Source organism: Sorangium sp. So ce590 (genome assembly GCF_051521365.1).
GTDB lineage: Bacteria > Myxococcota_A > Polyangia > Polyangiales > Polyangiaceae > Sorangium.
Map to the genome: position 1 here is coordinate 1730146 of NZ_CP150346.1, position 57671 is coordinate 1787816.

General features: G+C 70.9%; 43 protein-coding genes, 1 tRNA gene and 1 pseudogene (2 of these 45 only partly in view). 22 read left to right on the forward strand and 23 right to left on the reverse strand.

Features of this window, described 5'->3' with window-relative positions:
- Positions 1-4, forward strand: the final stretch of a protein-coding gene (locus WMF28_RS06380) for a serpin family protein (RefSeq protein WP_437601175.1). The gene continues 1292 nt to the left of window position 1, outside the view; 4 of the gene's 1296 nt are visible here — the last part of the coding sequence; its start codon lies off the left edge, out of view; it ends in the stop codon at positions 2-4.
- 124 nt (positions 5-128) lie between these two features.
- Here WMF28_RS06380 and WMF28_RS06385 read toward each other — a convergent pair whose 3' ends face one another.
- The 4 genes from WMF28_RS06385 to WMF28_RS06400 form a co-directional block, all read right to left on the reverse strand.
- Positions 129-761 (reverse strand): methyltransferase family protein, encoded by a 633-nt coding sequence (locus tag WMF28_RS06385; RefSeq protein ID WP_437601176.1) that lies wholly within the window; start codon positions 759-761, stop codon positions 129-131.
- Positions 762-966: 205 nt separating this feature from the next.
- A complete protein-coding gene (locus tag WMF28_RS06390; RefSeq protein WP_437601177.1) occupies positions 967-1227 on the reverse strand; it encodes a SemiSWEET transporter in 261 nt (86 codons plus the stop codon).
- A gap of 219 nt (positions 1228-1446) precedes the next feature.
- On the reverse strand, positions 1447-1575 hold the full coding sequence (locus WMF28_RS06395) for a hypothetical protein (RefSeq protein WP_437601178.1): 129 nt from the start codon (positions 1573-1575) through the stop codon (positions 1447-1449).
- Positions 1576-1711: 136 nt separating this feature from the next.
- A tRNA-Arg gene (locus WMF28_RS06400) sits at positions 1712-1785 on the reverse strand.
- Between the two features lie 173 nt (positions 1786-1958).
- Between WMF28_RS06400 and WMF28_RS06405 the strand changes: the two genes are divergently transcribed.
- The gene (locus WMF28_RS06405) at positions 1959-3590 is read left to right on the forward strand and encodes a L,D-transpeptidase (RefSeq protein ID WP_437601179.1); all 1632 of its coding nucleotides are present in this window, start codon (positions 1959-1961) and stop codon (positions 3588-3590) included.
- Between the two features lie 52 nt (positions 3591-3642).
- Here WMF28_RS06405 and fusA read toward each other — a convergent pair whose 3' ends face one another.
- The gene (fusA, locus tag WMF28_RS06410) at positions 3643-5754 is read right to left on the reverse strand and encodes an elongation factor G (protein WP_437601180.1); all 2112 of its coding nucleotides are present in this window, start codon (positions 5752-5754) and stop codon (positions 3643-3645) included.
- 204 nt (positions 5755-5958) lie between these two features.
- On the opposite strand from fusA, the gene WMF28_RS06415 reads away from it, so the two are divergent.
- The 3 genes from WMF28_RS06415 to WMF28_RS06425 all read left to right on the forward strand — a co-directional run bounded on the left by WMF28_RS06415 (position 5959) and on the right by WMF28_RS06425 (position 9922).
- Positions 5959-6297 (forward strand): transcriptional regulator, encoded by a 339-nt coding sequence (locus WMF28_RS06415; protein ID WP_437601181.1) that lies wholly within the window; start codon positions 5959-5961, stop codon positions 6295-6297.
- A 318-nt stretch (positions 6298-6615) separates the two neighbouring features.
- The gene (locus tag WMF28_RS06420) at positions 6616-8565 is read left to right on the forward strand and encodes a protein kinase domain-containing protein (RefSeq protein WP_437601182.1); all 1950 of its coding nucleotides are present in this window, start codon (positions 6616-6618) and stop codon (positions 8563-8565) included.
- Positions 8566-8617: 52 nt separating this feature from the next.
- Positions 8618-9922 carry a glycoside hydrolase family 113 gene (locus tag WMF28_RS06425; protein WP_437601183.1) on the forward strand — a complete coding sequence of 435 codons (1305 nt, stop codon included), beginning with the start codon at positions 8618-8620 and terminating at the stop codon, positions 9920-9922.
- Here WMF28_RS06425 and WMF28_RS06430 read toward each other — a convergent pair.
- From WMF28_RS06430 to WMF28_RS06445, 4 genes are all read right to left on the reverse strand, one after another.
- Positions 9919-11334 carry an ATP-binding protein gene (locus WMF28_RS06430; protein WP_437601184.1) on the reverse strand — a complete coding sequence of 472 codons (1416 nt, stop codon included), beginning with the start codon at positions 11332-11334 and terminating at the stop codon, positions 9919-9921. The genes WMF28_RS06425 and WMF28_RS06430 overlap by 4 nt on opposite strands.
- Positions 11335-11535: 201 nt before the next feature.
- On the reverse strand, positions 11536-12252 hold the full coding sequence (locus WMF28_RS06435) for a hypothetical protein (protein ID WP_437601185.1): 717 nt from the start codon (positions 12250-12252) through the stop codon (positions 11536-11538).
- Positions 12252-13331, reverse strand: coding sequence for a nucleotidyltransferase domain-containing protein (locus tag WMF28_RS06440; RefSeq protein ID WP_437601186.1), 1080 nt, complete (start codon positions 13329-13331; stop codon positions 12252-12254). Before WMF28_RS06440 ends, WMF28_RS06435 begins: the two co-directional genes overlap by 1 nt.
- Before the next feature lie 31 nt (positions 13332-13362).
- A complete protein-coding gene (locus WMF28_RS06445; protein ID WP_437601187.1) occupies positions 13363-14259 on the reverse strand; it encodes a hypothetical protein in 897 nt (298 codons plus the stop codon).
- A gap of 268 nt (positions 14260-14527) precedes the next feature.
- Here WMF28_RS06445 and WMF28_RS06450 point away from each other — a divergent pair, with 268 nt between their 5' ends.
- Together WMF28_RS06450 and WMF28_RS06455 are read left to right on the forward strand one after the other, a co-directional pair.
- A complete protein-coding gene (locus WMF28_RS06450; protein WP_437601188.1) occupies positions 14528-15646 on the forward strand; it encodes a glycosyltransferase family 4 protein in 1119 nt (372 codons plus the stop codon).
- A gap of 14 nt (positions 15647-15660) precedes the next feature.
- Positions 15661-16848 carry a glycosyltransferase family 4 protein gene (locus tag WMF28_RS06455; protein ID WP_437601189.1) on the forward strand — a complete coding sequence of 396 codons (1188 nt, stop codon included), beginning with the start codon at positions 15661-15663 and terminating at the stop codon, positions 16846-16848.
- Between the two features lie 60 nt (positions 16849-16908).
- On the opposite strand, the gene WMF28_RS06460 is transcribed toward WMF28_RS06455, so the two are convergent.
- Positions 16909-18042 (reverse strand): hypothetical protein, encoded by a 1134-nt coding sequence (locus WMF28_RS06460; protein WP_437601190.1) that lies wholly within the window; start codon positions 18040-18042, stop codon positions 16909-16911.
- Between the two features lie 787 nt (positions 18043-18829).
- Between WMF28_RS06460 and WMF28_RS06465 the strand changes: the two genes are divergently transcribed.
- Complete coding sequence (locus WMF28_RS06465; RefSeq protein WP_437601191.1) at positions 18830-18964, forward strand: hypothetical protein; 135 nt, start codon at positions 18830-18832, stop codon at positions 18962-18964.
- Between the two features lie 70 nt (positions 18965-19034).
- Positions 19035-21164 (forward strand): glycogen debranching protein GlgX, encoded by a 2130-nt coding sequence (gene glgX, locus WMF28_RS06470; protein ID WP_437601192.1) that lies wholly within the window; start codon positions 19035-19037, stop codon positions 21162-21164.
- Between the two features lie 20 nt (positions 21165-21184).
- Here glgX and WMF28_RS06475 read toward each other — a convergent pair whose 3' ends face one another.
- From WMF28_RS06475 to WMF28_RS06490, 4 genes are all read right to left on the reverse strand, one after another.
- Complete coding sequence (locus tag WMF28_RS06475) at positions 21185-22504, reverse strand: GNAT family N-acetyltransferase (RefSeq protein WP_437601193.1); 1320 nt, start codon at positions 22502-22504, stop codon at positions 21185-21187.
- A gap of 10 nt (positions 22505-22514) precedes the next feature.
- On the reverse strand, positions 22515-23405 hold the full coding sequence (locus WMF28_RS06480) for a serine/threonine-protein kinase (protein ID WP_437601194.1): 891 nt from the start codon (positions 23403-23405) through the stop codon (positions 22515-22517).
- A gap of 229 nt (positions 23406-23634) precedes the next feature.
- A complete protein-coding gene (locus WMF28_RS06485; RefSeq protein ID WP_437601195.1) occupies positions 23635-25437 on the reverse strand; it encodes a Rieske 2Fe-2S domain-containing protein in 1803 nt (600 codons plus the stop codon).
- Between the two features lie 145 nt (positions 25438-25582).
- A complete protein-coding gene (locus tag WMF28_RS06490) occupies positions 25583-26749 on the reverse strand; it encodes an RtcB family protein (protein WP_437601196.1) in 1167 nt (388 codons plus the stop codon).
- A gap of 276 nt (positions 26750-27025) precedes the next feature.
- Here WMF28_RS06490 and WMF28_RS06495 point away from each other — a divergent pair, with 276 nt between their 5' ends.
- The 4 genes from WMF28_RS06495 (at position 27026) to WMF28_RS06510 (ending at position 32399) form a co-directional block, all read left to right on the forward strand.
- Complete coding sequence (locus WMF28_RS06495) at positions 27026-28948, forward strand: D-glucuronyl C5-epimerase family protein (protein ID WP_437601197.1); 1923 nt, start codon at positions 27026-27028, stop codon at positions 28946-28948.
- A 210-nt stretch (positions 28949-29158) separates the two neighbouring features.
- Positions 29159-30508 carry an FIST signal transduction protein gene (locus tag WMF28_RS06500; protein WP_437601198.1) on the forward strand — a complete coding sequence of 450 codons (1350 nt, stop codon included), beginning with the start codon at positions 29159-29161 and terminating at the stop codon, positions 30506-30508.
- A gap of 36 nt (positions 30509-30544) precedes the next feature.
- The gene (locus WMF28_RS06505) at positions 30545-30934 is read left to right on the forward strand and encodes a tautomerase family protein (protein ID WP_437601199.1); all 390 of its coding nucleotides are present in this window, start codon (positions 30545-30547) and stop codon (positions 30932-30934) included.
- A gap of 439 nt (positions 30935-31373) precedes the next feature.
- Positions 31374-32399 (forward strand): hypothetical protein, encoded by a 1026-nt coding sequence (locus WMF28_RS06510; protein WP_437601200.1) that lies wholly within the window; start codon positions 31374-31376, stop codon positions 32397-32399.
- 123 nt (positions 32400-32522) lie between these two features.
- Here the strand turns inward: WMF28_RS06510 and WMF28_RS06515 are convergent, their stop codons facing one another.
- Complete coding sequence (locus WMF28_RS06515; protein ID WP_437601201.1) at positions 32523-33683, reverse strand: hypothetical protein; 1161 nt, start codon at positions 33681-33683, stop codon at positions 32523-32525.
- A gap of 359 nt (positions 33684-34042) precedes the next feature.
- Between WMF28_RS06515 and WMF28_RS06520 the strand changes: the two genes are divergently transcribed.
- From WMF28_RS06520 to WMF28_RS06535, 4 genes are read left to right on the forward strand one after another with little or no spacing between them, the layout of a single operon-like run.
- Positions 34043-35068, forward strand: a complete 1026-nt coding sequence (locus tag WMF28_RS06520) for an ABC transporter ATP-binding protein (RefSeq protein WP_437601202.1) — start codon at positions 34043-34045, stop codon at positions 35066-35068.
- Positions 35065-35901: an ABC transporter permease subunit gene (locus WMF28_RS06525; RefSeq protein ID WP_437601203.1), complete on the forward strand. Its 837-nt coding sequence runs from the start codon at positions 35065-35067 to the stop codon at positions 35899-35901. The genes WMF28_RS06520 and WMF28_RS06525 overlap by 4 nt, the downstream gene beginning before the upstream one ends.
- Positions 35902-35906: 5 nt before the next feature.
- A complete protein-coding gene (locus tag WMF28_RS06530; protein ID WP_437601204.1) occupies positions 35907-37037 on the forward strand; it encodes a hypothetical protein in 1131 nt (376 codons plus the stop codon).
- 3 nt (positions 37038-37040) lie between these two features.
- Complete coding sequence (locus WMF28_RS06535) at positions 37041-37451, forward strand: hypothetical protein (protein ID WP_437601205.1); 411 nt, start codon at positions 37041-37043, stop codon at positions 37449-37451.
- 654 nt (positions 37452-38105) lie between these two features.
- Here the strand turns inward: WMF28_RS06535 and WMF28_RS06540 are convergent.
- The 3 genes from WMF28_RS06540 to WMF28_RS06550 all read right to left on the reverse strand — a co-directional run bounded on the left by WMF28_RS06540 (position 38106) and on the right by WMF28_RS06550 (position 46461).
- On the reverse strand, positions 38106-38855 hold the full coding sequence (locus WMF28_RS06540; protein ID WP_437601206.1) for a hypothetical protein: 750 nt from the start codon (positions 38853-38855) through the stop codon (positions 38106-38108).
- A 415-nt stretch (positions 38856-39270) separates the two neighbouring features.
- Positions 39271-45051 carry a HEAT repeat domain-containing protein gene (locus WMF28_RS06545; protein ID WP_437601207.1) on the reverse strand — a complete coding sequence of 1927 codons (5781 nt, stop codon included), beginning with the start codon at positions 45049-45051 and terminating at the stop codon, positions 39271-39273.
- Positions 45052-45588: 537 nt separating this feature from the next.
- Positions 45589-46461 carry a hypothetical protein gene (locus WMF28_RS06550; protein ID WP_437601208.1) on the reverse strand — a complete coding sequence of 291 codons (873 nt, stop codon included), beginning with the start codon at positions 46459-46461 and terminating at the stop codon, positions 45589-45591.
- 778 nt (positions 46462-47239) lie between these two features.
- Here WMF28_RS06550 and WMF28_RS06555 point away from each other — a divergent pair.
- The 4 genes and pseudogenes from WMF28_RS06555 (at position 47240) to WMF28_RS06570 (ending at position 50500) form a co-directional block, all read left to right on the forward strand.
- The gene (locus WMF28_RS06555) at positions 47240-47782 is read left to right on the forward strand and encodes a hypothetical protein (protein ID WP_437601209.1); all 543 of its coding nucleotides are present in this window, start codon (positions 47240-47242) and stop codon (positions 47780-47782) included.
- Positions 47779-48732, forward strand: coding sequence for a phosphotransferase (locus tag WMF28_RS06560; protein WP_437601210.1), 954 nt, complete (start codon positions 47779-47781; stop codon positions 48730-48732). The genes WMF28_RS06555 and WMF28_RS06560 overlap by 4 nt, the downstream gene beginning before the upstream one ends.
- 239 nt (positions 48733-48971) lie before the next feature.
- Positions 48972-49305 (forward strand): annotated as a pseudogene (locus WMF28_RS06565) (DUF1428 domain-containing protein); the annotation flags it as partial.
- A 298-nt stretch (positions 49306-49603) separates the two neighbouring features.
- Entirely contained in the window at positions 49604-50500 is an 897-nt protein-coding gene (locus WMF28_RS06570; RefSeq protein ID WP_437601211.1) for an STAS domain-containing protein, read from the forward strand.
- 41 nt (positions 50501-50541) lie between these two features.
- Here WMF28_RS06570 and WMF28_RS06575 read toward each other — a convergent pair whose 3' ends face one another.
- On the reverse strand, positions 50542-51510 hold the full coding sequence (locus WMF28_RS06575) for a hypothetical protein (RefSeq protein WP_437601212.1): 969 nt from the start codon (positions 51508-51510) through the stop codon (positions 50542-50544).
- Between the two features lie 198 nt (positions 51511-51708).
- Between WMF28_RS06575 and WMF28_RS06580 the strand changes: the two genes are divergently transcribed.
- Positions 51709-51969: a hypothetical protein gene (locus WMF28_RS06580; RefSeq protein WP_437601213.1), complete on the forward strand. Its 261-nt coding sequence runs from the start codon at positions 51709-51711 to the stop codon at positions 51967-51969.
- 100 nt (positions 51970-52069) lie between these two features.
- On the opposite strand, the gene WMF28_RS06585 is transcribed toward WMF28_RS06580, so the two are convergent.
- The 4 genes from WMF28_RS06585 to WMF28_RS06600 form a co-directional block, all read right to left on the reverse strand.
- Complete coding sequence (locus tag WMF28_RS06585; RefSeq protein WP_437601214.1) at positions 52070-52528, reverse strand: SRPBCC family protein; 459 nt, start codon at positions 52526-52528, stop codon at positions 52070-52072.
- A gap of 290 nt (positions 52529-52818) precedes the next feature.
- Complete coding sequence (locus tag WMF28_RS06590) at positions 52819-54429, reverse strand: M16 family metallopeptidase (RefSeq protein ID WP_437601215.1); 1611 nt, start codon at positions 54427-54429, stop codon at positions 52819-52821.
- A gap of 3 nt (positions 54430-54432) precedes the next feature.
- Positions 54433-55935, reverse strand: coding sequence for a M16 family metallopeptidase (locus WMF28_RS06595; protein WP_437601216.1), 1503 nt, complete (start codon positions 55933-55935; stop codon positions 54433-54435).
- A 101-nt stretch (positions 55936-56036) separates the two neighbouring features.
- Positions 56037-57671: the 3' portion of a lysyl oxidase family protein gene (locus tag WMF28_RS06600; RefSeq protein WP_437601217.1), read on the reverse strand. It continues 783 nt past the right edge of the window; 1635 of the gene's 2418 nt are visible here — the last part of the coding sequence; its start codon lies off the right edge, out of view; its stop codon occupies positions 56037-56039.

The window sequence follows — 57671 nt, forward strand, 5'->3', positions numbered from 1 at the left end:
TTGAACCGCCGAGCCCGCCGGGGCGGGGCGCCGCCGCTCCTCCGATCCCGGCGGCGCCAGAGGGGCGGGCTCCATGCGGATTTTGTCGCGCGGCGCCGCCGGGGGTGAGGGGCCGCGCGAGCGCCTCGTCAATACACGCGGGGGATGAGCCGCGCAGAGGTACGGCGCGCGTAGTCGTCGTATTCGGGGAAGGTGTCGCGCAGCACGCGCTCCTCGTACCCCATGCGGATGATCTGCAAGACCACCTCGACCGTGTAGATCAGGAGCGCGGCGATGGACGGATAGAGCAAGATCAGCCCGGCGCCCTGGATCACCGTCGCGAGGTAGACCGGATGGCGCACCAGCCGGTACGGGCCGCCCGTGACGAGGCGGCGCGCCTCGGGCATGAGGCTGAACGACTTGCCCAGCCATCCGATGCTGGTCACGGCGAGCGCCAGACCCGCGACCATGAGTAGCGTACCCACGACCTGACGGCCGGGCGTCGGCGGGACCCTGGGCAGCCACGCCAGGCTCGCCGGCAGCAGGCCGGCGGCGAGCGCCGTGATGCGAGGCACGATGCCGCTCAGCTTGCGTACCGGGCGGAGGCGAACCAGCGTGAGCGTCGCGATGAGCAGCAGGTACGCTTCCGTGACGAGGAGCGCGGCCAGCGTCGTCCCGTACGTGAGCCCCGCAGGCTCGCGCCAGACAAACAGGTGAACGTAGATATCCCGCCCGACGAACAGGGCATTATAGAGCATCAGGAAGGTGAGCGGCAGCCGCATCGCGAGGTCGTAAAGCACCACACCATTCATTGTGTTCCCCCTTACGTTGGATGGTGAGAGGGGGTGAGGGTGCGGTCAAGCCAGCAGGGCCTGGTGCCGTGTCGGATCCATCATCCATCCACCGCGGGCGCAGCGCGCCTCGTGGCGGGGAGCCGGGGACATACGGGTTCTTGCGCGGTCGCCGGGCTGGCGGGAAAAGGGCGGTTCAGCCGTATCGGAGCTTGAGGACGAACACGGTGCCCGAGAGGACGAACGTGATCGCGTTCGCGACGATGATCGGCATGTCCCTGGTGAGCAGGCCGTAAACGAGCCACAGGCCGACGCCGGTGACGAAGGCCGCGTACATGCCGACCGAGATCGAGCTCGTGTCGCGCGTGCGCAGCGTGCGCAGCACCTGCGGAAGAAAGGAGATCGTGGTGAGGGTCGCCGCGACGAGCCCGAGCGCGGTCACTACGTCTGGATTCATCTGGTGGTGCGTGTCCCTTCGGTTCGCCCCCGCTGTACAGCGGTAAGCTCGCCAGAAGGTAGAGACAGCGGTTTTGTCGGCGTGCCGCCATCGCCCGAGGGGTGGGAGCTGCCCTCCCGACCGCGGACAGACAGGCGGAATCTCCTGTCACTCTGCCGGGTTCGCTGCTTCCACGCGCGGGGCCGTGGCGGCGCTCTGTCGCGCCGCCCGCCTGGCCGCTCACTGCGCCTCGACCCTTCTCTCCACCGCCTCGCGGATCTCTCGCTCGTCCAGCGCTGCGAACCCGAGCCGCAGGAAGGGGCGCTCCTTGCCGTCGAACGCGAACCGCCGCCCCGCCGAGGACGCCACCGCCCGGGGGCGAGGATCTTCGACAGGGGGCCGGCGTAGACGACGCTGCAGAAGCCCAGCCCCCCTCATCGGCTCCGCTCTCCGGGAAGCGGTGGCCCAGACGACCCCCGAGGTTACGGGATCGTCGAACACCCAGCGCGCCACGCAGGATTCGAACCTGCGGCCTTCGGCTCCGGAGGCCGACGCTCTATCCAGCTGAGCTAGTGGCGCACTCTCGCGGGATTCGCGAGGGCCCCGAACCTACCCGGGGCCGGGCTTCCGCGCAACCACTTCCAGCAATGTCGTGCACCGTCGCTGCGCGACGGCGCTCCCGGCCGCTGCGCGGCGGCGTCGGCGTCGGCCAAAATTTGGCCACCGGGCCGTCTGTCCGGCATTCCCGGGGCATGGACGCCCGACAGCGAAGCTCCGCGATCCCGGCCCCCGCGCGCGGTTTCTTCTCGCCCGCCCTGGCAGTCGCCGCCCTCGCCTTGCCGGTCCTGCCGGCCTGCAGCAGCGGGGAGAACGTCACGCCCGAGGGCATCATCAGCCTCTCCGCGGGCGCCGCCCAGACGTCCGCCGAGAACGACCCCGCCACCCTCCCGCGCGCCGATGGGCCCCGCATCGGGGCCGTGCAGATGGTCGCGCCCATCTACGAGAAGGCGGACCGCCGCTCCGCCAAGCTCGGCTACGTCCGCGCGGGCGGGACGGCGCCCCGCGGGGAAAAGCCCGCCTCGTTCGACGACTGCCAGGGCGGCTACTACCGCGTGCTGCCCGCCGGGTACATGTGCGCCGACAGCGACGCCACGATCGACATGCAGCACCCGATCCTCCGGGCGCTCACGCGGCGGCCCGACCTGTCCAAGCCGATGCCGTACCCGTACGCCTTCGTCAGGGCCATCGCGCCGAACTACTACCGGATGCCGGCGATGAAGGAGCAGCTCCGGTACGAGATGAGCCTCGAGCGCCACCTCCGCAGCTACAAGAAGCTCAAGAAGAAGTGGGACGAGGTCAAGATCGGCGCCAACGACGTGCCGCTCGACGCGCTGGGCAACGCGACCGGCGACCCGCCCACCGAGCCGCCCGAGCTCGGCGACAGCGAGCTCTTCGGCGGCAACGGCAGCGACGAGATCCCCTGGTTCTTCAAGGGCGGGCGGCAGATCCCGAACATCTCGTCGTTCAAGGTCCCGGGCTACGCGATCATCACCAACCGGATCGCGCGCAAGGCGGGGCTCGCCCTCATCGACACCTTCATGGGCGACGGCGGGCGGCGCTTCGCGATGACCACCGACGCGCGGCTCGTGCCCACGTCGAAGCTCAAGCCCGCCCGCGGCTCCACGTTCCACGGCGTGGACATGACCAAGGGATGGGAGCTGCCCCTCGCGTTCGTGACCCGGCAGAAGGCGAAGCGCTACGACATCTCGGGCGGCCAGATGGAAAAGGCGGGCGAGCTTCCCTGGCACACCGCCGTGCAGCTCACGGGGCGCTCGAAGAAGGTCGGCGGCGCGCGCCTCGTCGAGGCGAAGGACGGGACGTGGGTGCGCGACTCCGACGTCGCCATCGCGGTGAAGCCCTCGGAGCTGCCGTCGTTCGCGCAGGGGGACGTGAAGTGGATCGACATCTCGATCCTCAGCCAGACGCTCATCCTTTACGAGGGCAAGAGGCCCGTCTATGCGACCGCGGCGGCGACGGGCCGCGACGGGCTCGGCGACCCCAGGAAGACCTTCTCGACCGTGCGCGGGACGTTCCGGATCCGCGACAAGCACGTCACGACGACGATGGACGCGCACGAGGTCGACAACAAGTTCGAGCTCCGCGACGTGCCGTGGGTGCAGTACTTCGAGGCCGGCTACGCGATCCACGCGGCGCCGTGGCACGACGACTACGGCAAGCCGCGCAGCCACGGGTGCATCAACCTGTCGCCGGTCGACGCGCGCCGGGTGTTCCTCTGGACCGATCCGCCGGTGCCCGACGGGTGGCACGGGGTCAGCGCGGGGCGGGCCACGGGGGAGGGGACCATCGTTCATATCCATCCGTAGGGCCCGAGGGCCTGCGGTTGAACGACCGGGTGAGGGCGCGCGAGGTGCGCGGTCAGTCCTCGTCGGCCTCGACCTTGAAGCCGCTCTCCTTGATCACCTTCTCTTGCACCGCGGGCGGGCAGACCTCCAGGTGCTCGACGCTCATCGTGAAGGTGCCCTTGCCCTGGGTCATGCTCTTCAGCTTCGACTCGTACTCGAGCACCTCGGCGAGCGGGACGAACGCGTTCACGATCGTCTGATCCTCGATCGCGTCGGTGCCGATGATCCTCCCGCGGCGGCTGTTGATGTCGCCGATGATGTCGCCCATCGCCGCGCTCGGCACCGTCACCGAGAGCCGCACGATGGGCTCGAGCAGCACCGGCGCGCACTGCGCGGCGGCGGCCTTGTACGCCTTGCTGCCCGCCATCTGGAAGGCCGCGTCCGAGGAGTCGACGTCGTGGTACTTGCCGTCGAAGAGCCGCACCTTGACGTCGACCATCGGGTAGCCGGCCAGGACGCCCTTCGACATCGACTTGACGATGCCCTTCTCGACCGAGGGGATGAACTGCCGCGGCACAGCGCCTCCCACGACCGCGTCCTCGAAGACGAAGCCGCCGCCGCGAGGCAGAGGCTCCATGTCGATGTAACAGACGCCGAACTGGCCATGCCCGCCGGTCTGCTTCTTGTGTTTGCCCTCGACGTTCGTGACCTTCCTCGAGATCGTCTCCTTGTAGGCGATGTGCGGCGGGCCGAGCCGGCAGTCGATCCCGACGCGCCGCCGGATGCGCTCCACCGTGATCTCCAGGTGCAGGGCGCCCAGGCCCGAGACGACGAGCTCGCGGGTCGACGCGTCCTGGTGCACGCTGAGCCCCGGGTCCTCCTCGGTCAGCCGGTGGAGCGCGTTGCCGACCTTGTCCTCGCCGCCCTTCGCGTCGAACCTCACGCCGCGCGAGAAGAGGGCCGGCGGCAGCTCCGGCGCGCTGAACAGGAACGCGTGCCTCTCGTCGCAGAGCGTGTGCCCGCTCAGCGTGGTCTTCAGCTTGTGCAGCGCGACGATGTCGCCGGCGCGCGCCTCCTCCATCTGCTTGTGGTCCTTGCCGACGACGCTGTGGATCTTGCCGAGGCGCTCCGCGCCGCCCGTGTTCGCGTTGAGCAGCGTGGCGTCGGGCCGGAGCACGCCGGAGAGCACGCGCGCGAACGAGGTGCGGCCGGCGTGCGGATCGATCGACGTCTTGAAGACGAACGCCGCCGCCGGCGCGTCCGCCGACGACGGCCGCTCGGCGGCCTGCGGCGCGGCGCCGGGCTTGCCGCTCGGGACGACGCCGGTCCACGCCGGGTGCTCGGTCGGCGGTGGCACGAGCTCGACGATGCCGTCGAGCAGCGCGGCGGCGCCGCTCGGGCGGACCCCGGAGGCGAAGTAGACAGGGACCAGCGCCCCCCGGCGAACCGCGGCGCGGAGCCCCTGATCGAGCTCCTGCTGCGTGAGGTCGCCCTCGGTCAGGTACCGCTCGGTGAGCTCGTCGTCGCTGCCGGCGACGTCGTCGACGAGCTTGGCCCGGGCCTTCTCGGCGGCCCCGGCGACGTCGGCCGGCGCGGGAGAGCCCGCGGCAGCGGCGGGCGCCTCGGGCTTGTCGAGCCAGGCCTTCTTCGTCCGGGTCGCGACGACCCCCCGGTACTGGAGCCCTTCGCCGATGCGCTCCTCCATCACCGCGAGCGGCGCCTTGAGGCGCGCGCGGACCTCGGCGAGCACCTCGTCAGGCCGCGCGTTCTCGGCGTCGACCTTCGTGACGACGATCATGCACGGCAGCTTCGCCTCCTTCACCCAGCCGAAGACGCGCTCGGTGATCGGCTGCACGCCGTCCTTGCCGCTCACGACCACGATGGCCGCGTCGACCGCCGCGAGGGCGAGCCGCGTCTCGGCGAGGAAGCTCCCCTCTCCCGGCGTGTCGACGAGGTTGATCTTCTTCCCGCCCCAGGAGAGGTGCGCGACGCTCGCCTCGAACGAGCAAACGTGCTCCTTTTCCTCGGCGGTGTCGTCGAGGACACTCGACTTGTCGTCCACCTTGCCGAGCTTGGCCGTCGCCTTGGCGACGTACAGCATGGCCTCGGCGAGCGATGTCTTCCCAGCCCCCTTGTGTCCGATGATTGCAACGTTCCTGATGTCCCCTGCCTCAGTCGTTGTCATTCCTCGTTCGTATCAATCCCCATCGGGATCGAGAAGGCCGGCACGCGATTTTTGCGGTGCTTTCCTCGACGCAGGAAGACAGCGAAGACGGGCACGGAGTCGCTCACCCGAGCTCTGCCGCGACGCGCCGCGGCGTGCTCGATCGAACAGCGCTTGTCCGGCGCTGCCTGAGCGGATGGCGCGCCCGGGCTCCCGGAGCGCGACATGAGCACTCTCCGCCTCGCAATCCAGATGGTGCTCGGCATCGCGCTGCCGCTCGCGCTGCAGCGGTGGGATCGACGGCGGCTCACGCCCGAGCAGCGCGCTGCTTGCTGGAACGGAGCGACCTGGGGCGCGGCGCTCTACGCGTTCGGCCCGCTGTCCATGCTCGGGTGGTGCTGGGTCACGCGCGGCGTCCAGCACGGGCGGCCGGACGCCCGCGGGCCGCGGCGCTGGCGCGGGCTGAAGGCGCTCGGGCTCGGCGCGGCGTCCGCCGCGGCGCTCGTCCTGGTCCTGAGCGGCGTCGACACCCTGGCTGCGCTCGCGCTGGGGCTCCCGCCGTGAGCCGCGTGGACGGCTGAGAGGCGGGGCGGCGGGCAGGGCTCGCGTGGCATGGACGGCGCATCGCTGGGCTCCATGGCTGGGAATGTCTGGATGGCGAAGCAGGGTGGAGCGGCTGCATCGGCTGCAACGATCGATGGATGCGGGCCGGCCGGCCGGCCAGCTGGCCGGCCAGCCGACGGCGCACAGAGCGGACATCCCCCTGTCGTCGTGGTCGGTAGACGACACGTCATGGACGCCTTGCTGCACTCTGGATCTGCTATTCAGAGGACAGGTTCTGACGCTGTTCGCGGAGCTCGCGGACCCCACCGAGGCAGTGCGTTGACGTCGCTGAAGCTCAGAGGAGAGGATCGCGCGGCCGCACAGGAGCGGACCGACGCCGGGCGTGTGTCGCGGGCGGCCGAGGCGGGTCCGGGGCAGCAGGAGGTCGTCGCCGGCAGGTACGCGGTGGAGACCCGGATCGGCGCCGGCGGGGTGGGCGTCGTCCAGCTCGCGACAGATCGCGCGTCGGGCCGGCGCGTCGCGCTCAAGCGCGTCGATCCGGTGCTCGCCGAGAACAGGCATGCCGTCGAGCGGCTGCTCCGGGGCGCGCGCGCCGCGCGCTCGCTCTCGGGCAGGTACGTCGCGCGGATCCTCGACGTCGGTGTCGAGGACGGCGTGCCGTTCGTCGTCAGCGAGTACCTGGAGGGCTCCGACTTCTCGAGCTACCTGCAGCGCCGCGGGCCGCTGCGGGTCAGGGAGGCGGTGAAGTACCTCCTGCAGATCTGCGAGGCCGTCGCCGAGGCGCACGGCATCGGGATCCTCCACCGCGACCTCAAGCCCGAGAACCTGTTCCTCAGCTTCGGCGACGGCGCGCCCAGCGTGAAGGTGCTCGATTTCGGCGTGTCGGCCGTGGCGTGCGGCGTCGAGAGCGAGGGCCCGAACGCCGTCTCGGGCGCCATGCGGACGTCGCTGCTCTACATGGCGCCGGAGCAGATGCGGTCGGCGGGCGGCATCGACGAGCGCGCCGACATCTGGTCGATCGGCGCTGTGGCCTACGCGCTCCTCTGCGGGGCGAGCCCGTTCGACGCGCGGACCGAGCTCGAGATCTGCAACAAGGTCCTGCACGATCCGCCCGCGGCCTTCCCGCCGCGGTTCGAGCCCGTCGAGCTCAAGGAGCTGCTGCTGCGCTGCCTCGACAAGGACCCGGGGGCGCGCCCCCCGGACGTCGCGAAGCTCGCGTTCGCGCTTGCGCGCTTCGGGGGCGATGGCGCGGAGGACGCGGCCGAGCGCGTGTGGGAGGCGCTCCGGGCGGACGAGACGCTCCGCATGGCGACGCCGGCCCCCGCGCCCGTCGAGGACGAATGGGAGCCCGACACGCTGGCCGATCTGCCGAGGATGTCGCCCGACGACCTCATGGGCGACCTCGAGACGACGGCCAAGTGGGACGCGCCCGGGGGCGGGGGCCGTCAGTCCGACGTCACGCTGGTGTCGCACGCGGGCGCGTTGTGGGACGGCGGCGAGCAGCTGCGGGCGAGCCGCACGCCGCCCCCGCGGGTCGTGATGGTGAGCCCACCGACGCGCCCCTCGGAGCCGCAGGCGGCCGCGACAGGGCATCGCCCGGCAGGTGAGACGCCCATTCCGCTCGGTCGCCATTTTGCGCATCGCGTTAGCGCCGACCCGGCGCCGCGCGTCACACCGGCGGAGGCGCGCGTGCCGGTCGAGACGGAGCGGCTCACGCTTGTGCGCCGCGGGCCGTCGCCGTGGCCGCGCCGGCTCGCGATCGGGCTCGCGGTGTTCGGGATGATCGCGGGGCTCGGCGGCGTGTGGCTCGTGCAGACGGGCACGCTCGACGCCGGCGGGAGCGCCCTGCCTGCATCGAAGGGGGTGGCGAAGCGCGCGGTCCAGGCGGCGCGCTCCTCCGCCGTGGCGAGGCGACCGGACATTGTCGTGCCTGCCGCGTCCGATCTCGCGCCCGAGCCCCCGCCGGCCGTGCCGGACACCGCGAGCGCCGCCGGCCCGGCCAGCGAAGCGCCGCGGGTCGTGCCGCCGGGGGGGATCCGGCACCAGCCGCAACGCCCCGAGGTGATCTACGACGAGGTCGAGCGCGAGCGGCAGCGGCTCGAGAAGAGCGAGCGCGAGCGGCGGTGGCGCGAGGGGACCGAGCGCGCGCGGCAGCAGCGCGACGCGATCGGGCGCGCGCCGCAGCCGCCGGAGGAGGGCGCGCGCGCGCCGCAGCAACCTGAGCAGGGCGACGGCGCGCAGCGGCTCCAGGACACCGACGGCGGGTGACGTCCGCAATACCACGAGCCGCCTGCCTGGTATAAGGCGTCCCGTGCCAGCGATGAGTCGAGAAGTATGCGCGCTCGCCGGCGCCGCGGGCGCCGCGCTCGCCGTGTCGGCGGCGGCCGTCAGCTGTCCTTCGCGGCCTGCGAGCGCCGCACCGCGGGTCGCGCCGGAGGCACCCCGGATCGCGGTGGAGGCGCCGCGGGCGCCGCGGATCGCAACGGAGGCGCCGCGGATCTCGCCGGAGCGCCTGCCGCACGGCGCGACGGGGTGGGCCGAGTCGGGCTGGGGCGGCGTGCGCGGCGTGACGATCGGGCCGATCGAGAACCTCCGGCACCCGGGCCGCGGCTACGGCACCGCGGCGAGCGGGCGGGCGATGGACGAGGCGGTGGCGATGGGCGCGACCTGGATCAGCCTGACGCCGTTCGGCCGCGTGTGGGACGGCAAGGGCACCGGCGTCGATCTCGTCTTCGAGGCGCCGTTCGAGGAGAACCGGCGCAACGTGCTCGCGGCGATCGCGCAGGCGCACGCGCGCGGGCTCAAGGTGCTGCTCGTCCCGCACCTCTGGGTCGAGAGCGGCGAGTGGCGGGCGCTGATCGATCCGGGGGATGACGCCGGCTGGGCGCGCTGGGCCGAGTCGTACCGCCGGTTCCTGCTCACGTGGGCCGCGGTCGCGCGCGAGGGCGGCGCCGAGATGCTCAGCGTGGGCGTCGAGCTGCGGAGCTGGGTGACGACGCCGCGGGCGGCGAGCTTCCTGCCGATCATCGAGGCGGTGCGCCGGGTGTACCCGGGGCTGCTCACCTACTCGGCGAACTGGGACGACGTCGAGCACACGCTGATCTTCGACGCGCTGGACCTCATCGGCATCAACGCCTTCTACCCGCTGGCCGAGCGCGAGGGCGCGTCGTTCGAGGAGCTCTTGCGCGGCGGGCGCAAGGTGGCGGCCGGGGTGGACGCGGTGGCGCGCGCGTGGGGCAAGCCGGTCCTGCTCACCGAGATCGGCTACACAACGCGGCGCGATCCCGCCGTGCGCCCGTGGGAGTGGCCCGACCGCATGAAGGACGTGGTCATCGATCAGCGCTCGCAGGCCGAGGCCTACGCCGCGGTGATGGCGCCGTTCCTCGACGCGCGCACCTGCGCCGGCTTCTTCGTCTGGCGGCTCTACGCCGACCCGGACGACGTCTCGCAGGAGGCCGAGTGGGGCTTCTCGCCGAGGGGCAAGCTGGCGGAGCTCGTGCTGCGCGACGCCTTCTCCACCCGCTGGGCCGCGGACGGCCCCTGGCTGCCCGGCGAGGTGCTCGGCAGGCACCGCGCGCGCACTCCCGGCGTCCTCGGCTGGGAGCTCGACCCGGACGAGCTCTAGGACGGCAGGCGCAGGGTGAACGTCGAGCCCTCGCCGGCGGCGCTCGTCACGTCGATGCGCCCGCCGTGCGCCTCGGCGATGCGGCGCGCGGCCCACAGGCCGAGGCCGACGCCCGGGGCCACGCGGCTCGACGACGGCGCGCGAAAGTAGCGCTCGAACAGCCGCCGCTGGTCCTCGGCCGCGATGCCGACGCCCGGGTCGGCGACCGCGATCGCGACCTCGGCGCCCTCGCGCACGACGGCGACCTGCACGGCGCCGCCCTCCGGCGAGTACTTGATGGCGTTCGCGACCAGGTTGTTGAGCACCTGCTCGATCCTTGTCGGGTCGCAGCGGAGCGGGATGGGCTCCTCGGGCAGCGACAGCCGGAGCTCGTGCGCGCTCGCCGTCGGCCGGTAGAGCTCCACGACCTCGCGGGCGAGCTCGCACGCGTCCCGGGTCTCGTGGCGCAGCTCGATCTCGCCGCCCTCGATCCGCGCGGCATCCATGAGGTCCGTGAGCATGCGATCGCAGCGCGCAGCCTCCTTCCCGATGCGGGCGAGCATCGGCCTGAGCCGCTCCTCGGGCGGCAGGGGCCGATCCGGCCGGAGGCGGTCGACGGTGAGCTTCAGCGCGGCGAGCGGGTTGCGCAGGTCGTGCGCGACGCTCGCGAGGATCCCGAGCTGCTTCCGGCGCTGCTCGGCCAGCGCGGCGGCCATCTCGTTGAACGCGACGGCGATCTCGCGCAGCTCGTCGAGCCCGCCCTGCGGCGCGCGGGCGTCGACCGCGCCGGCCCCGTAGCGATCGATCGCGGCGCGGATCGCGAGGAGAGGGCGATAGGCACGCCTGCTCAGCTGCCAGAGCGCGAGCAGGACGCCGGCGAGCAGCATCGCGACGGCCCCGAGGCTCACGGCCTCCGAGAGCCTGTTCATCTCGTCGACGCGTTCCCGGGCGATCCGCGCCTCGCCGAGCTTCGCGGCGAGCAGTTCATCGAGCGCGGCGAAGGCGCGATCTTGCACCTGCTCGGGGAGCCCAGCCTCCGGCCCGGCGACCGGGAGCGCCGTCTCGCTCGCCTGCGCGCGCGCGGCGAGGTAGCGCTTGATCTCCCGCTCGGTCGCCTTGAAGACGTCGGCGTTGTCCGCGGTGACAGGGTTCATGCGGAGGTCCTCGAGCCACCGCTCCACCTCGCGCCCGGCGGCGTCGCGCGCGCGGGCGTGCTCGGGGAGCTGGGTCAGCGCGACGCGGGCGCTCTCGCGCTCGTAAGAGAGGAGGTCGACCTCCAGCTCCAGGATGGACCGCACCTCTCGAACCAAGTTGAAGAGGCACGCGACCTCGCGGTCCAGGTACGCGGTGCTGAGCGTGAGGCCGCTCGCCGTCAGCAGCGCGAGGGCGGCGAGCCATGCGGTGCTCGCGGCCGCGAGTGTCTTCAGCTTCATCGTTGTTCCCCGATTCCGGCCCTGAGCGCGCCGAGAAGGCGCAGAGTGTAGCGCCTCGAGGGGGCACCGACCGTCCGGCTGGACGATTCGAAGCTCCCGAGGCCGCTCCGGCGAGGCGGCCGCGCCAGGGCTCTCCAGGATCGATGCCGGCACCCGGCGAAAGCGGCGCGCCTGCGCACCGTCGCCGCGGTGTCTCCGGGATCAGGCGGGCGTCTTCTCCACGCCCTTCGGGATCGACAGCGCCGCTCTGGCGATGGCCATCTGGCGCTCCAGCTCCTCTGGCGACGCCGGCGTCTCCAGGATCAGCGCCGCGTCGCCCGGGACGTGGGCGGCGACCCGCTGAAATGCGTGCGCCGCGTTGAGGCTCAGCGCGTCGTGGCGGCTGCCCGCGTTCACCTCGCTCACGTGGAGCTGCTTCAGCCGTGTCCGGTGCGCCTTCACAAGGAAATGCGCCTCGGTCATCGTGCGATCGACCTGGTGCGCGTGGCCGATATCGAAGCAGAACGACGCGTCGGGCAGCGCGTCGAAGAACGGCCCGAGCTCCTCCACCGTGCGGCCCGTCCGCTTTCGCTTGTCCATGTTCTCGAGGGCGAGCAGGCCGCCGAGCTGCCGGAAGGCGCCGAGATCATGGACGGTGTCGGGGTGGAGGACGATCAGCCAGCCCAGCGCGGCCACCTCCGCCATGGCGTCGGCGACGACGCGCTCCTCCGCCGCGTCGAAGCGGCTCGGGGCGTGGAACGAGACGTAGCGATACCGCGACAGGTCCAGGGATCCGAGGCGCCGGAGCAGCGGCTTGAGCTCCGAGATGCGCAGCGCGGAGAGCTCCACCGCGGTCGCGGAGCTCCCCTCCAGCATCGAGAGCGCTCGCTCGACGTCGCTGAGCGCGAGCGCCCCCGTCGAGTAGCCGATGGGTCGCATCAGAACACCCCGTACGTCTGGATGAGCTTGCGGAGCTCCGGGTCCTCCTCGAAGAAGAGCCGGTTGAGCCCGCCCTGGAACTCACGCCCGATATCGCGCACCCGCCTGAACGTCGGGTCGCTGCCGAGCTCGTCGAGCGGCAGCTGCTTCAGCCGGCCGCGCTCCTCCTCGTTCGACAGGAGCGCGAGGAACGCGTCGTAGCTGTCGAACAGCATCCGCGCCGTCTCCGCGGAGATCGCGGGCCGGAGCAGCACCTCGGCGAGGCTCTCCAGGGGCGTCACCCGGATGCGCTCCCGCAGGAAGCGCACGAACTCCGGCGTCGAGATCCGTTCGGCGTCGTCGGTCCACGTCGCCCGGTCCTTGCCGAACAGCTCGAAGCCGAAGCAGGTGATGAGCCCGCTCACGAAGATGAGCTTGCGCGACATCCTGAGCTTCGCGTTGCGGAGCGCCCAGCCCGAGCTGCGTTCCCGCTGCTTGTAGACGAAATCGACGGCGACGGTGCGCCAGTACCGGACGATGTCGTTCAGGAGGAACATCGGGATGATCTCGCGCTTGCTGCCGTAGAGCAGCCCGCGGTCGTCCTCCACGTAGCGCGAGAGCACGAGCCTGAGCACGCGCTCGTGGGCGTCCGGCGTGCCGATCGCGAGCGACTCCAGGAGCAGCAGGATGCGCTGGGTCGTGTTCTTGTTCGTGTCCTCCTGCCCGCCGATCTGGTGGAGGATCGGGTGGCTGAAGGCCACGTTGCCGAACACGCCCGTCGGGCCCGGCTCATGGAACTTCGCCCCCCTCAGGATCTTCGTGATGGCCTGGACCTGGCTGAAGTGCCCCTCGTCGGCCTGACCGTCGATGAGCAGCGTCCAGTCGAGATCGCTGCCGGTCGTGTACTCGCCCCGCGCCAGCGAGCCGAAGACGACCGCGCTCGTGTCGCACGGGATCTGCTCGCGGAGCAGCGCCGCGAGCCGCGCCCGGGTCTCCGCCGAGAGCCGCGCGGCCGCCTCGATGCTCGGCCATGACCGCCCCGCCTTCTCCCCGATCCGCTCGATGGCGCTCCGCGGCGCCCCGCCTTCGTCTCGTCTCATCGATCGCACCCTCGAGCGCGTCCGCCGCGCCTCACGCCCCGCTGTCGCCCGGGAGCGAGAGCCCGAACCACCGATTCACGAGATCATGGTGCTCGGCGAGGTGCTCGCGGTAGCGGGGGGTGCCGTCGAGCGCGGCCCGCTCGAAATCGACCCAGTACAGGGCGCTCGTCTTCTCGCCGATGAGCACGTTGCCGAGCTTGACGTCGAGCGGCGCGACGCCGCGCGCGTTCATCGCCCGGACGATCTCCTCGATGCTGCCGCGGTGGGCCTCGCCGCCGCCGCTCGCGAACGCCTCGATCTCGCGCCGATCGCGCTCCGGATCGAAGAGCTGCCCGAGCGGCGCGAGGTCGATGTCGAGGACCTTCTGCCCGCGCTCGGCGACCTGATGTTGCAGCGTCTGGCCGCGCACGTAGTCGATGAACAGGGTGCGCGTGGTGAGATGGAGATCGCGAATCCTCGGGACGCTGGGGAGGTCGCGCAGGCGGAGGAGCGCGGCCGCTTCGTTGTAGAAGAAGAGCCCGAGCAGGGCGGAGATGTGCGCGCCGACGGGCGCGTTCCGCGGCTGGCCGATGAAGCGCTTGCGCACGCACACGTACCCGCGGCGCAAGACGACGTGCAGCCGGTAGCGCAGGCGCGGCATCTTCTCGCTCCGCCGGTTGAAGAAGGGCACGTCGGCCGGGTGGATCGCGAAGGCGAAGCCGTCCTGATCGAGCTCGGCGAGCACCCTGTCCCCCGGGCCGAGCTCGGCGACCGACGGGATGTCGCTCGGGGTCACGGCGTCGGACACGGGGAGCGGGTTCTCGTCGAGCCGGCGCGCGAGGAGCGCCTTGACGGTCTCGATCCGCACGGCGAGCAGCCTCGTCGCGGTGTTCATGCCTGGCACGCGGCGCAGACCCTGGTCCAGGGCGCGCCGAAGTTCAGGGTTCATGCCCGTCTAGTAGCCGCTTCCGCTCGCCAAATCAAAAGGCGCCGTGGCGGCGAGGCGAGGTGGTAGGATGATCGAACGACCTGCCGCACCATCGAGCAGCGACGAGCAGCGACGAGCAGCGACGAGAAGCCGCGAGCACGACTCGGCGCGACGGAGCGCCAAACGTCACGATCGCCGGCGTTCAGGTGAGGCGTGTTGGCAGCGTGGGTGGCGGTGCACGGCGCGGTTTGCGCTTCAACAGGAGACCCGATTCGGGTAGCAACCCTCCATGGGGACTTCGACGCTGCGGATCGTCCATGTCGTGAGCAGCCTCAACGGCGGAGGCATGGAGCATTTCGTGCTGCGCCTCGCCGAGGCGCAGCGGCGCCACGGCCACGAGGCTTCCATCCTCGCGCTGCGCGGCGGGCCGCTCGCGGAGCTGGCGCGCCAGCGGGCGCTGCCGGTCACCGTGCTGGGCGGGCGCCTGCCCGCGCGGGTAACGCACGCGGCGCTGGCCTTCGCGCGCTCGCGGCCGCAGGTCATCCACGCGCACAACCCCACTGCGCTCCACTACGCCACCGTCGGCAAGGTCCTCACGCGGGCGCGGCTCGTCTTCACCGATCACGCCCAGACGCGCGGGATCATCCGCGTTCCTTCGCGCTTCGAGTGGCGCGCGACGGACGCCGTCGTCGGCTGCTCGCAGGACACGGCCGACAAGAGCGGCGCTGTGGGCGTGGCCGGCAACATCTCTGTCATTCACAACGGGATCGACATCACCCCGGCGCGGCGCACACGCGAGGAGGTGCGCGCCGAGCTCGGCTTCGACGCCGGGCCAGCGGCCCAGTCCGGACCTGCGAGCCCGCCCGGCGGCGCGTTCCTCGGGATCATGCCGGCCGCGTTCCATCCGGTGAAGGCCCACGAGGTGCTGCTCCGGGCGCTGGCGCGGCTGCGGGATCGCGGCGTCGCGGTCACGGTCCTCATCGTGGGCGACGGGGACGAGCGCGACCGCATCCACGGGCTCGCGAGGGAGCTCGGGATCCACGGCAAGGAGGCGCGCTTCCTCGGATTCCGCAAGGACGTGCCCGATCTGCTCCTCGCCGCCGACTTCTTCGTGCTGCCCTCGCGCGATGAGGGGCTGCCGCTCGCGGTGCTCGAGGCCATGGCGCGCGGCCTGCCTGTCGTGGTGACGCCGGTCGGCGGCGTCCCGGAGGTGGTGCGGAACGAGGAGCACGGCCTGCTCGTGCCGGTGGACGACCCCGACGCGCTCGCGGGCGCGATCGAGCGGCTCGCGGGGGATCCGACGCTCGCGCGGCGGCTCGGCGAGGCAGGGCACGCGCGGGTCCGCGACGACTTCTCCTTCGAGAAGATGACGCGCAAATACGAGCAGCTCTATCTCGGCCTCGGGTGACAGGCGAGCGCGCGATGAAGGTCCTCGTCTTCACCCACCATTACCCTTCCATGCGGCTGCCGATGATGGCGCCGTACAGCTATCACACGTACCGGGCGCTCTCGCGCCGCTGCGAGCTCAGGCTCGTGGGCCCGACGCCCTGGTGGACGCGCGTGCGCGGGGCGTCCCGGGAGCTCCTCGGCGGCGCGCGCGAGTCGCACACCGGCATCGACGCGCTGTTTCCCACGTACTGGTCGATCCCGGGGCTGCCGCGCCTGCACGCGCGGGCGATCCACGCGTCGCTCCGGGGCACGATGGCCGGGCTGCGGCGCGAGTTCCCCTACGACGTGGTCCTGGCCGCGTGGGCCTATCCCGACACGGTCGCCGCGGCGGCGTTCGCGCGGGAGGCGGGCGTGCCCCTCGTCACCACGGTGCTCGGCAGCGACATCAACGAGCAGCCGAGGAACGCCGTGCTGCGGGCGCAGATCGCGCCGGCGCTCCAGCGCTGCGCCCGGGTGGTGGCGGTGAGCGGGGCGCTCGGCGAGCGCCTGGTGGAGCTCGGGGTGCCGCGCGAGCGCGTCGTTGTGCAGCTCAACGCGGTCGACGGCGCGCGGTTCTCGATCCGGGACCGGGCCGCCCCGCGGCAGCGCCTCGGCCTGCCGGCCGACGCGAAGATGGTGCTCTACGCCGGCTACCATGTGCCCGAGAAGGGCGTGGACGTCCTCGTGGAGGCGATGGGGCGCCTCGCCGAGGCGGGCCGCCGCGACGTTCACCTGATGATGGTGGGCGGCGGCGATCTGCTCGAGCCGCTGCGCGCGCGGGTGCGCGCGCTCGGCCTCGAGGATCGCGTGCGGCTGTTCGGCTGGGCGTTGCCCGCGGAGATCCCGGAGTACATGGCGGCGTGCGACGTGTTCTGTCTGCCGAGCCGCCGCGAGGGCTGCCCGAACGTCGTCCTGGAGGCGCTCGCCTCGGGCCGCCCCGTCGTCGCGACCCGGGTGGGCGGCGTGCCGGAGCTCGTGCGCGAGGGGCAAGGCGGCAACGGCATCCTCGTCCCTGCCGGCGACCCCGGCGCGCTCGGGAGCGCGCTGATCCGGGCGCTGGACACGGCGTGGGATCCGGAGGCGCTGCGGGGGAGCGTGGGGGCGCTCTCGTGGGACGTCGTGGGGGATCGCTATCACGCGCTCCTCGAGGAGGTCCTCGGCGAGCGGCGCGCGGTGGGCTGAGGCGCTGCCCGGCTGCCGGGCCCTCGGCTTGCGGTGCTGTTTGGCGGGGAGCCCGGCGCGTCAGCTCGCGCAGGGGGGCGGCTTCAGCCGGTAGTCTCGGTAGTCGCCGGGGTTGCCCGCCTTGCCATCGAGCGCCGCGATCGCGATGTTGTACATCTCGCGCGCGGTCACGTAGTGGAGCATCCACTCCTTACCATCGTTGTACCGGGTGGTGAGCTCCCGGTGCAGCGTGTGGCTCCCCGCGCCGAGCAGCGACTCCGCCTGATCCTCGGGCGCGCCGTGCGTGTAGACCTTGACGAACACCCACTCGGGCCTCCCCTCGATGTGAATGTTCTGATCCACCCATGTCTTCACCCGGTCGGGCGTCGGCGGATCGACCGCCTGGAGCGCGCCGTACTCCATCCGCACCCGCACCCGGCTCCCCCGGCGCGTCAGCGCGAGCGCGAGCGGCCCCTCGATCATCAGGAGCCGGTCCTCCAGCATCTCGCCGACCTTGGCCCGGGCGCCCACGGTGTGGGCCTTCCGGCGCGACAGGTTGCCGGTCGGCCAGTAGATCTGGTTCACGATGCCGTGCTGCGACTCGTCAGGGGCCGACGGGAACGTGTAGTCGGCATAGCAGCCCGTCTCGAAGAGGAGCGGGAGCTCCGCGTCGACTCCGCAGTTCCGGGAGTCCCGCCCGGAGTTCGCCAGACACCAGTTGCCGTGGATGAACCCGTATCGCATGCGCCCGTCCGCGTCGCGCGAGAAGTGCCCGTGCTTCCCGAGGATCTCCAGGTACCTGAGGATGTCCGCGCGCAGGTTCTCCTCCGTGTCGTTGTGGTGGTGCAGATGCAGCTCCACCTCGCCGAAGCCGCCGCGCGTGAGATCCGCCAGCGCGTCGAGCCACCCGGGCGTGTACTGCTCCCCCGGGAAGAAGAAGCTGTGGCGCGGGTGCCGGCCGTCCGCGTCGCGGTAGGCGCCGGCCATCTCGGGATATCGCTCGGACCACGCCCTCACCCGCGCGTCGCCGACCTCCGGTGTGGCGTTCTCCCACCCTGGCTCCCAGTGATCGCAGACGGCAAAGAGGAGGTGCCGCGGGCCGCTCGGACGCGGACTGCGGGCGTTCTCGAGCCTCTGTCGGGCGTAGCCGCCGAGCCAGTTGTGGAGGTTCTTGTTCCTGAGATACTGGAGCTTCGCCTGGAGTGTTCCGATCATGAGCTTTCTCGACCGCGGCGCGTTCGACCGGCGGCCGCCGCGGCGGACCGGATACTAACCCGGGCCCCCCGGGCACTGCTATAGCGGCTTCGGGGTCGACGCCGCGATCGAGACGGCCTCTCCGGTTGCACGCGGCTTCACGCGGCCTGCCCTCCACAGATGTGCGCGATCGGCTGCCCGCCCCGGTCTGCAGGGTACGAGCGGCGCAGGTGTCCGCGCGCGGCCGTTCCCGGCCGGCGTGTCGCCAGGAGCTGGGCCAGGAGCTGGGCCAGGAGCTGGGCCAGGAGCTGGGAACGAGCGCTCACGACACGCACGCCCGCTCGCCCGTTCGGCGCGGCCTCACCGCCGAGGTGCACGCAGGCGGTCAGAGGCCCAAGCGTGCCCCAGCAGAGGCGACAAGGCCGTCCAGGGCAGCCACGGGGGCGCGCTCGCCCTCGAGGCGCACAATGTGCTTGCAATTCTGTTGTGTGGCTGTCCAACCTGCTGATCGACAGCTCTTGTGGGCGACAATTTGCCCCACCTGTGGCGATTTTGTTCGACCCAACTTCACAGCGCGACCACCGGCTGTTGTGCTCGCGGTGAGCACCCCTACCGGAATCGCGCTGGCATGATCTCTGCTTTTCGTGGTAGCCGATTGTAGGCATCACTGATATCGAAGGAGCCAGGCATGATTTCAACCCCGATGACGCCGACCGAAGATCTGGTTTCCCTCCCGCAGCGGAGGGCCTCCCTCGAATCATCAGCTTCCATGGCTGAGGCGTGCGAGCTAGCCCGGCGGCTCGCCGACATGATCGAACGCCTCAGGTTCTGCACCCCGGAAGGTGACCAGGCCCAGACCCTCCGCATCGCCGAGGGCATGGCGCGCAGCGTGGCGGACGCCGTGAGCGACGTCATGCGCAGCCGCCGCACGCACGTGGCCTAGCCCGGCGCTCACAGCGCCCATCTCGACAAGGCCGAAGACGGGGGGGCCCACTCCCGGCCTGGAGACCTGCATGAATCCGAAGCGCAAAGGATTGCGACCCGGGGATCCGTACCCGCTCGGCGCAACGTGGGACGGCGTTGGAACGCAGTTCGCGCTGTTCTCCGAGAACGCTGAAGCGGTCGAGCTGTGCCTCGTCGACGACGAGGGGAACGAGCAACGCCTGCCGGTGCGTCACCGCACCTCGATGGTCTGGCACGTCTACGTGCCCGACGTCGGACCAGGGCAGAAGTACGGCTATCGCGTGCACGGCCCCTGGGCGCCGGAGCGCGGGTTGCGCTTCAACCCGCGGGCGCGCCTGCTCGATCCCTACGCGAAGGCGCTCGCGTCGCGGGTCCGATGGGAGGCCAACGCGTTCGCCCATCGCAGCGGCGAGCCCGACGGAGACCTCGTGATGGCCGAGGACGAGGCGCTCGGCTCCCCGCTCGGCGTCGTCATCGACCCCTCCTTCGACTGGACCGGAGAGCAGCGCCCGTGCGTCCCGTTCCACCGCAGCGTCATCTACGAGGCGCACGTCCGCGGCCTGACGATGCTGCACCCGGAGGTCCCGGAGGAGCTCCGCGGGACCTACCTGGGCATCGCCCACCCCGCCATCCTCGGGTACCTGCAGTATCTCGGCGTCACGGCCGTCGAGGTGCTGCCCGTGCACGCCTTCGTGCACGAGAAATTCCTGCTCGACAAGGGGCTACGGAACTACTGGGGCTATCACTCGATAGGCTTCTTCGCGCCGGACGTCGGGTACCGCGCGGGCGCGGAGGTGGCGTCCGAGGTCCGGCAGTTCAAGGAGATGGTGAAGGCCCTCCACGCCGCCGGGATCGAGGTCATCCTCGACGTCGTCTACAACCACACGGCCGAGGGCAACCACCTCGGCCCGACGCTGAGCCTGCGCGGCATCGACAACCCGACCTACTACCGGCTCGTCCCCGGCAACGAGCGCTACTATTTCGATTACACCGGCACGGGCAACACCCTCAACGTGCGCCACCCGCAGACGCTCCAGCTGATCATGGACTCGCTGCGGTACTGGGTCCTCGACATGCACGTGGACGGGTTCCGGTTCGACCTGGCGGCGGCGCTGGCGCGCGGCCTCCACGACGTCGACCAGCTCTCGAGCTTCTTCACGATCATCCACCAGGACCCGGTGCTCAGCCAGGTGAAGCTCATCGCCGAGCCCTGGGACGTGGGGCCCGGCGGCTACCAGGTGGGCAATTTCCCGGTGCGCTGGGCGGAGTGGAACGGCCGGTACCGGGACACGCTGCGCGACTTCTGGCGCGGCTCCGGCGGCGTCGCCTCCGATCTCGGGTTCCGGATCACGGGGAGCAGCGACCTCTACGAGAACAGCGGGCGCAGGCCGTACACGAGCATCAACTTCGTCACGGCCCACGACGGCTTCACCCTGGCCGACCTCGTCTCGTACGAAGGCAAGCACAACGAGGCGAACGGGGAGGGCAACTGCGACGGCGCGGACGACAACCGCGCGTGGAACTGCGGCGCCGAGGGGCCGACCGACGACCCCGAGATCCTCCGGCTGCGAGCGCGCCAGATGCGGAACATCATGGCGTCGCTCCTCTTCTCGCAGGGCACGCCGATGCTCCTCCACGGCGACGAGCGGGGGCGCACGCAGGAGGGGAACAACAACGGGTACTGCCAGGACAGCCCGCTCACGTGGCAGCCGTGGACCTGGGACGAGCCGTCGCGCGCGCTCCTGGAGTTCACGCGCAAGTGCCTCCGCATCCGGCACGAGCACCCGGCGCTCAGGCGCTCGACCTTCTTCAAGGGTCGCCCGATCCGCGGCGGAAAGACCTACGATATCCAGTGGTATCGCCCGGACGGGGAGCTGATGACCGACGAGGACTGGTCGAACCCATGCACGCAATGCCTGGGGGTGTTCCTGTCCGGAGAGGGCCTGGACGATGTGGACGAGTCCGGCGATCGGCTTGTCGACGACGACTTCTTCCTGCTGCTCAACGCGTCGCCCTGCGACCTGCCCTTCCTCCTCCCCTTCGCCGATGATCCCAGGCCGTGGCAGCTCGTCGTGGACACCCAGGACGACGCCGCGACCGAGGCGCGGAAGGGCGGGGAAGAGACGGCGCTGCACTCGCGCTCCCTCAAGCTCTTCCTGCGGAACCGGCGCGGCGCCTGAGCGGCCGCGCGCGGCGCGCCTCAGAAGCCGTTGAAGGCGCCGAGGAACAGGGGGGGCCCGGCGAACGCCGCGTCGAGGAGCGCGGCCGCCTTGGCGCTGCCCACCACGAAGCCCTGGCTCAGGAGATCGCGCGCCGACGTGGCGCCGAAATAGATCTGCGTGAGCCGCTCGATCGATAACGAGAGGCGATCGCCCGCCGTGCTGCCGGGCGCCGTCTGGACGCCGCGCGCCGCGAAGGTGACGTCGAAGGCGCGCGGCGCGTCCGTGAACACCGGGTCCTCGACGTCGAGGCCGATGGCGCCGCGGACGCCGTGCTTCCTCGGCGACGGGTGCAGCGCGAGCGCGGCGGCGACGTCGATGATGCGCCCCATCGCGCCGGGCGCCGTCAGGCCGAGGACATTGCGGCGGTGCGCGACGTGCACGGGCGGGCACAGGCCGGGGTGCCGGGCCGCCGTCTCGTACGCGATGGGCTCGTCGCGGATGCCCGGCTCGTCGAGCAGCGGCGCGCCGTAGCCGCGCGGGAGCACGAGCTCCACGGCCTCGTACTGGTCGCCGAGCGCGCCGAGGAAGCCGATGAGCCCGCGGTAAGCGCCCGGCGTCGGCGCGCGGAGCTCGCGGACGAGCAGCTGCTGGACGCCGTAGGCGCCCCCCTCCGGGACGTCGAAGAGCAGGTAGCCGGCGATCGCCTTGGAGCCCGGATCGACGTAGACCGCGCCGCTCTGGGAGCGCTTGAACACGCGCACGTCCCACCAGTACTCGCTCCGCTTCAGCTGGCCCGTCGTGTCGGTCCGCGCGAGATCGTAGGCCTGCTTGATGAGCGGCTCGTCCCGCGGGCGGGAGAAGGCCCGGACGTGGCGGCGCAGCACCGAGTCCGGGAGCCGGTCGGGCGAGGTGCGCACGACGTCCCGGAGCTCGCAGACGCCGAAGCCGAACCTGCGGTAGAACGAGAGCCGGAAGGGGTGGAGCAGCGCGAGCGCCTCGCCCCGGCGGCGCATGCGGCGGAGGCTCTCGCGGACGAGCCGATCGGCGATGCCCCGGCGGCGGAACTCCGGGAGCACCGCGACGGAGGCGAGGCCCTGGAACGGCACGTCCGCGCCCGCGAAGCTCATCGTCAGGTCGAGCGAGGTGACGTGCCCGACGAGCTGGCCGTCGGTCTCCGCGACGATCACGTTGTCGAGGGCGAGGTGCGCGTGCTCGGTGAAATACCGCAGCCACGCCTCCGGATCGCCCGCCTGGAACGCGCGGTAGGCGGTCGTGGCGAGCGTGCCCTCCTCGCCCTTGCGGGCGCTGCGAAACACGAGCTCGTGGTTGGAACGGCTCGGGGTGCGGGCGCGCGCCATGACGGCCAGGCTAGCCCGCCTTGGAAGGCGCGCCTACAGGGCTCGGCGGTCCGGCGCCGGCCGCCTGGTGCAGCGCGTCCGCCATCTCCTCGGCCGCGCCGAAGCGGCCGGTCGGCTCGCGGGAGAGCGCCTTGACGAACCACGCGTCGAGGGCAGGCGTGATGTCGGCAGAGCGCTCGCTCGGGAGCGGGAAGATGCCGAGACGGATGGCGCCCAGCAGGGCCTCGAGCCCCTTCTGCTCGAACGGCGGAGCGCCGGTGAGCGCCTGGTACGCCATGATGGCCACCGACCAGAGGTCCGAGCGGCCATCGACCCCCTTCGGGTTGAAGAACTGCTCCGGGCTCATGTAAACGAGGTCGCCGACGACCGCGCCCGTGGCCGTCAGCGTCGTCCCGTCGGGGTCGACATCTCCCCTGGCCACCCCGAAATCGAGCAGCTTGACGCAGGTGCTCCCGCCGGCGTCGGCGAGGAAGACGTGCTCCGGCGTGATGTCGCGGTGAATGATCCCGAGCCCGTGCGCCGCGGTGAGCCCCTTGCAGAGCTGCGAGACGATGGAGACCGTCTCTTGCAGGGAGAGGCGCGCGGCGCGCGCGAGCCGGTCGGATAGCTTCTCACCGCACAGCAGCTCCATCACGATGTACTGGAGGCCGTCGCCGGAGACGCCGTGCTCGTAGACCTCGGCCACATGAGGGCTCTTGATCCTCGCCATGAGCGCGCCCTCGCGGTGGAACCGGGCAACCGCGGTCGAGTTGGTCGCGAGCGACGCAGAGATGAACTTGACGGCGACGTCCTTGCCGAGCCCGAGGTGACGCGCCGTCCAGATACTGCCGACTCCCCCCATCCTGAGGAGGCTGATGAGCGTGAGGTGCGGCGCGACGTGGGACCCAGGCTCAAGCCGCATCGACGTCAGTATGCATGATGGGTCCTTGCCTGGCCACCGGACGGCGGGCAGCGGAGCGGTTCGTTGCGCCGCCGCCGCCGCCGCCGCCGCCGCCGCCGCCGCCGCCGCCACGGCCTCGCCGCGCGAGGGCGTCCCCTGTCTCGACGGTCGCGGCGCGTCGCGCGTGCCGGCGCGCGACGGGCATGAGCGCGGGGCGGCTCCCCTCGGAGCACGCAGGGCGTCGCGCGGCTCAGTACAGCCCCTCGGGGGGCCGACCATCGGACATGAACTTCTTCGCGACGGCCGCGATCCGCCGCACGCCGAGCTCCTGCCGGACGGGCACGAGGTAGGTGAGCAGCGCCTCGAGGTAGGCGCCGTCGGGCTGCGGATCGGACGCCTCGAGCCGATGCAGCGCCTCGAGCGTCTTCACGGCGTGCGCCGTGAAGATCGGCCTCACCGCGGCGTCGAACGCGGCGAACGGGGCGAGCTCGGCGAAGGCGCGCCGGCGGCCGTCGGCGTCGAGCTCCCGCGCGATCGCGAGCGCCCCGGCGACGTCGCGCGCCTCCACCGCCTGGCGCAGCGCGCCGCCGGACGCTCGCGCCGCGGGCGGGGGCGCGGGCGGGGCGGGGGCGTCGCCGTTGCGGAGCTTGCCGACGAAGCCGGCGGCGAGCACGGCGAGCCGCGCGGCCTCGCGCGGGAGGGCCTCGCGGCCGAGCGCGGCCGCCGCCTCCGCGAAGGTGACGGCGTGGGTGACGTCGAGCACCCCGACCTCGGCGTCGAGGCGCTGTTCCCAGGCCGAATCGAAGCGCGCGAGGCGGACGGCCGCGGCGTGGCCGACCGCGCCGAGCAGCGCGAGCGGGCCGGCGCCGCGCGCGAGCCAGCGCGCGGTCGCCTCGACGGCCGGCCGCTCCCCGGCGAGCACCTCCGCCTCGAAGGCGGCGCGCTCCGCGGGGTCGAGCGGCACCGCGCCTGCGGCGCCCGCGCCTGCGGCGCTCGCCCCCGCGGACCCGGCGCAGGCCTCGGAGCCGGGCAGGGGCAGCTCGGCGAGGCCCGCGAGCGCGGCGCGCGTGGCGGCGAAGGGGGGCAGGCTCGTGTCGGCGGTGGCCCAGGCGAGCTGCACCGTCGAGGCGGCGAGGACCTCGTCGGCCGCGGAGGGGAATCGCTCGGCCAGCTCGAGCGCCTTCGCGAGGAAGATCGCGCCGTGCCCGTAGTCGTAGAGGTGCTGCGCGACGAAGGGCAGGAGCGCCCGGCGCGCGCCGGCAGTGCCGCGGACCTCGACGAGCTCGCGCATCCGCGCCTCGGCCTCGTCGCGCCGCTCCGCCGCGAGCGCCTCGCTCACCTTCGCCGGCTCGTCGAGCTCGAAGTCGGCGATGCGCACGAGCGGCGAGCGGCCCGTCGCCTTGCCGGCGCCCTTGCCGCGCGGGCCGAGCCGGGCCGACGCCTCGCCGATCGCGTGGGCGGCGACCACGAACGCCTCCTCGGCGGGGACCCAGCCGCGCTCGACCCAGGCGCAGAGCTCCGAGAGCAGCACGAGGCCGTGATCGAAGCCGTACTCGGCGCGCTCGGCCCCGTCCTTGGCGAGCACCTCGAACGCGAGGTGCAGGCTGCCGAGGCCGGTCTCCATGCGGTGGAGCCCGAGCGCGCCCAGCCGGAGGCCCTCGCGCAGGGCGCGCGCCGGATCGTCGCGCAGGACCGCCTCGCGCAGGCCGGCGACGAGGCGCCGCACCTCGGCCGCGGTGTCGACGGCCCGGTTGAGCAGCACGCGATCGCCATCGATGCGCGTCGCGTAGCGCCGCACCGGCTCGCCGCCGAACGCGCAGGCGCCCGAGGCGAGGTCGAACTTCCAGTTGTGCCACGCGCACGTCAGCACGCCGCCGCGCAGCGCGCCCTCCGAGAGCGGATAACCCTGGTGGGGGCACCGATCGTCGAGCGCGTGGACCTCGCCGCCCCGGAGGACGCAGGCGAAGCGCCGCCCGGCGCCGTCCTTGCGCAGCACCGGCTCGTCCGCCGGAAACTCGGAGAGAGGGCCCAGATCGATCCAGTCCGACTTCATGGCTTTCCCGCGCGGCGGCGCACGGCACATCCGATCACTGCGTGCGTCGCGCCAGCGACGCCCAGGGTAGCCGAGAGCAGGGCGGGGAGGGACCGCGAATCCCGGGCGCGCGCCGAAAAGGCCCCGCCCGACCCGCGCCGCGCGATCACCCCTTCACGCACAGGACCTGCCGGAGCTCCGCGACGATCTCCACGAGATCGCGCTGGTCCTCCATGACGCGCTCGATCGGCTTGTAGGCGGCGGGGATCTCGTCGAGGACGCCGCCGTCCTTGCGGCACTCGACGCCGGCTGTCTGCGCGGCCAGGTCCTTCGTGGTGAAGCGCCGCTTCGCCTCGCCGCGGCTCATCTTGCGCCCCGCGCCGTGCGACGCGCTCTCGAACGCCTCGGGGTTGCCGAGGCCCCGGACGATGTACGAGCGCGTGCCCATCGAGCCGGGGATGATCCCGAGCTCGCCCTTGCCGGCCCGGATCGCGCCCTTGCGCGTCACAAGCACCTCCTCGCCGAAATGGACCTCCTCGGCCACGTAGTTGTGATGGCAGTAGATGGCTTCCTGGATCTCGAGCTGCGGAAAATGCCGCCGGAGGACGCCCTCGGCGAGGTGGAACATGGCCTCGCGGTTCGCGCGGGCGTACCGCTGCGCCCAGAAGAGGTCGTGCCGGTAGGCCTTCATCTCCGGGGTGCCGGCGAGGAACACAGCGAGCTCGCGATCGGGCAGGTCGCAGTTGTGGGCGAGCTTCTTCGCCCTGGCGATGTGGATCTCGGCGAGCTCCTTGCCGATGTTGCGAGAGCCGGAGTGGAGCATCAGCCACACGCCGCCGCCCGTGTCGAGGCAGAGCTCGATGAAATGGTTGCCGCCGCCGAGCGTGCCGAGCTGACAGCGCGCCCTCGTGAACAGCCCCTGGACCTTCGGGGTCAGGCTCGCGAACTCCTCCCAGAGCGGCAGGCCCGCGAACCCCGTGAGCGGCGTGTCGTGGGCGGCGAAGCCCACGGGGATCGTCCGCTCGATGTCGCTCCGGATGCGCTTGAGGTCGTCGGGCAGGTCGGCCGCGGTGAGGTTCGTGCGGAGCGCGCCCATCCCGCAGCCGATGTCGACGCCGACGGCGGCCGGCGCGACCGCGTCCCGCATCGCGATGACCGAGCCGACGGTCGCGCCCTTGCCGAAGTGGACGTCGGGCATCGCGGCGACGTGGTGGAACACCCAGGGCAGGGCGCTGATGTTGCGCAGCTGCTCGAGCGCGACCCGCTCGACCTCCTCCGGCCGGGTCCACAGCTTGATGTCCACGTTCTTGCCCTGGATCTGCGCGGGTCCCATCCGGGCAGATATAGCGCGCGGCGCCGCGCCCGCTGAGGGAATCGGCGGCTTCGGCCGTCTCCTCCGCAGGGTCGCCCTCCTCCACGCGATCCGCTCCGGCCGTGCATTCCGGACTGACCGCGAGGAGCGCCACCGCGAGCCACATTGTTGGCGCCGTGTTGCGTTGGACAGGGACGCGTGCGCCGGACCGCCGCGGGGGCGCGTACCCCGTTCTGCCTTGCAGGGCCTCGGAGTTGCTGATACGCGTCGATATCGCCGCTTCCGGGGTACTTGGCCATGTCGTCTGCACGCGCCCTCTCCATCGCAACCCTGGCGGCCGTGGCCGCCGCGCTCATCATCGGTTGCGACAGCCGCAAGCCCACCGGCGAGGCCGCGGCCGGCAAGCCCGACGCCGCCGCGCCGGCCGCGGCGGCCGGTACCCCGGAGGTCCGCAAGGCCGTCGCGCCCCCGGCCGACGATCGCTTCGCGGCCCAGATCGCCGCGAATTTGCCCCGGGTGCCCGACCCGGCGATCCAGGTCCCGGAGGGCGGCGGCGCGGGCGCCGAGCTCGACAATGCCACCTTCCGCGATCGCACCATCGCATTTGTCCGCCAGGTCGCCGCGGGCGGCGACAAGGTGGCGTGCGCTCTGTCCCTGTCGTCCAAACGCCCTTTCCGCGCCGTGGTGATGGGGTTCCAGGAAGGGAAGCAGATCGCCCGCGCGGAGGCGTCGGACGCGGGGCTCTGCGTCGCGCTCAAGGAGGCGACGCGCCGGGCCGTGGCCGCGGCGGGGGGCGCGCGCGAGGCGCTCGCCGGCGCGCGGCTCGTCGTGGAGCTGCCGGATCATCATGAGTCGATGGTCGAGAGCGTCGAGCGGAAGGGGAAGGGCGTCGAGCTCACCCAGGGGCTCGTGCCGGTCCGCGCCCTCGACAAGGCCCTTCTCGCGAAGCGCATCGAGGACGGCAAAGGCTATCTGCTACGCGTCATCGACCCGCTGCACAAGGGGGTTCACAAGTACTATCACGCCCCTCAGGACCGGTTCGAGGACGAGCTCCACACGATCTACACCGCCTCCACGGCGCTGACCTTGCTGAAGCTGCACGCCTACAAGCCCGACGAGCGCCTGCTCCGCCAGGCGACCGAGGCCGCCGGCTTCATGATGGGCATGCAGAGCCGCGAGGCGCGCGATCGGACGGCCGGCGCCTTCTTCTACGCGTTCGATCTGGAGCGCAAGCGGCCCGAGCGCCGGCTGGTCGTCGGCACGGCGTCGAAGTCGATCTTCACGCTGATCGAGCTCCACGGCGTCACGAAGGAGAAGAAGTACCTCGAGTCCGCCGTGATCGCGGCCGACTGGCTGATCTCGATGCAGCGGCCCGACGGCAGCGTGCGCTCGGCCCTGGCCGGACAAGAGGGCGGCACATGGAAGGTCCAGGGCAAGGAGTCGACGCTCTACACGGGGCAGGTCCTGTCCGCGCTGTCGCGCACCTACCGGGCCACGAACAACAAGAAATACCTCGACGCCGCGGCCCAGACAGCGGACCTCCTGCTCGCCAGGATCGCCAAGCAGGGCTGCTTCCTCGGCGACGATTACAGGAAGCCCAACCCGATCTCGAGCTCGTGGGCGGTCATGTCTTTGCTCGACTTCGTCAGGGCGAGCGGCGACCAGCGCATCGAGCAGACCGTCTTCCGCTGCGCCGACGATCTCGTGAAGCGGCAGTGGCGCAGGCCCGAGGACGCCTACCGCTACGGCCGCTGGCAGCGGTCGCTGTCGAGCAGCGGGAGCGGGTGGCTCGCCGAGGTGATGTCGGAGGTACACCACCACTGCCGGCAGAAGGGCATGACGGGCTGCGACCGGTACAAGGACGCTGTGGTCGCGGCGATCCGGCAGATCTTGCAATATACCTACGGCCCCGAGAACTCCTTCATGGTGAAGGACCCACAGGCGGCCGCCGGCGGGGTGTTCTGGAGCGTCAGGGATCGCTACGTGCGCACCGACTCGGTGTGCCACGCGATGAACGCATACCTCAACATGATCGACGAGCTCGGCGACGGCCCGCTGCTCGCGCTGCCCGAGCGGCCCCTCGCCGAGCGGATGGCGCTCGCGGCGGAGTCGGCGAGCGCGGGCGCGGCGGATGCCGGGCTCGCCGAGGAGGACGGCGAGGAGAGCGACGAGGCCGCAGCAGGTCAGTCCGGGCCGAAGGACGAGGCGTCGGACGACTGAAGAAAGCGCGCGCCGGCGGGCCGGCGGCGCTCTGGACCACGCGACCGCGACCCCGCGTGCCTCTCCGGGCCGAGCGCTGGAGATCCCAGGGATGAGCTCGCGGAGAGCTCCACTCCTGCGGTCGAAACCGGACAGGGCCGGCGCGGGGTGGTGTATATGGATCCGGCGTGATCGACCCGACCGGGGGCACGGCAGGAGGTCAAGATGCCGATGAGCAACAGCGACGTGGACAGTGGGACCAGCGCTCTTCTCGACGCGAAAGAGGCCGGCGCGAAAGAGGCTGGCGCGAAAGAGGCCGGCGCGAACGAGGCTCCGCGGGGGGGCCGCGCGGGCGCTGAAGGGGCGGCGGAGCGCATGAAGATGGCCACCGCGTCCTCCACGGCGGGCTCGACCGACGTCGCTTTTGCCGAGGCCATGTCCGCGCTCCGCGCGAGCCTCGGCACAGAGCCGGACCAGCTTTTTCTGAGCTACACCGAGGGCCACGATCTCGGCGAGCTCGCGCGCGCCACGGCGGCACTTCCGCCCTCGGTGCGCGTCCACGGATCGAGCTCCTGTCTCTCGGTGATGACCGCCGCCGGGGTCCACGGCGCGCCGGGCCCCGGCCTGGCGCTGTTCGGCATCGCGGACGCGCAAGGGGCCTACGGCGCCGCGGTCGAGCCGATCGGCGAGTCGCCGCGCGCCGCCGCCACCCGCGCGGCGCGCCGCGCGATGGAGGACGCCGGCCGGGCGGGCAAGCCGCCGGCGCTGTTCTGGCTGACCGCGCCGCTCGGGGTGGAGGAGCAGGTCCTCTGCGGGATCGAGGACGCCGTCGGGGCCGATGTGCCGGTGTTCGGCGGCACGTCTGCGGCGGACTCGCTCGACGGGGCGCTGTCGCAGCTCGGGCGCGGGCAGGCGCATCGCGACGCGGTGCTGCTGTCGGCGTTGTACCCTTCCGGCGAGGTCGCCCATGCGTTCGGCTCCGGCTACGCGCCGACCGAGCACCGGGGCTGGGTCACGCGCTCGGAGGGGCGGCGGGTGCCCGAGATCGACGGGCAGCCGGCGGCGGAGGTGTACAACCGCTGGACCGGCGGCATGTTCGCCGCGCAGCTCGGCGGCGGATCGATCGCTGCGGAGAGCGCCCTCTGCCCGCTCGGACGGCCTTCCGGCTGGGCCGGCAAGGCCCCCCAGTTCCTGCTCATCCATCCGAACGCGGTGGACAAGGACAACGCGCTGACGTTCGGCGTGCACATCAACGAGGGGGACGAGCTCGCGCTCATGAAGGGGTCGAGAGGGGGCGTGCTCCATCGCATCCAGTCCGTGGCGGGCGCCGCGCTGGAGGCCACGCGGCCCTCGTTCCAGCCGCAGGGCGCGCTGGTGATCTTCTGCGCCGGGTGCATGCTCGCGGTGCGTGACGACATCGGCCGCGTCGTCCAGGGGATGACCGCCGCGCTGGGGACGACGCCGTTCCTCGGCACGTTCACGTTCGGGGAACAGGGATGCTTCGTCCGCGGCAAGAACCAGCACGCGAACCTGTCGATCGCCGTCGTCCTGTTCGGGCAATCGACGCAGAACGAGCCGTAAAGGGCGGCGGCTGTTGCGCTCTCCAGGAGAACCCCGATGTCGCAGGTGAAGGTTTACGGTATCAAGGACAGGCTCGACCCGGTGAAGGAGACCCTGTCGCGGGTGATCCACGCCTGCGTCATGGAGGCGCTGCAGCTCCCGCAGGACAAGCGGGCGCACCGCTTCTTCCCGATGGAGCGCGAGGACATGCTGGCGCCGGGCGGGCGCACCGACGCCTACACGATCATCGAGATCTCGATGATGACCGGGCGCAGCGTGGAGACGAAGAAGAAGCTCGTGCGGCTCCTGTTCGACAGGATCCGGGACGAGGTTGGCATCGACCACCAGGACATCGAGATCTGCATCTCGGAGTCGCCGCCCCACGACTGGGGGTTCCGCGGCATGCACGGCGACGAGGTCAAGCTGAACTACAAGGTCAACCTGTAGTGTCCCGTCCCTCGACGTCGCGCCCGAGCCACGCGCGCGAGAGCTCGCCCACCCGCGGAGGCGGCTCCGCGCCATCAGGACCCGCGCCAGCGCGCCATGGGCTGGCCCCACGGTCGCCTCCATGGCGCCGATCTCGATAAGCTGGTGCGCGAGCTCCGTGAGCTCCTCCAGATGATCCGGCGCATCTGAGGGATCCCCTCATTTCGTCACGAAATGAGGGGATCCCTCAGATGGCATCCTGCAGACCATGACCGTCGACCAGATCGGTCCCGCCATCGGGTACGAGAGCAGCCGCCGGGGCTCCTCGTGGCGCCCCACGCGGTTCGCGAGGCCGCCTCCCGCCATGGCGCCGCCACCTGCCCGACGGCACGCGTCACCGGGAATCCCTTGATCTTTGCCACCTGAACCCCTGGTGCGCGATCTGCCATGAGCGCCGCGCATGGGAGACGCCGACATCACCTTGCGCCACCTCGCCCGAAGGCGCCCCGAGGACCTGGTGCGTGCCCTCGTCCCCGAGGGGTGCCCCATCGAGGTCCTCGGCTGGGTCGACAGCCAGGTCACCAACATCGAGCGCCGCCTCGATAAGGCTTTGCGCCTGCGGGTCGGCGGCGAGCCGCGGGTGCTGCACGTCGAGTTCTGCTTCACGCTCCGCGACGACGTCCCGGATCGCGTGTTCGAATACCTCGGCTTCCTCTTCGCCGCGCTCCGCCTCGAAGCCCCCGGTGAGCCGGTGCCGCCGATCGAGAGCGTCGCCGTGGTCCTGTCGGGCCGCAGGCGGCGGTTGCCGGCGACGGGCAAGCGCCGCATCGCCTGGCCGGGGCGGCCGTTCAGCGGCGCGCACTTCCGGGTCGACGCCGTCTACCAGCGCACGCTCTCCGAGCTCCGGTCGCGGGGCAGCGTGCTCTGGCTTGTGTTCACCCCGCTCGCGCGTAACGCGACCGCGGCGGCGCTGCGGGACATCGTCAGGGAGATCCATGCGGGGGCGGAGACCGCCGAGGAGCGGGCCGAGCTGTACACGGCGCTCCTGGTGATGGCGACCATCGATCCCTGGGGGCATAATCTGCTGAAGGAGCTCATCGTCATGGTGGAGGACAAGGAAGAGGGGCTGCTCCGGCGCACGCCGATCATCGGGGAGATGATCATCGAGGCCGAGCGACGAGGAGAGGAGCGCGGCGAGCGACGAGGAGAGGAGCGCGGCGAGCGACGAGGAGAGGAGCGCGGCGAGCGACGAGGAGAGGAGCGCGGCGAGCGACGAGGAGAGGAGCGCGGCGAGCAGAAGGCGATCGCGGAGCTGCTCGGTCGGCTCTTCGCGCGGCGGATCGGGCGACGACCGACGGCCGAAGAAGAGCGCTCGATCGTCGAGCGAGCCCGCGCGCTCGGTCCGGGCGAGGTCGAGGATGCCTTGCTCGATCTCGACGGCGAGGCGCTGATTCGCTGGCTTGCGGAGCCGATTCGCCCATCGTAGCTCCCGCAGGAGGATGGTTCTCCGCGCGCGGGAGCGCCGCTGCGGCTCGCGGCGTCCTTCAAGCTCCGCTTCACTCCAGCATCGTTCGATCTCCCCTGACGATGCCGAGGGCGAAGCCCTGGCTCAGCCCGACTGCGTGCGCCGCGCCGCGAGCGCCGCGTCGAGGGCCTCGGTCTCGCGCTCGACGAGCTCGACGTCCAGCTCCGGGGGCGCGGTCTTGCGGGCGCGCTTCTCGGCCTCGGCCATGCGCCTCGCGTCGTCGGGCGCCTCGACCCAGGGGTGGGTGAGGCGCTCCGGGCGCACAAGCGGCATGGAGGGCCGCGGCCCCGCGGTCGCCTGGCGCCCCTCCTCGGCCGCGATCTCCAGCAGGCTCTCGCGGCTGATGCTCACCAGCTCGAAGCGCAGCGCCTCGGGCATCGAGCCGGCGCGCGCCGGCTGCTGCAGGTCGGCCTCGATCGCCGCCAGGGTCTCGTGGCCCACCGACGCCATGCCCACCCGGATCTCGGGCAGCGACGGCTGGATGTCGGCGTCCGGCAGCGACGCGGAGGGCTGGGGCGAGGCCGCGGGCGGCGGGGGCGCGTCGTGGAGCATCACCGGGCGCGCCAGCGAGCGGGGCGGCCCGCCGTTGGCGAGGAGGACCAGGCCCGCGACGGCGCTGCGCCTGCCGGCCGGCGGCGACGGCGCGGCGCGCCTGGAGGGCGACGGCGGCCGCTCGCAGGAGGCCGCGACCGCGCAGGGGGACGGCGGCGGCTCGCGGACCTCGGCGACCGCGCGGCGCGCCGAGGGAGGCGCCGCCTCGATGCGCGGCCGCGAGGCCGAGGAGGGCGCCGCCTCGGTGCGCGGCCGCGAGGCCGAGGAGGGCGCCGCCTCGGTGCGCGGGCGCGAGCGGGTGCGCCGGTGCCCCTTGCGGACCGGCTGCGGCTCCGCCGGGGTGCCCTCGTCGATGGCGCGCAGGCCGCGCTCGATCGCGGGCAGCACGCCCTCCCGCTCCGCCCACGTGGGCATGACCACGCAGAGGATCACCTCCGCGGTCACACCGAAGTACAGGTCGACGGGCGCCGCGCCGCCGTACGGGACCAGGTCCTCGCGCGACAGCTCCACATGCCCGAGCCGGCCCCGGTCTCCGAGGCTCAGCGCAGCCTCGACGATCCGGCTGCGGCCCTCCTTGGACATGTCGCGCGGCGCTCGTCGGGTGACGAGCTGTCCCCGCCGGGTGATCACGAAGGCGAAGTCTGCTCCCGCAGCGACGTAGGTCCGGTCCGAGATCGCGTCGAGATCCACCACCTTCGCACCCTACACGATCCAGGGCGGCAGCGTCCGAGGATCGTGTCTATCCGGGGCCATCAGGCCCCGCACGAGCGAGAAATTGCCGGCGCTGGTTGGAAGATTGCCAGTAGGGCGCAATGCGCCGCGCGCTCCCTGCGGAGTCTCCACGGCGAACGCCGCTCGTGCATCTCCTGCGGAGCGCCTTGAAGATCGGCCGCAACCGCCATGGGCGGGCTCGCACATGCGTTGATGCCGGGCGCTCGATACCGGGTGTGAGCCCAGCCCGCGCGAGCGCGGGGCGGGTGATCCCAGGCCGTGCGTGGAGGCTCCGACACCTCGCCCCATCCCCGGATTCCCACCTGGGCTATGCTCCCGCCGTGCTCGCCATCGAAGCCGCCGCGCTCCGCAAGACCTACGCGGGTCTCTTCCGGCGGGAGGGCCAACAGGCCCTGGCCGGCCTCGATCTCGCCGTCCCCCGCGGCGCCGCGTTCGGCCTGCTCGGCCCCAACGGCGCTGGCAAGACCACCTTCATCAAGACCCTCCTCGGCGTCGTCCGTCCCACCTCCGGCGTCGTCCGCGTCCTCGGCGGCGCCCCCGAGGACCGCGCCGTCCGCGCCCGCATCGGCTATCTCCCCGAGCGCCTTCACCTCCCGCACGCCTGGACGCCGGTCGCCTTTCTCGCCAGCGTCGCCCGGCTCAAGCGCCTCTCGATGACCGAGGCCGCGCTCCTTCGGGATCTCGCCCGCGTCGGGCTCGGCGACAGCGCCCAGCGCCGCATCGGCGGCTTCTCCAAGGGCATGAAGCAGCGCCTCGGCCTCGCCGCGGCCCTCCTCGGCGCGCCCGACCTCCTCGTCCTCGACGAGCCCACCGACGGCATCGACCCCCTCGGCCGCGCCGAGATCCGCCGCCTCCTCACCGAGGAGCGCGCCCGCGGCGTCACCCTCTTCCTCAACTCGCACCTGCTCTCCGAGACCGAGCGCGTCTGCGACCGCATCGGCATCCTCGCCGGCGGCCGCCTCATCCGCGAAGGCGCCCTGGAGGCCCTCTGCGGCAGCGCCACGCGCTTCCGTGTCCGCTTCGCGCCCGGCTGCGATCCGGCCGCGCTCCTCCCGCTCGGCTTCGTCGCCCGCGACGCCGAGGGCGCCTTCACCTGCGACGCCGCGAGCCCCGAGGACCTCAACGCCCTGCTCGACCGCGCCCGCGCCCGGGGCGCCCTGCTCGTCGAGCTCGCCCGGGACATGCGCGACCTCGAGGACGTCCTCGCCGAGGCCCTCGGCGCGCGGGAAGGGCCCGAGGCCGCCGCCGCGGGCGGGGGTGGGCCCGGCGACGGACCGAGCGACGACCCCGGCGGCGGCGCCGGCCGCGCGCGCGCTCCCGCCCGCTCCGCCGGAGCTTCGCCGTGACGACCGTCCTCGCCGTCGCGCTCGACCTCATCCGCGAGGCGGCCTCGCGCAGGTGGTTCCTGGCCCTCGGCGCCGGCATCACGCTCCTGCTCGGCGTCGCCGGCCTCACCCTGCGCATGGACGTCGTCGACGGCGCCCTCGCCGCGACGCGCCTCTTCGGCCAGGTCGTCCCCACCGACATCCGGTCGGTCGACGTCGCCCTCCGGCCCATCTTCCGGGCGGCGGCGTATGTCATCTTCTACGGCGGCCTCGGCTTCGGCGTCCTCGCCTGCGCCGACTTCGCCCCGAGCCTGCTCGCGCCCGGCCGCATCGAGCACCTCCTCGCGCTCCCCGTCCAGCGCTGGGAGCTGCTCGCCGGCACCTTCCTGGGCGTGCTCGGCCTCGCCATGGCCGGCGCGCTCTACGGCGCGGGCGGCCTCACGCTCCTGCTCGCCGTGAAGACAGGCGTCTGGACCTTGCGCCCGGTCCTCGCCGCCCTGCTCGCGAGCGTCACCTTCGCCGCCCTCTACGGCGGCATGCTCGCGGCCGCCGTGTTCGCGCGCAGCGCCGCGCTCTCCGCCGCGACGGGCGGCGCCCTCTTCCTCGCGGGCATCGTCGCCGGCTACCGCGAGCGCCTCGCGACCTTCTTCGAGCCCGGCGCCCCCCGCGCGCTCTTCCGCGCCGTCACCTCGCTCCTGCCGCGCGTCTCCACGCTGGCCGACACCTCCGCCGATCTCGCCGCCTCGGCGCCCGTCGAGGCGCTCGACCTCGCGAGTCAGCTCGCCGGGATAGCCGTCTTCGGCCTCGCCGCCGTCGCCTTCGGCATCTGGCGATTCGAGCAGAAGGATTTTTGAGCACCATGCGTCATCGAGCCTGGCTCCTCGCTGCGGTCCTCCTCCTCGGCCTCGCCGCGTGGCTCATGGCGCGCGGCGATGACAAGACAACGTCCGCGAAGAAGCCGCGCGTTGAGTTCCCGCGCGGCCCGCGCGGCCCCGAGGTCGAGCGCAGCCAGCGCCGCCGCACGCTGCCGCCGCCGCGGGAGGTGGACCCGAGCCAGGAGCAAAAGCCCAGGCGCGACCCGCTGCTGACGGCGCTGCCGACGGACAAGGCCACGTCGGCGGTCGTCTTCGAGGCGAGCGCCATCAAGGAGTCGCCGGCGGGCAAGCTCTGGCTCGACTGCTTGCTCGCCAAGATGGAGATGGATGGCTTCGAGGAGCTCGAGGGTGAGTTCGGGATCGACGTGCTCGAGGACATCGACCGGATCGCGGCGTCGTCGGGGGGCCTCGTGGTGATATCGGGACGACAGTCCCCGTCGGAGCGCCTGGACTCCCTGCGGGGGAGCGGCCGCGCGTACGGCGCGAGAGGTACGCTGTTCGAGGAGGAGGGCTTGCTTGTGTCCGGCAGCTGGGGTGACGGCCTCCTGTTCGTCGGCACGGACGTGCAGGCGATCGAGGCCGCGATCGACCGGCTCGAGGACAACGTGGCGCCTGCGCCGCCGGTGATCCCGGAGTGGGCGAGCTACGGGGATGCGTACGGGGTGCTCTCGGCCGACGATGTGGCGGCGCTCCTCGAGAGGAGCGCGCCGGACATCGCCGAGCGCCTGCGCGGCGCGGTGGGCCAGGTGGAGCTGCATGTCGACGCGTCGGAGGACGTCGCGATCGTGGCCGATGTGACGGGGCCCGTGGCGGCCGACGTGGACGATCTCGGCAAGACGCTCGGGACCGCGCTCTCGCTGGGCCGGCTGAAGGCGCAGGCGGACGGCGAGGAGCAGCTCGCCGAGCTGCTGGATCTGGCGCGGGTGAGCCCGCGCGAAGGCCGCTTCTCGCTGGATCTCGCGCTGCCGCTGCCGATGATCCAGAACGTGCTGGGCCGCTGCCGGGAGCGCCGGAGGGACGGCGGGGCGCCGGGCGAGGAGGGGGCGGGAAGAGAGGCGCCGGGCGAGGAGGCGCCGGGAGGGGAGGGGGGGAGAGGCGCGGTGAGGGCGCCCTGACGCTTGGGTCGCGATCCGGCGATCCGGCGTTGTTCAGCTAGCGCGAGCGACCCGACCCAGGTTGGGGTTGCCGGGCCACTCGTCCGCTTCGCCCGTTCGATGCCCTGCAACGGGATCGTCGACTTTTTCAAGAGCTGCGGGGATGGCATCCTGCCGGACATGACCGTCGACCAGATTGTCGCCGCCATCCGCGCCCTACCTGTCCCCGATCGGCTCCGCGTGATCGAGCTCGTCGCGCACGAGGCGGCGAGCGACGTCCCTGGCGCAGAGGAGCCAGCTCGCTGTGGGGGCGTGACCTTGACCGAGCGGCATGGTCTTCTGCTGGTCGACGCCGACGCCACCGTGCCCGCCGATGCGTTCGATCATCGCCCTGAGCGCGATGCAGGGATGGAGCGCATCCAGGGTGGTTCGTGAAGATCGCCTTCGATACGAGCGCGCTCGTCGCCGGACTGCACCGGGCGCACCCGCTTCATCGTGTCCTGGCATCGACCAGGGCTTCCTGGTGAGGATCGCATCGTCACAGAGGCTCGCCCGCGTCGGATCTTCCTCTGTCATGCGCCCGACGATCTCAAGCATGCAAGAGCGCTGTGCACACACCTGAGCGTGCTCCGCCGACAGGGGCTTATCGAAACCTTTCGCGCCGAAGACCTGCTCCCGGGCTGAGGAATCCCCTCATTTTGTGGCCGCTTCCAGCGAGAAATTGAACATGAAGGCGAGAAGGCGGGAAGATTTCTCAGAGATTTTGCTTCCCGTCTTCCCGTCTTCATGTGAATTCCCCGAAAAATTTGAGGGGATTCCTCAGGCTCCCGGGTAGCGCGATTGCGGATGCGCCCGCCGAACGCCTGGAGCGACAATCAGGTTGAAACCGCTTGAAAAGAGCGAATTTTGAACCGCCAAAACGCCAAGGACGCCAAGACTTGGTTCTCTTCTTGGCGTCCTTAGCGCCTTGGCGGTTCATTTCTCGCTCGATCAACGTGAATGATAGCGTCGTCCTCGCCGACGTTCATCCAGGGCGACGCGCGATGGATGGATGATGGGGTGGAGTCCAGGGTAGCGGCGCGAGAACAGCTACTCCACGGTGGGCTCCAGGAGAGGCTCGCCGCCCGGCGCGCCCGGCTCGGTGCTCGCGCCGTCGTCGTCGCCGCCACCCGCGTTGTTCTTCCCCGCCCCCGGCTTGCGCCCGCCGCCCCGCGCGAACAGCGACGGCGCGATCGCGTCGGCGTCGCCCTCCTTCCAGCGCAGGTACGACACCGCGCGTCGGCATGCATCGTAGGCGTTCACGAGCAGCGTGAACGCCCGCGCGCGCCGCTCGGCCGCGTCGCCTGCCTTCGGCGTCGGCAGGCCCGGCTGCTGGCGGGCGCCCAGCGCGACGAGCAGCTCCGGCCCGAGCTGGGAGGCGCGCTCCACGTCTTTCCACTCGACCGTGGTCCTGTTCTTCACGGCGTCCCATCCCTCGCTGAAGAGCGCCGCGAGCGCGACGAGGTCGTTTGCGGTGTCGAGGTGCCCCTGACCTCTGCGGATCTCGGCCACCCGCGGCGCGTCGACGATCCCCTTGTGCGCCAGCGCCTCCGCCGCGACGAGCAGGTCCTCGCGCAGCGGCGCCGCCTCGTCGACGAGCCGCTTGAGCGCGTCCTGCCCGACCGAGGCGGGCAGCGCGAGCAGGTGCGCGTACCAGGCGGCGAGTGCCGCCAGATTGGCCAGCACCTCGCGCAAGCGGCGGCCTGAGCCGAGCAGCCGCCGCAGCAGCAGCAGCAGCAGCAGCAGCAGCGTCGCACGCGTCCGGGGCAGCTCCGTTGTTATCGCGCCCGATGGATGCATCTCTTGATGCACTTTCTGAGCCGACTCCTTGAGTGCCCATCCGGAGGCTGGAACCCCCAGCCGGCGGCATCCGTATGTTTATCACCCGTAGCGGCAGCCAGCGGGCGCGCGCAGGGCGAGTCAAGGACGCGCAGCGGCAATCGAAGGGAGCCAACCCTTAACGCGCCCGAGCACGCCCGCTCCATCGCGGCTGCGGTGGGCGTGCGGCCGCGCGATGATGGCCGTCATCCAGTTCGATTTGATGGCTATCAATGACCTGGCCTGGTAAGGCGCTGTAAAAGAATAAAATCGCCAACTTCTGATTCGGAGTCTAGGCAAGCAGGAGTCGCGAGGCGCTGCGGCGTGATGATCTTGATCGTGATTGGAGCTATCAAGTGGTCGCACTGATCAATTTATTTTTTACAGCGCCTAACCGCTAGGTATGCAGCCGAAATCCGAAGAATGTCGGTCCCCAGTGCGTTTCTCCCGGTTGGATCTCCGGAGGGGTCAGGTGTTCGAAGCCGGTGTCCGCGCAGGCAAGGAAGACGCTAGGCGGGTTGGCTGCACGGAGGTACTGCGCTCGCCGCCATGCTTCGATGAGGTTGTGGTTTGGTCGTAAGAAGCGCTCGCGCGGCAACTCGGACACATCCATCGCGATGCGGATCAGGACGGGCTGCCCCGGAGCCCAGAGACGTTCCATCGGTTGCGCCACTTCTCCGAATACACGGCCTGCGGCCAGCGAACCGTCTTCAGAGGCCCACGCCAACCGGACGCACACCCATGCGAGCGCGAGTTCGCCCAGTTCGGGATCGAGGTCAATGTCGAGAGAACTTGGCGTCTTCACCCAGCTGCGCAGCCGAGCGGCCATGGGGGGAGCGTCCCTGCCTTCTACCACTGCCAATGCATCCGCGATCGACGAGAAGCTCTCTAGCGCGACAGCCTGCAGCGATCCGCTGGAGCCAAGCGCGCGCGCTGCGGCCTTGCGCACAGTGCTGTCGGGATCGTTATACAGGCGTTGGCGAAGCAGGCCGAACGCGTCCGCGTCGCCCGCGATCGCCTCAAGCAACGCGAGCCGCAGCTTTTCTTCCGGTTCGCTATCGACTCTCTCGCGTAGGGCGCGCCGGATCGATGGGTCGCGGTCCGACTTGAGGACATCGATGGCGGTCTCGCGGGTGCCTCTTTCCTCGTCGTCGAGCAACGCGATGAAACGTGATCGTACCTCCGGAACGTTGCTGAGTGCGGTCGCCGCAGCATGGCGCTCGTACTTGTCCTCGCTCGAGAGCGCCGAGAGCAACCGCGTGCGCGCAGCCTCGTCTCTGCCCAGCGACATGAACGCGGCATGTCGAACGTTCCCATCCGGATGATCGAGTAGCTCGAAGGTCCTCAGGCGGGCTGGTGGATAGTCCGCCAAGGCGCGCACGACCAGCGACAGCAAGTGCTCGTCTTCTGATTCAAGGTAGGACGCCAAGATCGGATGCGCTTCTGGATCGCTGGCCAGGATCCTACGAACCTGCCTGTTGTTACCAGATGGTAACGATAGGCTTCGCAGCCAACGGACGTCTCGCGCTCGATCCCTGAGCATCCGGCGTACTTCGTTATCGTGCTTAAATATACTCAAGGCGGCATTGCAAACGTCGTTATTTTGATCGAATATTTGACCGCGTAGAAGCGCGAGCGAGTCGGGGTCGCGCGAGAGTGGCTCGACGGCGGTAGCTCGTTCTGTACCGGGCGCGTCGGCCGACGTGAGCAGGGAGCGAAGTTTCTCCCGGGCCGCTGCATGATCCGCGAGGTATCGAAATGCCGAGACTCGGACAGCCCACAAGTCCTCGTCGAGGAAGGCCACGAGACGAGCTCGAATCTCTGGGTCGTTCTTCGTGGCTTCATACGCCGCCCACATTACCAGATCGTCCTTGTCTTCGACGAGGTGTTGTAGGCGAATATGCATTGATGGATCTGAGGAAAGTGCTTTGATGGACGCGATTCGTACGGCCCCGTGAGGGTCTGCTAACGACTCTTCGATCAGGGCGCGTGAGCGGGCGTCCACGGGACTCAGCACTCTCACGATCGCAGCGCGAATGTACTCGTGAAGATGCAGGCCGCGCCCCCCGTCTATAATTTCATGTGCCGGCTTCGAGCGAGTTTCGTAAAAATATTCGCGCAGCGCCGCATGCGAGCGCCGATGACCGCCTATCGCATCCACAACCGCGCGACGTACCCGTTCCGCGGGATCATGAAGCATCTGAGCTATTTCGTCGAGCGCCATGTCATCGCGGCACAGCGCTTGAACGGCCGTGGCGCGCTCGTCGTCCGTCGACGCTCGCAGGAAGTGGCGGATCTCGGGCCAAGTCTCGTGCTGCTTCCCTAATGCGTGGATCGCAGCGCAGCGAACAAATGACTTCGGGTGGTCCAGGAGGGCCACAATTTGGCGTCGTGCACTGTCCTCTAGGGCCACGGTATCGATGATGACGGGAAGCAGCTGGTTTTGAGCCCGGTCGAGCAGTGTGACGAGAAGGGGGAGCGCTTCGAGATCACCAGCCAGGGCGGCCACCTCTGGCCACGACACATCCGTGGTGGTTAGCCTGCTCAATACCCGGTCGCGCCACTTCGGGTTCTTGGATAGCTGGCGAACCGTCTTCTCGTCGTCCTCCACTGACCATTTCAGGCCATCAACATATCTCTGGATGAGCGATTTCGACAAGGTGTCGTCTGCAAGCGCGCGCACCGCAGCGGAGCGGAGCGCGACGAAACTGCTTGAACACCGGGCAGGTAACTCGATCGACTCTTCGAGTGCCGCTCGGATAAGGCGCAGCGATGCAGGATCGTCTGTCAGGGCATCGATGGCGGCTGCGCGAACCGCATAATCTGGATCGCACCTCAAGGTACCGCGCAGGCGGTTCAGGTAGTTGGCCCGTTGTTCGGAGCGGCGGCCGAGCCAGCGCACGACGAACTTCCGGGTCCGGGCTTCGTCGTCTGTAAGCCGTTCTACGACCTGAATTTCCGCACCCGCGTCGTCTGCCAGCGCCATGACAGCGTCGTTCCGAAGCTCCTCCGAGGTGTGATCGAGAAACGGCCGGAGCCGGGGCCAGTGCTCCGGGTACTGGCCTAAGATTCGTAGCGCGCGCCCCTGATCCCACAACTCCGCACCCCGAGTTAATTGCCTCAGCTGGTCGACATCGTTGCAGTGGCGCACGATCGCGCGCGCCTGCCGGTGAATAGTCGACCACCATCGCGCCTCTCGGCGCTGCGGCTCGCGAAGACCGAGGAGCCAGGTCGAGACGTGCGCCTCCGCCGCAGCCTCGCCGTGCGTCTGGAGCACCGGCGCGAGCATATGCTCGACCAAGCTTGGGGTGACATGCTCCCGCAGCACGAAGAACGCACGTTCGGCCGAGGACATCAGCGCACGCTCCGCGTCACCGAACCTTCCGCTCGCAACCTGGAGCCGCTCCGCCACAAGGCGAACGATGTCGTCCGCATGACGGCCGCAGAATCGGCGCACCACCTCACCTCCATACCCGATCGCACGGAGCACCAGACGCGCCAGCCGGTGGTCGCGCCGATCGTGGGTCCGCGCGTCAGCCAAGGCTTCGACCAACGCGTTCGGTGCCTGCAGGGCGTGGGCCATAGGCAGCACTTCGAGAGCGCTGCCCTCAATATCGATCGCCTCCGTGCTGTACATCCGCTGGCGCTCGCGGCCGAGGTCGACGTCCGCCTCCGCGGCGAGCCGCTCTCCAAGGCCAAGATGTGTGAACCGAATTTGTGACATGCCATCGAAGAGCCCGGTGTGCGAGAAGAACCTTCGGTACGGTGCCGGAAGCTCCACTTCTTCGAACACGACCCTCGGAGGTCCATTTGCAGGAATGAGCATCCGCCGTGCGAACTCCTGGAGCGCCGGCCGCAACGCTTGTCCGCGGAACTGGGCAGGCAATCGATCCGACTGCAGCATGTGATCGATCGCCTGATCCCAAAGCTGAAGTGTCGAGGTCGGGAGGTCTGCATGCACCTGATAAAGGGTCGCCGCTAGCCCGAGCAGTACCGGTGTCTCGAGCCAGATCTGTCCATCTGGAAAACCGTGAAGATGCTTTATGAGCGCCTGGATCCAGGGTGCCTCATCGAAGTAAGACCTCAGCATTCGTTCGGCGGCAATCCTTGGGATACCGTGGAGTGTGACCCGGGTTGTGTTATTCCAGATCATCTCGGCCAGCAGCGGCCGCGAGGCCACTATGACTCGGCTGTTCAGCTGGCTCAGCCACTCGGCGGTATGACCCTGCTGGACCGCATCCGCCTCGTCGAGGCTGTCGATGAGGATCACCGCGTCGCCACGGTTGATCGCCGCTTCTAGCCCTCGGCGTGCATCCGAAGGTCCATCGTCAAGGCCGACGCTCAGCAAGGCACGTTTCGCCAGAGCCTCCGCGAGGTTGTCACCTAGGTCGCGGTGGGAGGGCAGCTTCGGCAACCACACAGGGAGCCGCGACCCGGGCTTTTCCTCGTACCCTTTTGCGGCTTCACAGGCGAGGTAGCGGAGCAGTGTCGACTTGCCCGTGCCCGCCGCGCCAACGATCAGGGTACGCACAGCGAGATCAATCAACGCGGACGCCCGAAGCGTCTCCGTGCCGGAGCGGTGTGCCCACGGTGCATCGCTTCTTCGGGAGAGTTCGGTCCTCAGCGCTTCCCTGTGAGGGTCCTCTTCGCGCTCGCCGAGCGGCTCATCGGCATCGTCCTCGGCCCGTCGAACCGCGCCCGTTTGCGTGATTTCAAGCTCGACGTAGACATCTTGTATTGGATGAGAACGCGTGTCGCCGGCCAGAGTAACAAATCCCGCTCGCTCGCGAATGCGCGATAGGTAGGTTGTGAGCGACAGTTCCGATGAGCGTGCCGTCGGAACATGGCGAAGTGGACGACCATCCGCAGGCTTCAGAGTGGCGTCGCCGTCTGATCGTCCCTCGGGACCGAAATGACCTTTCGGCCAGAGCCGCTTGCGTGTCTGGTCGAGTTGGTTTCGAGCGCGGAGGCCCCCGCAAGCTTCCCAGATCGAACGAAACTCGTGCTCGAGTGTGCTCCTTGGACCATGTCGGACTATGATTTGATCGAATCTCTCCTGTTTTCCATTGGCGAGACTAACGACATATCCACCACTTTCTGGTCTGATATTTGTCGCACTCAACGTCTCCGACATCAGTCGGACACGGTTGTTGGGCAGGTGGTGACAAATTCTAGAAACGAGGAATCTGTTCAGCATCGATGCGCCTAGGGTATAGTGCTCACCTCCCATGCTGCAGAGGACCGCCGACGTGTCGTTTCGCAGACGGAAGGCATTGTCGACGCCAGAAGGGGCATGGAGGTCCTGGTACATTTGCTTTAAATAGTGGGAAACAGCATCGTTTCCATTTGTCTTTTGGACCCGACGCGCCTCGGTTTCGATATCCAGAAGCGACTCTTGTAGCGCTTCCATTCCGTCATCCGAGAAGAACTGCTCCACGATTTGATCGTGTCGGAAATCACAGATACGTATCCGCAGAAGGTCGACGAGCCCGCCGTCTCCACAGCCGGATACAAGGTAACGGTGTTCCCTGCCTTGCGGGTCCAGTTGATGTAGGCTGTCGGCACGCCAGTAAGACTGGGCATGGAGCGGTGCTGAATCTTCTACTCCGAAACCGACGGCGAGAACGATGATCTTGAATTGCTCGGCACGATTTGTCTCCCCGCTCCACTCGAGAGTGCCGTTAGTATTAGGGGTGATGTTGTGCACGTTCAGATGGACCTTCAGCCGATCCGTCGCTGCGATCGTCCTCCAGGATGATTCGAGCTCACGCACCACGGCGTCGGCATGGCCCGCACTCCAGTTCATGAGCGGCAGTTCGGCGTCACGATGAGTCGAGTTCGGTTCGGGCCAGTCGTAAATGTGTGGATGCAGCCAACGATGTGTACATCCACGTTGCATCGGCAGCAGCGTCTGCGCTTTCTCGAGCACGGTGACTTTGCACCCGAGCTGCAACGCTGCGGCCGTCGTCATGAGACCAGCTGCACCGCCGCCAACCACGGCAACGCTGTCGCCTTGAGCGAGGCGCTTCTCGGAGCATAGCGACCAGATGAGGTTTAGCGCCCGCACCTGCTGCGAGTACACGGTCACCCGCCTCTCGAAACAGCCGAGCACATAATACGCCGGCCAACCTGGAACCTGCATGTGACTTAGAAGCGTTTCGGTCTCGCTGGGGGTCATCGTGCCTCTGCCCGCTCGGAGCCACCCGCGCGGGGTGTAACGGATGGTCAGATGCATGCTCTGCCAGCGGACACCTCGCCGTCAACTGGGCGCGCCCGCCGCGCGCGGAGGCGGGTGGCGTTGGCCGGCTCCCGGCCCACAACCAGGATCGGCGGCGACCCCGACCCCGAGGATCGGAGGCGACCCCGACCCAGGTTCAGCGAGGGCAACGTCGGCGGCGACCCCGACCCAGGTTCAGCTAGGGGCAACGTCGGTCAGTTAAGGCCGCCGCAGGCACCAGCGATCGCGTAAGTGCCCGAAATGACTAGGCGCCACAGTGCGCGAAGCGCTGCACGGACCGGCATTGAGCGATCCAGCGACCCGACCCAGGTTGGTGTCGCCGCCCGAGAGCAGCGAGCCGGCGCCGGACAGCGAGGCGTGTGAGCGGGCGCTCGCCATCGCGGCGCGGTGCGACCCGATCGAGGTTGAGGTAGCCCGCGTCGGGAGCCGCAAGTTGGAACGGGCTGCGCCGCTCGGAGGGCGCGGCGTGAGGAACAGCTACTCCACGGTGGGCTCCAGGAGAGGCTCGCCGCCCGGCGCGCCCGGCTCGGTGCTCGCGCCGTCGTCGTCGCCGTCACCCGCGTTGTTCTTCCCCGCCCCCGGCTTGCGCCCGCCGCCCTGCGCGAACAGCGACGGCGCGATCGCGTCGGCGTCGTCCTCCTTCCAGCGCAGGTACGACACCGCGCGTCGGCACGCATCGTAGGCGTTCACGAGCAGCGTGAACGCCCGCGCCCGTCGCTCGGCCGCGTCAGCTGCCTTCGGCGCCGGCAGGCCCGGCTGCTGGCGGGCCCCCAGCGCGACGAGCAGCTCCGGCCCGAGCTGGGAGGCGCGCTCCACGTCTCTCCACTCGACCGTGGTCCTGTTCTTCACGGCGTCCCATCCCTCGCTGAAGAGCGCCGCGAGCGCCACGAGGTCGTTGGCGGTGTCGAGGTGCCCCTGGCCTCTGCGGATCTCGGCCACCCGCGGCGCGTCGACGATCCCCTTGTGCGCCAGCGCCTCCGCCGCGACGAGCAGGTCCTCGCGCAGCGGCGCCGCCTCGTCGAGGAGCCGCTTGAGCGCGTCCTGCCCGACCGAGGCGGGCAGCGCGAGCAGGTGCGCATACCAGGCGGCGAGCGCGTACGTCTGGAGCTTGTCGAGCTGGCTCAGAGGGTGCCTGGGGAGCTCCTCCACGAACCGCGGGCGCAGCGCGTGAAGGTGCGGGACGGCCCCGATGGCCACGGAGACGGCGCGCGGAATATCGACGTTGATCGGCACCACCTCGCCGACGTCGTCGAGCTCGGGCTCGACGAGCGCGAACGCCTTGGCCGCCTCGCTCGGCGCGCCAGGCCTGGCGGGTACAGATTTCTTCGTGCTCGGCTTGGATCTCGGCATCAGCTTCTCCCTCGCAAGGTGAGCGGGCACCCGTCGATGCCGTGATGAACCACAGCGGACGGGTGGTATCGCGATCGCCCTCAGACGATGCCTCAGGAGGAATCAACAGCCATGCCAGCGCGACGAGGTCTGCTGTCGATGTCCGGCAGCGGATGAGGCTGGAACAGCTCGGCATCGCCGAGACGTACGCGGGCGGAGGGGGGCGCGGGACGCGACGCGCCTTGCGCTGCTGCGCAAGCGCTTGCGCGCAACGGCTTGCGGTCGCACCGACCCGCGCGCGCGCCTGCGATGACGGTGGTGGAGGGCGGTAGAGCCGCCTCCGGACCATCGACTGGGGCCTGGAGGGGCGGTTGAACCGCCATCGGAGCACCGATCTCGGCGCCGGAGGGGCGGTTGAACCGCCTCCGGAGCACCGATCGGGGTCTTGGATGAGCGGTCGAACCGCCATCGGAGCACCGATCTCGGCGCCGGAGAGGCGACCTAACCGCCATCGGAGCACCGATCTCGGCGCCGGAGAGGCGGTCTTACCGCCTTCGGAGCGCCGTCACCGCATGCGCACGCGCGGCTCGGTGCGAGCGCGCGCCCCCCCGCCGTCCCCCTGGCGCGCCCCGACGCGGAGCGCTAGCCTGCTTACCTGGGTGCGCAGGGGCGCCCTCCCCGCCGGAAAGAAGCCTTTCACCCTGCACGCGACGAACGCGGGTCACCTCGCACCGTCATGACCACGTCGACATCCTCGGGCCGAGGGAGCGGGTAGCGGCCGATTCGAGAGGAGACGTCCATGATGGATCCCGTTCGCGAGCTGAAGATCCGCGCCGAGCTGCTGCACAAGCGGCTCGCGTCGAACGACGCCGGGGCGCTGGCGCGCCTGCGCGCGCTGCCCGAGCTCGGACGCGCCGACGAGGCCGCGCTCGCCGCGGCCGTTCCCGGGTTGCGCCGGAAGCACTGCCTCGCTGTGGTCGCACGCGAGTGCGGCTTCTCGAGCTGGGAGCGCGCCCGCCTCGCCCTCGCCGGAGCGCCCGGCGCGCCCGAGCTCGGGACATTGCTCTACGGAGGGCATGGCGGCGTGCTCCACCACTGGTTCGCGACCCACGACGAGGCGCGCGCCCGCGTCGCGGCGCTCCCCGAGGCGCCGCGCAGCTATCTTCTCACGTACAAGCACCACTTCTTCGTCGCCGATCGCGCGTTCGTCGCGTCGCTCGGGCTCGACCCCGACGACCCGGACTGGCAGGCGATCGGATGGGACTGGGCACAGCCCGCCGACCTCGCCGCGCGGAGCCGCCTCTACGCGAAGCGGCTCGCCTCGACGCGGGGGACGGCATGAGCGCCCCGGAGATGCACCCGGACCTCACCGCCGCGCTCGAGGCCGCGTTCCCTGGGCGCCCAGTCGAGGATGTGACCTCGCTCTCGGGCGGGTTCTCCGGCGCCGCGCTGCTCGCGTTCGTCGTCGACGGCGCGCCGTACGTCGCGAAGCGTTTCGCGCTCGATCCGAGCGATCCGGAGCGGGTCGCGCGCGAGATCGCGTGCATGCGCGTCGCGTCCGAGCGCGGCGTCGCCCCGCGCCTGCACCACGCGGACGCGCGGACGGGCGCGACGATCATGGACCGCATCGCGGGGACGCCGCTCCGCCCGACGGGCGACCCGACGCTGCTCGAGCGGATCGCGACGACGTTGCGGCGGCTCCACGACGGTCCGCCGTTCCCGCGCAGCCCGTCGCGCATGGACTTCCTGCGCTCCCTCGACGCGCGGTGCGCCGCGGTCGCAGGCGTGGGCCTCCCGGCGGAGCTCGTCCGCGCCGTCGACGAGCTCGAGCAGGTGAGCGCGCCCCACGCGCACGCGGCCCCGTGTCACCGCGACCTCAACCCGAACAACGTGCTCGTGACGACCGACCGCGTGTACCTCGTCGACTGGACCACCGCAGGCGCGGGCGATCCGCTCGTCGATCTCGCGCAGCTCGGCATCTTCGCGTATCCGCGGCCCGAGCAGCGCGAGGCCCTGCTCGGGGCGTACCTCGGAAGGCCCGCGAGCGACGAGGACCGCGTGCGGGCGCGCATCGGGCGCGCCATCGCCCTCGCCTTCTACGCCGCGAGCTTCTTCTTCGCGGGAGCCCGCCTCGGCGGGCCGACTCCCGCGGACGAGGAGCCCCGCCCGCTCGCGGAGGTACTCGCCGCGTTCGGCGCCGCGCCGGAGCGCACACACCCCGGCACCGTCGCCGCCGCCCTCCTGCGCGAGATGCGCCGGGAAGCACAGGACGTCTTGCGCGCTCGGCCGTGACGCCCCGCTGAAGGCGGGGCGCGGGCGCCCGGCCGCGACCGCGGATCGTCTCGGTCCTGCGCAGAGCCGACGCGGCCGGGCGCCCGGGCCAGCCGGGCTCGACTCGGTTGCTGTGCGGCAGGACAGCAATGCTCCCAGCCGACCCCGAGGCCGCTCGACGTCACGCCCAGTGTCGAGCTCGCCGTTGGCCTGGAGTCGCCGCTTGACGCGTGAGCGGCAGGTCCGCATCCTCGCGCCCCATGAGCTACATCGACGGCTTCGTCACTCCGGTACCCGCGGGCAAGAAGGCAGCCTAGCGCGAGCTCTGCGCGAAAGCCGGCCAGATCTTCAAGGAGTATGGTGCGACGCGCACTCGTCGAGTGCTGGGGCGACGACGTCCCCGACGGCAAGATCACCGACTTCAAGGGCGCAGTGAAGGCCGAGGCAGGCGAGACAATCGTGTTCTCCTGGATCGTGTGGCCATCGAAGGAGGTGCGCGACCGGGCGAACGAGAAGATGCAGAACGACCCGCGCATGAAGATGACAGAAGACGTGCCGTTCGACCCCAAGCGCATGACCCTTCATGGCCATCAGCGCCGGCCCGCTCGACCCGTTCAACCACGCCATCAACACGCTGAGCGCCGGCGCAGGGGCACGCCGCCGCCGGCGCTTCCCCACCAGCGCGGATGTGAGTGAACGCTGTAAGCACGGAAACCTGCGCAAAGGAGCCTCGCAGCTCTGGTTGCGACAAGGAGCGCGCTGGAGGGGCGTCGCGCGCGCGATGTGCGGCAGGCGGCGACCGCCCTCGCCGGCAGCGCGCGCGCCAGGCCGCTTCGAGCGCCACGCACCGTGCTTCTTTGATATACAGTCCAGGATAGAACCGAGGGCACGGATGAGCGGTGATTCGAATTACAGTGATGTGGTTGCGGAGAACCAGCGCCTGAGGCAGCGCATCCGCGAGCTGGAGCAGGCGGACGAGGAGCGGGAGCGCCTCCTCGTTGCGCTGCGCCGCAGCGAGGAGCATGTGCGCCTTTTTGTCACCTACACGCCGGCCGCGTTCGCCATGTTCGATCGAGACATGCGCTACGTCCTGGCCAGTCAGCGTTACGGGGCAGATTTCGGCATGGACAGTCGAGATCTCATCGGTCGGAGCCATTATGAGATCTTCCCCGAGATCCCCGGGCACTGGAAGGCGATCCACCAGCGCTGCCTCGCGGGGGCCTCGGAAGGGAATGATGAGGAGCCCTTCCCGCGGGCCGACGGACACGTCGAGTGGGGGAGCTGGAAGATCTTCCCGTGGCACACGGCGACCGGCGAGATCGGCGGGATCATGCTGTTCACGGAGGTGATCACCAAGCGAAAGCAGCTCGAGGACACGCTCCGGATGCAGGCGAAGACGCTCATGGAGCTGTCGGCGCCCATCGTGCCCATCAGCCAGGGCGTCCTCGTGCTGCCGCTGGTGGGCGTGCTGGACGCGGGGCGGGCGCAGCAGATGATGGAGAACCTGCTGGGCAAGGTGGTCGAGCGGCAAGCGCGGGTGGCGATCATCGACGTCACGGGCGTGCCGCACATCGACACGGGCTCGGCGAACGCCCTGCTGCAAGTGGCGCGGGCGGTCCGGCTGCTCGGGGCGCAGGTCGTCCTGACCGGCATCCGGCCCGAGGTGTCCCAGGCCATCGTCGGCCTCGACATCGACCTCGCCGGCATCGTGACCCGCCGCGATCTCCAGAGCGGGATCGCGTTCGCGGCCACGGCGAGCCCGGGAGCACCGTCGCCGTCGCCGCGATGAGACGTACCCGGCCTCGCCGCAGCGGCGGAGGCCGGCGCGGCTCAGGAGCGCGACGCGGGTGTCGGCCGGGGGCGAGCCGGCGTGCGGGGGCGAGCCCTCGCGGCTCGGGTCTTCGTCCCGAGGGCCTCGCGCACCGACGTGGCCGTGGCGGCCTGCGTGATCCACAGGTCGAGCTTCGCCGCGTCGGCGCAGGCCCGGATACGCGCTTCGTCGTCCTGCGAGGGCGAGAGCCCGCGCGCCCGCAGCAGCGTCAGCAGCGCGTCTTGCCGGCCCTTGGCCTCGCCCTCGGCCCGGCCCTCGGCCCGGCCCTTCTTCCGCCCCTGTGCTTCGAGGAAGAGACGCAGCTTCCTGGCAGCGGGTGTTTCCGGGATCTTGTCGGGGTTCATCGAGGCCTCCCTGAGGAGCTCCAGCATCCGCTCGCTGAGCACGGAAAGGATCGCACGCTGCTGGGCCCGTCGCAATGCGCGCGGCAGCCGCTCGGTCAGCTCGAACGCCCGCTCGACGACGGCGCGCGCCCCGGGCCCATGGCGGTGTTGCATGGCCCAGGCCGCGAAGAGCGCGAGCTCCGGGTGACGCTCGTCGAGCAGCGCTCTGCCCTCGGCGTCGCCGAGGTGAAGCACGACCGGCTTGAGCTGGAGCACGGTCCCGAGGCGCGTCCGCACGCACGCCACGCGCTCGGCCCAGCGGGCGACAGCGCGGCGCGCGGTGATGACGATCACGTCGCCGAGCGCGCCGGTCTGGCTGAAGAGCAGGCTGGCCGCGAGGGGCCACCGGCGGCGCTTTGCCGGGTCGACGCTGCGCTGCAGCTCGACCAGGACCCAGCGGCGCCGGCCACCCTGGAGAACGAGATCGAGCCGCAGCTCTGCAGGCTTCACGAAGCGAAGCGTGGCGTCGGCCGGCTTGAGGCGCCGCGGCAGCTGCACGCCGGTGAGCTTGGAGACGAGCGCGCCGAGCAACCCCGGCTGCTCTCGCAATGCGACGATCAGGACCTCGTGCGGTGTGCTCGGCACGGCGCCTGACTACGCCGAGAGGGTGGTGACCGGCCAAGTTCCGCTCGTCGCCCGAGCCCACATTCCCGCGGCGCATCGGGGCCACGCAGAAACCGAAATGGACGCATCGAACGGCGCGGAATCAATCAATCCTTCACCGTTGCGCCTGCCTCACAGCAACCCGGTTGACGCTCGGCGATCGGGCTCCAGAGGGACACCATGAAACGCACGAAAGAGCATGCAGGACCGAGCAAACAGGCGGAGCAGCAGGTGGGCGGCGAGCAGCAGGAGCCGGGAGCGCCGACGCGGCATCTGAACGACGACAAGACGACGCAGGGAGCGAGCGATATCGAGAAGATCGCGCGCCAGCAGGGCGCCTCGCAGCGGGGGTACACTGCGGACGGACCGCACGAAGATCGACCAGCGCAGTTCGACCCGGCGCACCCGGGTGGGCGGCCCGAGGGCGATCCGCGCCGCTGACGCGGATGGCAGAGGCCGCGGCACCCGCGCGCGGCGCGATGGCCGCGGTGAGGGGGCGCGTCGCGCGATGGCCGCGACGTCGGCGATTCGAGCGAGCGGGCTACTGCGGCGGGGCTTCACAGGCCCGCCGCGTCACCTCGTGGCGGTAGTCGAACATCCGCTCCAGCTTGCGCCGGACGAAGCGAGCGCCGCCGAGGCGGCCAATGAGTCCGAGCGGGAGCTCGTACTCCACGCGATCGGTGAGCGTGCAGCCGCCCGAGCCGTCGGGATCCATGCGGTGGGTGTGGACCCAGCGCTTGAAGGGCCCGCTGCGCTGCGTGTCCTGGAACATCCGGCCCTGCTCGTACTGCGTGTGCTCCGCGACCCAGCGCACCGGGACGGGGCCGATGCGCGCCTCCAGGACCACGCGCGCGCCGACCAGGATGCCGCCGGCCTTCTCCAGGACCCGCGCCCGCTCCCAGGGGGGCGTGAGCCGCTCCAGGGCGTCGGGCTCCTCGTGGAAGGCGAAGACCCGCTCGGGGGGCGCGGCGATGCGCGTGCGCTTCTCGAAGATCGGCATGGCGCGACCATGGATCGCGGCCTGCCGGCGCGCCCGCGCCCCGCCGCCGCCTCAGGCGACGGCGCGCCGATCGAGCGGGTCCTCGGGATCGGCCGCTCGGGCGACGCGGTCCGCTCGCGGTGGCCTGCGCGCTCGGGTGCCCGGCGCGTTCATGCATCAGCGACGTCCTGAGCGCCCGCGAGAAGGGGTGGGGGACGCCGGCCGGCGAGGTGGCGCCGCCGGGCCCACCTGCGCGGCGGCTGGCGTGCTCCACGCCAGCGCGCCCACGCAGGCGAGCGGCACCGCGATTCTCACGGCTTCTTTGCAGGGGGAGCCGCCGGCGCCGCCGCGGGCTTGCCGGCCTGGGGCGCGGCGGGCTTGCCGGCCGCCGGCTGTCCGGCCTTCACGCCCGGCGCCTTCTGGACGGTGACCTCACCGAGCTGCAACGCCGGGAGCTGCTCTCCGAGGGCGCCGGCGTCGCCCACCAGGACGACCCGGAGCTGCTCGGGCACGAGGTACTTCTGCGCGACCCGCTGCACGTCCGCGGGCGTGATCCGCTGGAGCCTCGCCGGCCGCGTTCCGAACTCGTCGAGCGGCAGATCGTAGACAGCGAGGCTCGCGACCGTCGACGCTGTCGCGCCTGCCGTCTCGAAGCGGGCCGGCAGCTGGCGGATGAGGTTCGCCTTGGCGTCCGCGAGCTCCTCGATCGTGACCGGCTCCCTCCGCATCCGCTCGAGCTCGGCGAGGATCTCCTTCACGGCGGGGCCGGTGTTCTCCCGCACGATGGCGCCGCCCGCGGAGAACGGGCCCGCGCCGTGGCGCATGTCGAAGCCGGAGCGCGCGCCGTAGGTGTAGGCGTGCTTCTCGCGCAGGTTCAGGTTGAGCCGGCTCGAGAACTGCCCGCCGAGGAGGGTGTTCATCACGAGGAGCGCGTCGTAGTCCTTCGTCGCGCGCGGCACGCCCGGCAGCGTCACCGTCACGGTCGACTGCGTGAGCCCGGGTCGATCGACGAGCACGATGCGCGGCGCGCCCGCCGCGATCGCCGGCGGCTCGGCGGGGAGCGCCGCCTTCGCCGGGACGGGCGGCGCGCCGATCGGGCCCTTCCAGGCGCCGAAGACCCGCTCCACCTCCTTCACCGCGTCGGCCTTGGTGATGTTCCCGGCGATGGCGACGGTCGTCAGCTCCGGCCGGAACTGCGCGGCGTGGAACCTCGCGAGGACGCCCGCCGTGATCTTCTTCAGCGCCGCCTCGGTCCCGAGCAGCGGCGTGCTGTACGGGTGGCCCTCGGGGTAGAGGACCAGGCCCTGGGTGATGGAGAGGAGCGACGCGGGCCGGTCGTTCATCTCGGCGAGCTGGGTGATGCGGCGCGACCGCTCGCGCTCGATCTCGGCCGGCGCGAACGCCGGGTTCATGTACGCGTCGCCGAGCAGCGTGAGCATCTCGCCGAACCGCGGCGTCACGCTCTGGCCCTGCACGCCGCCGCCGTCGAAGTCGACCCCGGACGAGAAGTTCGCGCCGAGCTTGCCGAGCGCGTCGCTGAACTGGAGCGCGGTGCGGGTCCTGGTGCCCTGCGTGAGCATCGCGCCCGCGAACGCGCCGACGCCCGGATCGGCCTGGTCGGCGCCGCGGACGGTGGTCACGTCCACCGCCACGATCGGCAGCTCGTGCCGCTCCACGACGAGGACGCGGATCCCGTTCGCGAGCTTCGCCTCCTCGATCCGCGGCGGCACGAAGACCACCTCCGGCCCGGGGGGCGGCGACGATTTCCGGAAAGCGTCCGCCGGCGCGGGCGGCGGCGCCGCGGCGGGGGGCGGCGCGGACGGCGCCTTGGCGGTCGCGGCGGGCGGCGCCGGCGGGGTCGAGGCGCAGGCGGCGAGCGCCGCGGCGGCGAGCGAGACGGAGAGGATTCGTTTCATGCGCATGGCTCAACCCCCCTTCGGCGCGGCCGTGCCGGCCGCGGTCTGCTTCACGAGGCGCCCGGCCTTCGGGGCGCCCGGCTTCGGCGTGACGAGGGCGATCACGCGCCTGCCCCGGGGCAGGAGCTCCGCGGTCGCCTTCTGCAGGTCGGCGGCCGTGACCCCCTCGTACCTGGCCACGTCCTTCGGGAAGTACCCCGGATCGCCGGCGAGCTGGTTGTAGTTGTTGATGGCGTTCGCGCGCGCGGTCACCCGCTCCATGCTGAAGATCAGATCCGAGAGCAGCTTCGCCCGGGCCCGCTCGTGCTCGTCCTGCGTCGGCGGCGCCTTGCGCAGCTTCTCGAGCTCGGCGTCGATCAGCTTCAGCGCCTGCTCGGGCGACTTGCCCTTCTTCAGCGTGGCCGTGATCTGGAAGGTGCTGGCGAGCTGGCTCGACGCCTGGCCCGCGAACACGTCCTGCGCGATCTGGAGATCGTAGACGAGCTTCTTGTAGAGCCGGCTCGTCTTGCCCGAGGCAAGGACGTTGGCGACGAGGTCGAGCTCGGCGTCGCCGGGCGCGAAGCCCGGCGGCGTCACCCAGCTGATCGTCACGCGGGGCAGCTCCACGTCCGCCTCGATCTCGAGGCGCTTCTCGGTCGCGAGGTCGCCGGGGTCGGGCTTCGACACGACGGGCGGCGGGGCGCCCTTCGCGATGGGGCCGAAGTACTTCTGGATGAGCTCCTTCGCGCTGTCCCGCGCGATGTCGCCCGCCACGACGAGGGTCGCGTTGTTCGGCACGTAGAACGTCCGGAAGAAGGCCTGGACGTCCTGCATCCGCGCGGCGTCGAGGTCCTCGGGCGTGCCGATGGTCAGCAGGTGGTAGGGGTGGCTCTCCGGGAACAGGGCCGCGCGGAGGAACTGCGGCACGAGGCCGTAGGGCGCGTTCTCGTAGTTCTGGCGGCGCTCGTTCTTCACGACGTTGCGCTGGCTCGCGAACGTCTCCTCGTTCGCGTGGTCGAGCAGCCACCCCATCCGGTCGCTCTCCAGCCAGAGCGCGAGCGCGAGCTCGTTGGCCGGGACGGTCTCGAAGTAGTTCGTGCGGTCGGCGTTGGTGGTCCCGTTGCGTTCGCTCGCGCCGGCCCGCTCCAGGTACTTGAAGAACATGTCCTCGCCGACATGCTTCGAGCCCTGGAACATGATGTGCTCGAAGAGGTGCGCGAAGCCGTTCTTGCCGCTCGGCTCGTCCTTGGAGCCGACGTGGTACCAGACGTTGACGGCCACGACGGGCGTGCGGCGATCCTCGTGCAAGATCACCTCGAGCCCGTTCTGGAGCGTGTACTTCTCGACCGGGATCATGACGCTCACGCTGGTCGTGGCCGGCGCTGACGCGGCCAGGGGCGCCGCGGCCGGGGGCGCCGCGGCCGGGGGCGCCGCGTCGGCGGGCAACGTCAGGCCGAGCGCGGCGACGAGCGCGCTCGACAGGGACGAGAGCGCCCGGAGGCGCCTCCGTTCGGACGGATGGTTGGCTCGCATGGCGCGGTTCTAGCGCAGATCGACCAAGGTCGAGCGCAAACTTCGCTCGTGGAGAGGGGGCGGAGCGCCGCCGCGGGGGTCACGCCTTGCGGCGCGCTCCCTCAGCGCAATGGCGTGACGAAGAGCTGGTACGGACCGAAATCCACCGGCGTGCGTCCGCTCACGGTGATGGATCCGAGGCCCCCTCCCGGGCGCATCCCGAAGATCGAGGCGTTTGCGCCCTCGGGCGCGCCCGCGCACGCGTTGAGCGCGCTGGAGCACTGGACGTTGACCGGATTGCAGGCATCGTCCGCGGTCTTCAGCGTCATCGGGAAGTCCGTCAGGCCGCACGAGGACACAAGGACGGGGACCCCCGGGCACACGGGGACATAGAACGGCTGCTCGGGGCTGCTCGGGCCGCACACGGCCGCGGGAGGGATCGGCGCCCGGGTTGTGTCGCCGCTGACGAGGCCGCTGCCCGCGATGACCCCGGCCCCCTCCCCGAGGCACGACGGGCGCTGGAACCGGAGGCGCACCCTGCCGCGATCCCCGGGCCTCACGGCCTTGACCACCACCGTGTAGGTCCCGGCCGGGAGCTTGGCCGCGTAGTGCGCGCCCAGCGCGATGCCGCCGCAGCTGCGGGCCGCGCAGCCGATGGGGGCGCCGCCGCACCCGTCGCCCTCGAGCACCGCGAGCACCGTGTCGAGCTCCGATTCCAGGGTCCCGAGGTACACGACCTGCTCGGACGGCAGCGTGAACCGGAAGAACACCTCGCCGCCCTCGCCGCCGCACGAGAGCGCCACGTCCGGCGTGTTCTCCGCGGTGATCTCCGCCGTGTAATCCGCCGAGTCCGAGAGCTCCCCCGGCGTCTCGCAGCTGTCGGCGCCCGGGATCGGGGCGCACCCGTCGTCCGGGACCCCGTTGCAGTCCTCGTCGAGCCCGTTGCCGCACACCTCGGGCGACGGGAAGCTGCACGTGCTGCCCCCGCATCCGTTGTCGGCGATCCCGTCGCAGTCCTGGTCCACGAAGTCTCCGCAGATCTCCGGCTCGAAAACGCAGGGCGTGAACGCCGGGACGTGGACGGGCACCTCGACCACGTTGTTCTCGATCGACTGCTCGGCGACCGCGCCGGTCGGGTTGACGGCGACGCGGAGGATGTAATTCCCCTCGGGTACGTCCGTCACGTCGATCCACTGGCACGGCGTGCCGACGCTGTAGATGTCGGCCCACCCCGCGCTCAGGAAGTTGCACCCCGTGCCCCCCGAGGTCGGCAAGCCCGGCGTCGCCGGGGACTCGAAATCGAGAGGCTCCATGTCCGTCAGGCAGAACGCCTGCTTGTGGCCCTGCGAGACGACCTCGCCGTCCGCGTCGAGCAGCCGGTAATCGGTGAACTCCCTGAAATGGAAGTGCCCGTGGCATTGCGCGTACTCGAAGAGCGGGCTGTCGAACTCGGGGCCCGGGTCGAGGTGGCCGGGCCCTGCGTTCTCGATGCGCCCCTCGAAGTGGAGGAGGTGCCGCCTGCCGGGGCCGCCGATGCACCCTTCCATGATCTCGCAGGCGTCCGCGGGGAACGTCTGGTACGCGAACTGGACCGTGTCGACGATGCGCTCCCTGTCCGGGCGCAGGTCGGGCACCATGCAGACGCCGTCCGAGCACGCGTGGCCGTACGGACAGCACGCGCCGCCGCACATCGCGCCGTCGCAAGCGGGGTAGTCGACGGGGAGGACCAGGGTGTTGTTGTCGAAGCTCGCCTCCGC

What these genes read in the sequence shown, in the direction of transcription:
- WMF28_RS06550 (WP_437601208.1), bottom strand. Translation starts at nt 46,461, where the DNA reads ATGCCGAGATCCAAGCCGAGCACGAAGAAATCTGTACCCGCCAGGCCT.
- WMF28_RS06415 (WP_437601181.1), top strand. Translation starts at nt 5,959, where the DNA reads ATGAGCACTCTCCGCCTCGCAATCCAGATGGTGCTCGGCATCGCGCTG.
- WMF28_RS06570 (WP_437601211.1), top strand. Translation starts at nt 49,604, where the DNA reads ATGAGCGGTGATTCGAATTACAGTGATGTGGTTGCGGAGAACCAGCGC.
- WMF28_RS06560 (WP_437601210.1), top strand. Translation starts at nt 47,779, where the DNA reads ATGAGCGCCCCGGAGATGCACCCGGACCTCACCGCCGCGCTCGAGGCC.
- WMF28_RS06505 (WP_437601199.1), top strand. Translation starts at nt 30,545, where the DNA reads ATGTCGCAGGTGAAGGTTTACGGTATCAAGGACAGGCTCGACCCGGTG.
- fusA (WP_437601180.1), bottom strand. Translation starts at nt 5,754, where the DNA reads ATGACAACGACTGAGGCAGGGGACATCAGGAACGTTGCAATCATCGGA.
- WMF28_RS06475 (WP_437601193.1), bottom strand. Translation starts at nt 22,504, where the DNA reads ATGGCGCGCGCCCGCACCCCGAGCCGTTCCAACCACGAGCTCGTGTTT.
- WMF28_RS06545 (WP_437601207.1), bottom strand. Translation starts at nt 45,051, where the DNA reads ATGACCCCCAGCGAGACCGAAACGCTTCTAAGTCACATGCAGGTTCCA.
- WMF28_RS06455 (WP_437601189.1), top strand. Translation starts at nt 15,661, where the DNA reads ATGAAGGTCCTCGTCTTCACCCACCATTACCCTTCCATGCGGCTGCCG.
- WMF28_RS06480 (WP_437601194.1), bottom strand. Translation starts at nt 23,405, where the DNA reads ATGCGGCTTGAGCCTGGGTCCCACGTCGCGCCGCACCTCACGCTCATC.
- WMF28_RS06465 (WP_437601191.1), top strand. Translation starts at nt 18,830, where the DNA reads ATGATCGAACGCCTCAGGTTCTGCACCCCGGAAGGTGACCAGGCCCAG.
- WMF28_RS06385 (WP_437601176.1), bottom strand. Translation starts at nt 761, where the DNA reads ATGCGGCTGCCGCTCACCTTCCTGATGCTCTATAATGCCCTGTTCGTC.
- WMF28_RS06530 (WP_437601204.1), top strand. Translation starts at nt 35,907, where the DNA reads ATGCGTCATCGAGCCTGGCTCCTCGCTGCGGTCCTCCTCCTCGGCCTC.
- WMF28_RS06450 (WP_437601188.1), top strand. Translation starts at nt 14,528, where the DNA reads ATGGGGACTTCGACGCTGCGGATCGTCCATGTCGTGAGCAGCCTCAAC.
- WMF28_RS06540 (WP_437601206.1), bottom strand. Translation starts at nt 38,855, where the DNA reads ATGCATCCATCGGGCGCGATAACAACGGAGCTGCCCCGGACGCGTGCG.
- WMF28_RS06445 (WP_437601187.1), bottom strand. Translation starts at nt 14,259, where the DNA reads ATGAACCCTGAACTTCGGCGCGCCCTGGACCAGGGTCTGCGCCGCGTG.
- WMF28_RS06585 (WP_437601214.1), bottom strand. Translation starts at nt 52,528, where the DNA reads ATGCCGATCTTCGAGAAGCGCACGCGCATCGCCGCGCCCCCCGAGCGG.
- glgX (WP_437601192.1), top strand. Translation starts at nt 19,035, where the DNA reads ATGAATCCGAAGCGCAAAGGATTGCGACCCGGGGATCCGTACCCGCTC.
- WMF28_RS06485 (WP_437601195.1), bottom strand. Translation starts at nt 25,437, where the DNA reads ATGAAGTCGGACTGGATCGATCTGGGCCCTCTCTCCGAGTTTCCGGCG.
- WMF28_RS06405 (WP_437601179.1), top strand. Translation starts at nt 1,959, where the DNA reads ATGGACGCCCGACAGCGAAGCTCCGCGATCCCGGCCCCCGCGCGCGGT.
- WMF28_RS06495 (WP_437601197.1), top strand. Translation starts at nt 27,026, where the DNA reads ATGTCGTCTGCACGCGCCCTCTCCATCGCAACCCTGGCGGCCGTGGCC.
- WMF28_RS06500 (WP_437601198.1), top strand. Translation starts at nt 29,159, where the DNA reads ATGAGCAACAGCGACGTGGACAGTGGGACCAGCGCTCTTCTCGACGCG.
- WMF28_RS06460 (WP_437601190.1), bottom strand. Translation starts at nt 18,042, where the DNA reads ATGATCGGAACACTCCAGGCGAAGCTCCAGTATCTCAGGAACAAGAAC.
- WMF28_RS06595 (WP_437601216.1), bottom strand. Translation starts at nt 55,935, where the DNA reads ATGCGAGCCAACCATCCGTCCGAACGGAGGCGCCTCCGGGCGCTCTCG.
- WMF28_RS06440 (WP_437601186.1), bottom strand. Translation starts at nt 13,331, where the DNA reads ATGAGACGAGACGAAGGCGGGGCGCCGCGGAGCGCCATCGAGCGGATC.
- WMF28_RS06555 (WP_437601209.1), top strand. Translation starts at nt 47,240, where the DNA reads ATGATGGATCCCGTTCGCGAGCTGAAGATCCGCGCCGAGCTGCTGCAC.
- WMF28_RS06590 (WP_437601215.1), bottom strand. Translation starts at nt 54,429, where the DNA reads ATGCGCATGAAACGAATCCTCTCCGTCTCGCTCGCCGCCGCGGCGCTC.
- WMF28_RS06580 (WP_437601213.1), top strand. Translation starts at nt 51,709, where the DNA reads ATGAAACGCACGAAAGAGCATGCAGGACCGAGCAAACAGGCGGAGCAG.
- WMF28_RS06510 (WP_437601200.1), top strand. Translation starts at nt 31,374, where the DNA reads ATGGGAGACGCCGACATCACCTTGCGCCACCTCGCCCGAAGGCGCCCC.
- WMF28_RS06435 (WP_437601185.1), bottom strand. Translation starts at nt 12,252, where the DNA reads ATGCGACCCATCGGCTACTCGACGGGGGCGCTCGCGCTCAGCGACGTC.
- WMF28_RS06430 (WP_437601184.1), bottom strand. Translation starts at nt 11,334, where the DNA reads ATGAAGCTGAAGACACTCGCGGCCGCGAGCACCGCATGGCTCGCCGCC.
- WMF28_RS06425 (WP_437601183.1), top strand. Translation starts at nt 8,618, where the DNA reads ATGAGTCGAGAAGTATGCGCGCTCGCCGGCGCCGCGGGCGCCGCGCTC.
- WMF28_RS06390 (WP_437601177.1), bottom strand. Translation starts at nt 1,227, where the DNA reads ATGAATCCAGACGTAGTGACCGCGCTCGGGCTCGTCGCGGCGACCCTC.
- WMF28_RS06490 (WP_437601196.1), bottom strand. Translation starts at nt 26,749, where the DNA reads ATGGGACCCGCGCAGATCCAGGGCAAGAACGTGGACATCAAGCTGTGG.